The 54,882-nt window shown below is 66.6% G+C and carries 55 protein-coding genes and 1 riboswitch (2 of these 56 only partly in view); of the genes, 27 read left to right on the top strand and 28 right to left on the bottom strand.

Translation table 11 applies throughout. From position 1 onward, the window contains the following. Both ABZ720_RS09675 and pepN read left to right on the top strand, forming a co-directional pair. Positions 1-441: the 3' portion of an NAD(P)/FAD-dependent oxidoreductase gene (locus tag ABZ720_RS09675; RefSeq protein ID WP_366555317.1), read on the top strand. It extends 843 nt beyond the left edge of the window; 441 of the gene's 1,284 nt are visible here — the last part of the coding sequence; its start codon lies beyond the left edge, outside the window; the stop codon is at positions 439-441. Positions 442-483: 42 nt separating this feature from the next. Next, positions 484-3,129 carry an aminopeptidase N gene (gene pepN / locus ABZ720_RS09670; RefSeq protein ID WP_366555316.1) on the top strand — a complete coding sequence of 882 codons (2,646 nt, stop codon included), beginning with the start codon at positions 484-486 and terminating at the stop codon, positions 3,127-3,129. 121 nt (positions 3,130-3,250) lie between these two features. Here the strand turns inward: pepN and ABZ720_RS09665 are convergent, their stop codons facing one another. The 4 genes from ABZ720_RS09665 to ABZ720_RS09650 all read right to left on the bottom strand — a co-directional run bounded on the left by ABZ720_RS09665 (position 3,251) and on the right by ABZ720_RS09650 (position 6,015). Continuing rightward, positions 3,251-4,021 (bottom strand): thiazole synthase, encoded by a 771-nt coding sequence (locus ABZ720_RS09665; protein ID WP_366555315.1) that lies wholly within the window; start codon positions 4,019-4,021, stop codon positions 3,251-3,253. 3 nt (positions 4,022-4,024) lie between these two features. Continuing rightward, a complete protein-coding gene (gene thiS, locus ABZ720_RS09660) occupies positions 4,025-4,213 on the bottom strand; it encodes a sulfur carrier protein ThiS (protein WP_438264088.1) in 189 nt (62 codons plus the stop codon). After that, on the bottom strand, positions 4,191-5,201 hold the full coding sequence (gene thiO, locus ABZ720_RS09655; protein WP_438264090.1) for a glycine oxidase ThiO: 1,011 nt from the start codon (positions 5,199-5,201) through the stop codon (positions 4,191-4,193). The genes thiS and thiO overlap by 23 nt, the downstream gene beginning before the upstream one ends. 53 nt (positions 5,202-5,254) lie before the next feature. Continuing rightward, positions 5,255-5,375: riboswitch (TPP riboswitch) on the bottom strand. A gap of 67 nt (positions 5,376-5,442) precedes the next feature. Next, a complete protein-coding gene (locus ABZ720_RS09650) occupies positions 5,443-6,015 on the bottom strand; it encodes a nitroreductase family protein (RefSeq protein ID WP_366555312.1) in 573 nt (190 codons plus the stop codon). A 119-nt stretch (positions 6,016-6,134) separates the two neighbouring features. Between ABZ720_RS09650 and ABZ720_RS09645 the strand changes: the two genes are divergently transcribed. Both ABZ720_RS09645 and paaG read left to right on the top strand, forming a co-directional pair. Further along, positions 6,135-6,926, top strand: a complete 792-nt coding sequence (locus ABZ720_RS09645; RefSeq protein ID WP_366555311.1) for an alpha/beta fold hydrolase — start codon at positions 6,135-6,137, stop codon at positions 6,924-6,926. Position 6,927: 1 nt separating this feature from the next. Then, positions 6,928-7,719: a 2-(1,2-epoxy-1,2-dihydrophenyl)acetyl-CoA isomerase PaaG gene (gene paaG / locus ABZ720_RS09640; protein ID WP_366555310.1), complete on the top strand. Its 792-nt coding sequence runs from the start codon at positions 6,928-6,930 to the stop codon at positions 7,717-7,719. Positions 7,720-7,738: 19 nt separating this feature from the next. Here the strand turns inward: paaG and gluQRS are convergent, their stop codons facing one another. Further along, entirely contained in the window at positions 7,739-8,572 is an 834-nt protein-coding gene (gene gluQRS / locus ABZ720_RS09635) for a tRNA glutamyl-Q(34) synthetase GluQRS (protein ID WP_366555309.1), read from the bottom strand. Between the two features lie 90 nt (positions 8,573-8,662). On the opposite strand from gluQRS, the gene ABZ720_RS09630 reads away from it, so the two are divergent. The 3 genes from ABZ720_RS09630 (at position 8,663) to ABZ720_RS09620 (ending at position 10,753) form a co-directional block, all read left to right on the top strand. Beyond that, on the top strand, positions 8,663-9,322 hold the full coding sequence (locus ABZ720_RS09630) for a DNA-3-methyladenine glycosylase family protein (protein ID WP_366555308.1): 660 nt from the start codon (positions 8,663-8,665) through the stop codon (positions 9,320-9,322). A gap of 78 nt (positions 9,323-9,400) precedes the next feature. After that, complete coding sequence (locus ABZ720_RS09625) at positions 9,401-10,066, top strand: alpha/beta hydrolase (protein WP_366555307.1); 666 nt, start codon at positions 9,401-9,403, stop codon at positions 10,064-10,066. Positions 10,067-10,195: 129 nt separating this feature from the next. Next, complete coding sequence (locus ABZ720_RS09620; RefSeq protein ID WP_366555306.1) at positions 10,196-10,753, top strand: HNH endonuclease; 558 nt, start codon at positions 10,196-10,198, stop codon at positions 10,751-10,753. A gap of 9 nt (positions 10,754-10,762) precedes the next feature. On the opposite strand, the gene ABZ720_RS09615 is transcribed toward ABZ720_RS09620, so the two are convergent. Genes ABZ720_RS09615 through ABZ720_RS09605 form a run of 3 tightly spaced genes read right to left on the bottom strand, consistent with a single transcriptional unit; the run spans position 10,763 to position 12,462 of the window. Further along, positions 10,763-11,353 (bottom strand): demethoxyubiquinone hydroxylase family protein, encoded by a 591-nt coding sequence (locus ABZ720_RS09615; protein WP_366555305.1) that lies wholly within the window; start codon positions 11,351-11,353, stop codon positions 10,763-10,765. Continuing rightward, positions 11,350-11,844 (bottom strand): disulfide bond formation protein B, encoded by a 495-nt coding sequence (locus ABZ720_RS09610; protein WP_366555304.1) that lies wholly within the window; start codon positions 11,842-11,844, stop codon positions 11,350-11,352. Before ABZ720_RS09610 ends, ABZ720_RS09615 begins: the two co-directional genes overlap by 4 nt. A 30-nt stretch (positions 11,845-11,874) precedes the next feature. Next, positions 11,875-12,462, bottom strand: a complete 588-nt coding sequence (locus tag ABZ720_RS09605) for a YqaA family protein (protein WP_366555303.1) — start codon at positions 12,460-12,462, stop codon at positions 11,875-11,877. Between the two features lie 174 nt (positions 12,463-12,636). Between ABZ720_RS09605 and ABZ720_RS09600 the strand changes: the two genes are divergently transcribed. The 6 genes from ABZ720_RS09600 to ABZ720_RS09575 all read left to right on the top strand — a co-directional run bounded on the left by ABZ720_RS09600 (position 12,637) and on the right by ABZ720_RS09575 (position 17,616). Next, a complete protein-coding gene (locus tag ABZ720_RS09600; protein ID WP_366555302.1) occupies positions 12,637-13,098 on the top strand; it encodes a PaaI family thioesterase in 462 nt (153 codons plus the stop codon). A gap of 31 nt (positions 13,099-13,129) precedes the next feature. Beyond that, positions 13,130-14,302 (top strand): isovaleryl-CoA dehydrogenase, encoded by a 1,173-nt coding sequence (locus tag ABZ720_RS09595; RefSeq protein ID WP_366555301.1) that lies wholly within the window; start codon positions 13,130-13,132, stop codon positions 14,300-14,302. 69 nt (positions 14,303-14,371) lie between these two features. Next, positions 14,372-15,274, top strand: a complete 903-nt coding sequence (ltnD, locus tag ABZ720_RS09590) for an L-threonate dehydrogenase (protein ID WP_366555300.1) — start codon at positions 14,372-14,374, stop codon at positions 15,272-15,274. 76 nt (positions 15,275-15,350) lie between these two features. Continuing rightward, entirely contained in the window at positions 15,351-16,031 is a 681-nt protein-coding gene (locus ABZ720_RS09585) for an SDR family oxidoreductase (protein WP_366555299.1), read from the top strand. A gap of 25 nt (positions 16,032-16,056) precedes the next feature. Further along, on the top strand, positions 16,057-17,193 hold the full coding sequence (locus tag ABZ720_RS09580) for an acyl-CoA dehydrogenase family protein (RefSeq protein WP_366555298.1): 1,137 nt from the start codon (positions 16,057-16,059) through the stop codon (positions 17,191-17,193). Between the two features lie 213 nt (positions 17,194-17,406). Next, positions 17,407-17,616 carry a cold-shock protein gene (locus tag ABZ720_RS09575; protein WP_366555297.1) on the top strand — a complete coding sequence of 70 codons (210 nt, stop codon included), beginning with the start codon at positions 17,407-17,409 and terminating at the stop codon, positions 17,614-17,616. 75 nt (positions 17,617-17,691) lie between these two features. Here the strand turns inward: ABZ720_RS09575 and ABZ720_RS09570 are convergent, their stop codons facing one another. The 5 genes from ABZ720_RS09570 to ABZ720_RS09550 form a co-directional block, all read right to left on the bottom strand. Next, positions 17,692-18,606 (bottom strand): SMP-30/gluconolactonase/LRE family protein, encoded by a 915-nt coding sequence (locus ABZ720_RS09570; protein ID WP_366555296.1) that lies wholly within the window; start codon positions 18,604-18,606, stop codon positions 17,692-17,694. 27 nt (positions 18,607-18,633) lie between these two features. Then, on the bottom strand, positions 18,634-19,584 hold the full coding sequence (locus ABZ720_RS09565) for an ABC transporter permease (protein ID WP_366555295.1): 951 nt from the start codon (positions 19,582-19,584) through the stop codon (positions 18,634-18,636). Then, positions 19,581-20,528 carry an ABC transporter permease gene (locus ABZ720_RS09560; protein WP_366555294.1) on the bottom strand — a complete coding sequence of 316 codons (948 nt, stop codon included), beginning with the start codon at positions 20,526-20,528 and terminating at the stop codon, positions 19,581-19,583. Before ABZ720_RS09560 ends, ABZ720_RS09565 begins: the two co-directional genes overlap by 4 nt. After that, on the bottom strand, positions 20,525-21,988 hold the full coding sequence (locus ABZ720_RS09555; protein ID WP_366555293.1) for a sugar ABC transporter ATP-binding protein: 1,464 nt from the start codon (positions 21,986-21,988) through the stop codon (positions 20,525-20,527). Before ABZ720_RS09555 ends, ABZ720_RS09560 begins: the two co-directional genes overlap by 4 nt. A 73-nt stretch (positions 21,989-22,061) precedes the next feature. After that, complete coding sequence (locus ABZ720_RS09550; protein ID WP_366555292.1) at positions 22,062-23,078, bottom strand: ABC transporter substrate-binding protein; 1,017 nt, start codon at positions 23,076-23,078, stop codon at positions 22,062-22,064. Positions 23,079-23,350: 272 nt separating this feature from the next. Between ABZ720_RS09550 and ABZ720_RS09545 the strand changes: the two genes are divergently transcribed. From ABZ720_RS09545 to ABZ720_RS09530, 4 genes are all read left to right on the top strand, one after another. Beyond that, positions 23,351-24,652, top strand: coding sequence for a GAF domain-containing sensor histidine kinase (locus ABZ720_RS09545; protein ID WP_366555291.1), 1,302 nt, complete (start codon positions 23,351-23,353; stop codon positions 24,650-24,652). Further along, the gene (locus tag ABZ720_RS09540) at positions 24,649-25,365 is read left to right on the top strand and encodes a response regulator (RefSeq protein ID WP_366555290.1); all 717 of its coding nucleotides are present in this window, start codon (positions 24,649-24,651) and stop codon (positions 25,363-25,365) included. Before ABZ720_RS09545 ends, ABZ720_RS09540 begins: the two co-directional genes overlap by 4 nt. 162 nt (positions 25,366-25,527) lie before the next feature. Continuing rightward, complete coding sequence (locus ABZ720_RS09535; protein WP_366555289.1) at positions 25,528-28,260, top strand: S8 family peptidase; 2,733 nt, start codon at positions 25,528-25,530, stop codon at positions 28,258-28,260. A 141-nt stretch (positions 28,261-28,401) separates the two neighbouring features. After that, entirely contained in the window at positions 28,402-29,046 is a 645-nt protein-coding gene (locus tag ABZ720_RS09530; RefSeq protein ID WP_366555288.1) for a class II aldolase/adducin family protein, read from the top strand. A gap of 39 nt (positions 29,047-29,085) precedes the next feature. On the opposite strand, the gene hutH is transcribed toward ABZ720_RS09530, so the two are convergent. Beyond that, positions 29,086-30,630 carry a histidine ammonia-lyase gene (gene hutH / locus ABZ720_RS09525; RefSeq protein WP_438264089.1) on the bottom strand — a complete coding sequence of 515 codons (1,545 nt, stop codon included), beginning with the start codon at positions 30,628-30,630 and terminating at the stop codon, positions 29,086-29,088. 166 nt (positions 30,631-30,796) lie between these two features. Between hutH and ABZ720_RS09520 the strand changes: the two genes are divergently transcribed. Both ABZ720_RS09520 and ABZ720_RS09515 read left to right on the top strand, forming a co-directional pair. Then, entirely contained in the window at positions 30,797-31,510 is a 714-nt protein-coding gene (locus ABZ720_RS09520; protein WP_366555287.1) for a glutamine amidotransferase-related protein, read from the top strand. Between the two features lie 3 nt (positions 31,511-31,513). Continuing rightward, positions 31,514-32,377, top strand: coding sequence for a DUF2272 domain-containing protein (locus tag ABZ720_RS09515; RefSeq protein WP_366555286.1), 864 nt, complete (start codon positions 31,514-31,516; stop codon positions 32,375-32,377). Here the strand turns inward: ABZ720_RS09515 and ABZ720_RS09510 are convergent. Next, positions 32,329-33,168 carry an AraC family transcriptional regulator gene (locus ABZ720_RS09510; RefSeq protein WP_366555285.1) on the bottom strand — a complete coding sequence of 280 codons (840 nt, stop codon included), beginning with the start codon at positions 33,166-33,168 and terminating at the stop codon, positions 32,329-32,331. The two genes, ABZ720_RS09515 and ABZ720_RS09510, sit on opposite strands and share 49 nt — an antisense overlap. A gap of 107 nt (positions 33,169-33,275) precedes the next feature. Between ABZ720_RS09510 and ABZ720_RS09505 the strand changes: the two genes are divergently transcribed. From ABZ720_RS09505 to ABZ720_RS09495, 3 genes are all read left to right on the top strand, one after another. Continuing rightward, positions 33,276-34,478, top strand: coding sequence for an MFS transporter (locus ABZ720_RS09505; RefSeq protein ID WP_366555284.1), 1,203 nt, complete (start codon positions 33,276-33,278; stop codon positions 34,476-34,478). 136 nt (positions 34,479-34,614) lie between these two features. Continuing rightward, the gene (locus tag ABZ720_RS09500; protein ID WP_366555283.1) at positions 34,615-36,288 is read left to right on the top strand and encodes a formate--tetrahydrofolate ligase; all 1,674 of its coding nucleotides are present in this window, start codon (positions 34,615-34,617) and stop codon (positions 36,286-36,288) included. 204 nt (positions 36,289-36,492) lie between these two features. Next, entirely contained in the window at positions 36,493-37,113 is a 621-nt protein-coding gene (locus ABZ720_RS09495; RefSeq protein WP_366555282.1) for a hypothetical protein, read from the top strand. Between the two features lie 113 nt (positions 37,114-37,226). On the opposite strand, the gene ABZ720_RS09490 is transcribed toward ABZ720_RS09495, so the two are convergent. The 5 genes from ABZ720_RS09490 to ABZ720_RS09470 form a co-directional block, all read right to left on the bottom strand. Further along, positions 37,227-37,856 (bottom strand): glutathione S-transferase family protein, encoded by a 630-nt coding sequence (locus tag ABZ720_RS09490; protein WP_366555281.1) that lies wholly within the window; start codon positions 37,854-37,856, stop codon positions 37,227-37,229. Positions 37,857-37,901: 45 nt separating this feature from the next. Then, a complete protein-coding gene (gbd, locus tag ABZ720_RS09485; RefSeq protein WP_366555280.1) occupies positions 37,902-39,035 on the bottom strand; it encodes a 4-hydroxybutyrate dehydrogenase in 1,134 nt (377 codons plus the stop codon). Between the two features lie 163 nt (positions 39,036-39,198). Further along, a complete protein-coding gene (locus ABZ720_RS09480; RefSeq protein WP_366555279.1) occupies positions 39,199-40,086 on the bottom strand; it encodes a dienelactone hydrolase family protein in 888 nt (295 codons plus the stop codon). 264 nt (positions 40,087-40,350) lie between these two features. Then, a complete protein-coding gene (gene recQ / locus ABZ720_RS09475; RefSeq protein WP_366555278.1) occupies positions 40,351-42,201 on the bottom strand; it encodes a DNA helicase RecQ in 1,851 nt (616 codons plus the stop codon). Positions 42,202-42,275: 74 nt separating this feature from the next. Then, positions 42,276-43,442: a GNAT family N-acetyltransferase gene (locus ABZ720_RS09470; RefSeq protein ID WP_366555277.1), complete on the bottom strand. Its 1,167-nt coding sequence runs from the start codon at positions 43,440-43,442 to the stop codon at positions 42,276-42,278. A 91-nt stretch (positions 43,443-43,533) separates the two neighbouring features. Here ABZ720_RS09470 and ABZ720_RS09465 point away from each other — a divergent pair, with 91 nt between their 5' ends. Continuing rightward, positions 43,534-44,466: a rhomboid family intramembrane serine protease gene (locus tag ABZ720_RS09465; RefSeq protein WP_366555276.1), complete on the top strand. Its 933-nt coding sequence runs from the start codon at positions 43,534-43,536 to the stop codon at positions 44,464-44,466. 6 nt (positions 44,467-44,472) lie between these two features. Here ABZ720_RS09465 and ABZ720_RS09460 read toward each other — a convergent pair whose 3' ends face one another. The 3 genes from ABZ720_RS09460 to ABZ720_RS09450 form a co-directional block, all read right to left on the bottom strand. Beyond that, positions 44,473-45,021: a superoxide dismutase family protein gene (locus ABZ720_RS09460; protein WP_366555275.1), complete on the bottom strand. Its 549-nt coding sequence runs from the start codon at positions 45,019-45,021 to the stop codon at positions 44,473-44,475. A gap of 170 nt (positions 45,022-45,191) precedes the next feature. Further along, complete coding sequence (locus tag ABZ720_RS09455) at positions 45,192-45,542, bottom strand: RidA family protein (RefSeq protein ID WP_366555274.1); 351 nt, start codon at positions 45,540-45,542, stop codon at positions 45,192-45,194. 35 nt (positions 45,543-45,577) lie between these two features. Beyond that, positions 45,578-46,270: an SDR family NAD(P)-dependent oxidoreductase gene (locus ABZ720_RS09450; RefSeq protein WP_366555273.1), complete on the bottom strand. Its 693-nt coding sequence runs from the start codon at positions 46,268-46,270 to the stop codon at positions 45,578-45,580. 333 nt (positions 46,271-46,603) lie between these two features. Between ABZ720_RS09450 and ABZ720_RS09445 the strand changes: the two genes are divergently transcribed. Beyond that, complete coding sequence (locus tag ABZ720_RS09445; RefSeq protein ID WP_366555272.1) at positions 46,604-48,697, top strand: sodium-translocating pyrophosphatase; 2,094 nt, start codon at positions 46,604-46,606, stop codon at positions 48,695-48,697. An 82-nt stretch (positions 48,698-48,779) separates the two neighbouring features. Here ABZ720_RS09445 and ABZ720_RS09440 read toward each other — a convergent pair whose 3' ends face one another. Genes ABZ720_RS09440 through ABZ720_RS09430 form a run of 3 tightly spaced genes read right to left on the bottom strand, consistent with a single transcriptional unit; the run spans position 48,780 to position 51,487 of the window. Further along, entirely contained in the window at positions 48,780-49,472 is a 693-nt protein-coding gene (locus tag ABZ720_RS09440; protein WP_366555271.1) for a 3-oxoacid CoA-transferase subunit B, read from the bottom strand. Next, positions 49,469-50,179: a 3-oxoacid CoA-transferase subunit A gene (locus tag ABZ720_RS09435; protein ID WP_366555270.1), complete on the bottom strand. Its 711-nt coding sequence runs from the start codon at positions 50,177-50,179 to the stop codon at positions 49,469-49,471. Before ABZ720_RS09435 ends, ABZ720_RS09440 begins: the two co-directional genes overlap by 4 nt. Positions 50,180-50,191: 12 nt before the next feature. Further along, entirely contained in the window at positions 50,192-51,487 is a 1,296-nt protein-coding gene (locus ABZ720_RS09430) for an NAD(P)/FAD-dependent oxidoreductase (RefSeq protein WP_366555269.1), read from the bottom strand. A gap of 178 nt (positions 51,488-51,665) precedes the next feature. Between ABZ720_RS09430 and ABZ720_RS09425 the strand changes: the two genes are divergently transcribed. Beyond that, positions 51,666-51,986 carry a helix-turn-helix domain-containing protein gene (locus tag ABZ720_RS09425; RefSeq protein ID WP_366555268.1) on the top strand — a complete coding sequence of 107 codons (321 nt, stop codon included), beginning with the start codon at positions 51,666-51,668 and terminating at the stop codon, positions 51,984-51,986. 206 nt (positions 51,987-52,192) lie between these two features. Here ABZ720_RS09425 and ABZ720_RS09420 read toward each other — a convergent pair whose 3' ends face one another. Continuing rightward, entirely contained in the window at positions 52,193-53,026 is an 834-nt protein-coding gene (locus ABZ720_RS09420; RefSeq protein WP_366555267.1) for a serine hydrolase, read from the bottom strand. Between the two features lie 90 nt (positions 53,027-53,116). After that, positions 53,117-54,115 (bottom strand): mechanosensitive ion channel family protein, encoded by a 999-nt coding sequence (locus ABZ720_RS09415; protein WP_366555266.1) that lies wholly within the window; start codon positions 54,113-54,115, stop codon positions 53,117-53,119. 515 nt (positions 54,116-54,630) lie between these two features. Here ABZ720_RS09415 and ABZ720_RS09410 point away from each other — a divergent pair. Together ABZ720_RS09410 and ABZ720_RS09405 are read left to right on the top strand one after the other, a co-directional pair. Continuing rightward, a complete protein-coding gene (locus ABZ720_RS09410) occupies positions 54,631-54,843 on the top strand; it encodes a DUF4160 domain-containing protein (protein ID WP_366555265.1) in 213 nt (70 codons plus the stop codon). After that, a protein-coding gene (locus ABZ720_RS09405; protein WP_366555264.1) for a DUF2442 domain-containing protein crosses the window boundary here: on the top strand, positions 54,827-54,882 show its start. It continues 358 nt past the right edge of the window; 56 of the gene's 414 nt are visible here — the first part of the coding sequence; its start codon is at positions 54,827-54,829; its stop codon lies beyond the right edge, outside the window. Before ABZ720_RS09410 ends, ABZ720_RS09405 begins: the two co-directional genes overlap by 17 nt.

Here is a 54,882-nt window from a genome sequence, read left to right as displayed (position 1 = left end):
GGCTACCATCTCAATCTCGAGCCCGAGAGCCAGGTTGAACTGCGCCGGCCGACCTACTTCGTCGACGAGGGCTTTGTGCTGGCGCCCATGGCGGACGGCATCCGCCTGACCAGTGGTGTCGAATTTGCAGGCATCGAGGCGGAGCCGGATTTCCGGCGCATCCGCCGTCTGCTTCCGCGGGCGCAGGCGCTGCTGCCGGGGTTGGGGGAGCGGGTGACCCGCGAGTGGATGGGCTGGCGGCCCTCGACGCCCGATTCCTTGCCGGTGATCGGCCGCTCGGCCCGTGATCCCCGCATCATTCACGCCTTCGGGCATGGCCATCTGGGATTGACGCTTTCCGCCATTACCGGTGATCTGGTGGCGCGGATTGCCGCCAGCCAGCCGAGCGACATTGACATCACACCCTATGCCGCGCGGCGCTTTTCCGGCGCGCGCGGCTGAAACAGCCTTTCCGGGTTTCGGATTTTTTTGGAGCAAGCCCCCATGACGAGCCAGCAGCCGCAGGTCATCCGTCGCGAAGACTATCGCCCGCCCGACTATCGCATCGAGCACGTCGACCTGGCGTTCGAACTCGGCGCGGAGCAAACGATTGTGCGCTCGCGCCTCACGCTGCGCAGCGACCATGAGCGCAGCCAGGGCATCCGGCCGCTTGTGCTCCGTGGTGAGGAGTTGGACCTGCGCGCGATCAGCCTGAACGGCGAGCCCTTGCCCGACAGCGCCTACAGCCTCGACGCCGATAGCCTGACGCTGCACAAGCCGCCCGAGGCCTTCACCCTGGAGATCGAGACCGCGATCAATCCCAGGGCGAACACCCAGCTCTCCGGGCTCTATGTCTCGAACGACGTCTTCTGCACCCAGTGCGAGGCGGAGGGCTTTCGGCGCATCACCTACTTCCTCGACCGCCCCGACGTGATGGCGACCTATCGCACCACGCTGCGGGCCGATCGCGCGAGCTGCCCGCTGCTGCTGTCCAACGGCAACCTGGTGGAGGAGGGGGATCTGGGCGATGACCGCCACTATGCCGTCTGGGAGGATCCCTTCCCCAAGCCCAGTTACCTCTTTGCCCTGGTGGCCGGCGATCTCGCCTGCAACGAGCGTGTGGTGGAAACCCGATCCGGGCGTCCGGTGCGTCTGCGCATCTTCGTGGAGCACGGCAAGGAGGGGCGCACCGGCTATGCCATGGACGTGCTGGAGCGTTCCCTGCGCTGGGACGAGGAACGCTTCGGGTTGGAGTACGACCTGGACCTCTTCAATGTTGTGGCGGTCAGCGACTTCAACATGGGGGCGATGGAGAACAAGTCGCTCAACGTCTTCAACGACAAGTACATCCTGGCCGACCCCGAAACGGCGACCGACGCCGACTATGCGGGGATCGAGACCGTTGTGGCGCACGAGTATTTCCACAACTGGACCGGCAACCGCATCACCTGCCGCGACTGGTTCCAGCTCTCGCTGAAGGAGGGGCTGACGGTCTTCCGGGATCAGGAGTTCTCCTCCGACATGCGCTCACGGCCGGTGAAGCGCATCCAGGATGTGCGCCGCCTGCGCGCGGCCCAGTTCCCCGAGGATGCAGGTCCGCTTGCGCATCCGGTGCGGCCGGATTCCTACATCGAGATCAACAACTTCTACACGGCCACGATCTACGAGAAGGGCGCGGAAGTGATCCGCATGCTGCACGGTCTTCTGGGCGAAGCGGGCTTCCAGAAGGGCATGAAGCTCTATGTGGAGCGGCATGATGGCCAGGCTGTCACCTGCGACGACTTCGTGGCCGCCATGGCCGACGCCAACGGTGCCGATCTTGAGCGCTTCAAGCGCTGGTACGGGCAGGCGGGCACGCCCGAGGTCCAGGTCAGCGGGCGCTATGACCGGGAACGCGGCTCCTACGACCTGGCCGTCACCCAGACCACGCGGCCGACGCCGGGGCAGGAGACCAAGGAGCCGCTGCACATTCCGCTGGCGATCGGCCTGCTGGACGGGCAGGGCCGCGGCATTCCGCTTGCGCTCGGCGAGGGACCGGCGGCAGAGACGCTGGTGCTGCCGCTGCGCGAGGAACGCCAGAGCTTTCGCTTCGAGGGGCTGCCCGAGCCTGCAGCGCTGTCGCTCAACCGCGCCTTCTCGGCGCCGATCACCGTCCGGGCCGAGCAGGGTGGCGCGGAGCAGGCCTTCTTGATGGCCCACGACAGTGACCCCTTCGTGCGCTGGGAGGCGGGCCAGGACTTCGCCACCGCGCTGATGATTGAGGGCAGCAAGGCCTGGCGCGCGGGCGAGCAGCCGGTTATGGATCCCGCCTTCATCGAGGCCATGCGCGCCATCCTGACGGATTCACGCCTGGAGCAGGCCTTCGTGGCCGAGGCACTGGCGCTACCCAGCGAGGACTATGTGGCCGAGCGCATGGAGGTGGTGGACGTGGAGGCGATCCACGCTGCGCGCGGGGCGCTCAAGCGGGCGCTGGCCGAAGCCCTGCGCTCGGATTTCGCGCAACTCTATGAACGCCTCAACGACAGCGCGCCCTACAGCCCCGATGCCGAGGCGGCGGGTCGGCGCGCCCTGCGCAATGCGGCGCTGTCCTATCTGGCGGTCTTTGCCGAGACCGAGCCGCAGGAGCGCGCGCGCCTGATCGAGCACTACCGCCAGGCCGACAACATGACCGACCGCATGGCGGCCCTGCGGCTGCTGGTGGATCTAGACCTGCCGGAGCGCCAGGAGGCATTGGACGACTTCGAACGGCGTTTTGCGGAAGACGCCCTGGTGATGGACAAGTGGTTTGCGCTCCAGGCGGTCTCGGATTTGCCCGACACCCTGGAGCGGGTGAAGGCGCTGATGCAGCACCCGACCTTCTCACTGGAACGGCCGAACAAGGTTCGGGCCCTGATCGGGAGCTTCATCGCTGCCAATCCGCTGCGCTACCACGCGGCCGACGGCAGCGGCTACGCCTTCCACGCGGCACTGACGCTAAAGCTCGATGCGCTCAATCCCCAGGTGGCCGCCCGCCTCTTGGCGCCGCTGGGCCGCTGGCGGCGCTTCGATGCAGGGCGCCAGGAGAAGATGCAGGCCGAGCTGCAGCGAATCCTGGCCGCGCCAAAGCTCTCTCGTGACGTCTACGAGATCGCGACCAAGGCACTGGGGTGACGGGCAAACCGTCATCCTGAGCGCCAGCGAAGGATCTGGAGCCGTTGGAGCTCCACCCTGCGAGATCCTTCGCTGTGTTCAGGATGACGAGGCCCCCGGGGCCTGGAGTCGGCGCCTCGCGTCAGTCCCGGAAGGCCATTCCCATGACGGGGGTCGAGGGCGAGGCCAGGTCGCGGGCCTCGATCGGCTCGGCCTCCCAGCCGAGGCGGCCGGCCTCCAGGGCGAGCCGGAACGCGCGGGCCATGGCGATGGGGTCGCCGGCCCTGGCCACGGCCGTGTTCAGCAGCACGGCGTCGTAGCCCAGTTCCATGGCCTCGACGGCGTGGGAGGGGCGGCCGATGCCGGCGTCCACCACCAGCGGCACGTCGGGAAAGCGCGCGCGCAGGCTGCGCAGGGCGCGCGGGTTGTAGAGCCCGCCGCCGGAGCCGATCGGCGCGCCCCAGGGCATCAGTACCCGGCAGCCGGCCTCCAGCAGGCGCTCGGCGACGCAGATGTCGTCGGTCGTGTAGGGAAAGACCTCGAATCCCTCGCTGCAGAGGATGCGCGCCGCCTCCACCAGGCCGAAGACGTCCGGCTGCAGCAGATCGTCGTCGCCGATCACCTCCAGCTTGATCCAGGGCGTGTTGAAAAGCTCGCGCGCCATCTGCGCCGTGGTGACGGCCTCCTTGACGCTGTGGCAGCCGGCGGTGTTGGGAAGCACCCGCACGCCGAGCTCGCGGATGATCGACCAGAAGCCCTGGCCCGCCTTCTCCGCCCCGGATTCGCGGCGCAGCGAGACCGTCACCACCTCCGCGCCCGATGCCTTCACCGCCTCGGCCATGATCGCCGGCGAGGGGTAGAGCGCGGTCCCCAGCAGCAGGCGCGAATGCAGGTGGACGCCGTAGGCTTCCATGGCTCAGCCTCCCTTCATCGGCGCCAGCACTTCCAGCCTGTCGCCCTCGCTGAGTGTGACTTCTCCGCGGCGCGACGCGGGGGCGACGTCGCCGTTGACGGCCGTGGCCACCCTGGCTTCGCCATAGCCCAGCTCCTCCAGGGTCTGCGCGAGCGTCGGCCCTGCGACCTCACGCGCTTCGCCGTTCACCATGATCCTCATCCATCACCTCCGGGTAGTGGGCGCCGTTCAGCAGCGCGTCTGCCGCCATGCGGGCGAGCGCAGGCGCCAGCAGGAAGCCGTGGCGGTAGCAGCCGTTGACGCAAAGGCGGCCGTCCCGCCAGCGAATGCGCGGCAGGTTGTCGGGAAAAGCCGGGCGCACCTCGCAGCCGGTCTCCACCACCTCGGCCTCGGCGAAAGCGGGATGCAGCGCATAGGCGGCGTTCAGCAGCTCGACCAGGGAGCGCGCGGTGACCCGGCCGCGCCGGTCGCTCTCGATCATGGTGGCGCCGACCAAGAAGAGCCCCTCGCCGCGCGGCACGATATAGAGTGGAAAGCGCGGGTGCAGCAGGCGAACCGGACGGGACAGGCTAACCTCCCCGCTGCGCAGCAGCAGCATCTCGCCGCGCACCCCGCGCAGGTCGTGCAACCGGTCCCGCGCAGCCATTCCGCGGCAGTCTATCACTCTGCCGCTGGCGCGATGCTCGGCAGCGTCGCGGCCGAAGCGGATCGTGCCGCCGAGCACCTGCAGGCGCTCGGCAAGGGCGGAGAGCGCCGCGCGCGGGTCCAGGTGCGCTTCCTTCCGGAACAGCAGCCCGGCGCGGAAACGGCCGGCTAGGTCCGGCTCCATGGCGGCGATTCCGTCGGCGTCTACGCGCTCGAAGCCTTCGGTGCGCCGCGCGAAACGCTCCAGCTCAGGCAGGTCGCGGCCCGGCGCGAGGATGAGACTGCCCGCCCGCTTCGTCGGCGGGTAGTGCTTGGGCCACCAGTCAAGGGCTTCCCGGCCCAGCGCGACCACCGGCGGCTCGGCCGACTCCCGCTCGCACCAGGGGGCGAGCATGCCGCCCGCAAGCCAGGAAGCGGCCTGCCCGCCCAGGGCCTCGCTGCGCTCGATCACCGCGACGCGGCAGCCGCGTTCCGCCAGCGTCACGGCACAGGTGAGGCCCGCGACGCCGGCCCCCAGCACCGTAACCTCTTCCACTTTCGACAAACTGGACCTCCTTCCGCATGTGCAGGAGATCCGGCGACTTTCGGGATGGGTACTCTTCCCGTCCCTTCGCCGGCATGACCCGGATCAGGTTCTCAGGGTCACCGCGCTGGCCCCTTGGGCCCGTCGGTTTCTCAGCCCCCTGTCGGGGCTCCCCTCGGTTATGCGTCAGGCCGGCGAGCGGCCTGCGGGACAAAGGCTGAACGATGCCGGTGCGCAGGTCAATGGCCTCGGCTCAGGCAGGTTCGCGCGGCAGCTCCAGCAGGAAGTCGTCTACTTCCATCGCCCGCCGCGGCGGGGCTACGCCTGCCGGGGCGCCCACATAGAGGTAGCCGATGATCTCGTCGTTGGCTTCCAGGCCCAGGGCGTCGAGCACCCGGCGGTCGCGCGCCGCCACGCCGGTCTTCCACTGGCACCCCCAGCTCTCGGCATGGATGGCCAGCATGATGGAAAAGGCGGCGCTGGCCACCGCCTGGCGCTGCTCCTCGACCGGGATCTTGGGGTGATCGGGCTGCAGGCGTGCCACCGTGGTGATAATCAGGGGCGCACGCAGCGGCTTGTTGCGCTCCTTCTCGAGCAGACTTTCGGGCGCATCCGGTTCGCGTGCCGCCAGAGCCTGCGCCATGGCATCGCCCAGCCGCTGGCGCTCGTCTCCGCGCAGCAACAGAAAGCGCCAGGGCCGCAGCTTGCCGTGATCCGGCGCACAGATCGCCGCCTCGAGCGCCCGGCGCACCATCGGCTCGGGCGGCTGGTCGGGCATGAGGGCAGGGGGAGAACGGCGGGAGAGCAGAGCTTCGAGCGTGTCCATGACTTCCATCTGGTGGTTGTGCAGGCCGGAATCCAGCCGCGGGCCTGTCGTGTCGGGATCGTTGATCCCCTGGCGCGTCTGGTCAAGGATCGGGCGACGACGAATCCCGAGGTGAGCGTGTGACGGAACTGGATCGCATCACGATCCGGGGGCATGCCCTGGAGTATCGACTGCTGCCGGGCCGGCGCCCGGACGGGCCGGTTATCGTGCTGTTGCACGAGGGATTGGGCGCCGTAGAGCTCTGGCGCGACTTCCCGGAGGCGCTGGCTGCGGCCACCGGCTGTTCGCTGCTGGTCTGGTCGCGCTACGGCTTCGGCGGGTCCGATCCGCTGCGCGAACCGCGCACCGCGCGCTACCTGCACGAGGAGGCGCTCGAGGCGCTGCCGGAGCTGCTGGACAAGCTGGAAATCGTGCGGCCGCTGTTGGTCGGGCACTCCGATGGCGCGACCATCGCCCTGCTCCATGCGGCGCTCGCCGAACGACCGATAGCGGGACTTGTGGCCATGGCGCCGCATGTCTTCGTGGAGGAGATCTCGCTTGCCGGCATCCGCGCGGCCGGTAAGGCCTTCTTCGAGGGCGATCTGGCCGGGCGCATGGCGCGCTATCACCGCGATGCGGAAGCCACCTTCCGCGGCTGGCACGACATCTGGCTGAGCCCGGAGTTTCGCGACTGGAACATCGAGGACTGCCTGCCGCGCATCACGGCGCCGGTGCTTTTGATCCAGGGCGAGGACGACGAGTATGGCACCATGGCGCAGATCGATGCGATCGAAGCGGGCGTTTCCGGTCCCTGTCGCCGCCTCGACCTGCCCGGCTGCGGCCACAACCCGCATCGCGAGTGCGAAGCGGAGGTGCTGGCGGCGATCACGGCTTTCATCGACGACTTTGCGCGCAAAGGGGAGGACGACTAACGTGGACACTCAGCCCGTCATCTACGAGGTGGCCGACGGCTATGCCAGCATCACCTTGAACCGACCGGACAAGCTCAATGCCTTCAACGAGGAACTGCACGGCGCCCTGATCGAGGCGCTGGAGCGGGCCGAGCAGGATGATGCGGTCCGCGCCGTGCTCCTCACCGGTGCGGGGCGAGGCTTCTGCGCCGGGCAGGATCTATCGGACCGCGGTTTTCCGACCGAGGGTGAGGCGCCCGACCTGGGGGCGACGCTGGAGCGGCTCTATAATCCGCTCGTGCGGCGCCTGCGTGCCCTGCCCAAGCCGGTGGTCTGCGCCGTCAATGGTGTGGCGGCCGGCGCCGGTGCCAATGTGGCACTGGCTTCGGACATCGTCCTGGCGGCGCGCTCGGCGCGCTTCATCCAGGCCTTCTGCAAGATCGGGCTGGTGCCCGACAGCGGCGGCACCTTCAGCCTGCCGCGGCTTGTGGGTGAAGCCCGGGCCAAGGCCCTGGCGCTGTTGGGCACGCCGGTGAGCGCCCAGCAGGCCGAGGCCTGGGGCATGATCTGGCAGGTGCATGACGATGCGGACTTGATGCCGGAAGCCCGAAAGCTCTGCGCCCACCTCGCGACGCAGCCGACCCGGGCACTGGGACTGATCAAGCGGGCAATCCAGGAATCAGCCACAAACGACATGGATGCGCAGTTGGACCTGGAGCGCGATCTGCAGCGTGAAGCGGCCCGCAGCCCTGATTATCGCGAAGGCGTTGCGGCCTTCCTGGAAAAGCGCGCGCCACGTTTCACCGGCGCATAGGCCGAGGGCGGCACGACGTTCAGTCCATGCCGACCATGGCCCGAACCTCCGTCGGGCTGCGGCCGGCTGCGCGCAGGGCCTTCAGAGAGAGGGAGTCGTGCCGCTTGGCCAGGCGCTTGCCGTCTGCGTCGGTGATGAGGCGGTGGTGATGCCAGCGCGGCACGGGCAGATCGAGCAGCGCCTGCAGCAGGCGGTGCATATGCGTGGCGTGGAACAGGTCCACACCCCGCGTCACCAGCGTGATCTCCTGCGCCGCATCGTCCACCACCACGGCCAGATGGTAGCTGGTCGGGATGTCCCTGCGGGCCAGCACCACATCGCCCAGGAGTTCGGGCCGTGCCACCTGTTCGCCCTCGTCAAGGTCCAGCCAGGTGAGGGGTCCGCTGCGCTGCCGGGCCTGCTCCACGTTCAGTCGCCAGGCGTGGCTTTCGCCGGCGGCAAGTCGCTCCTGCCTTTCGCTGTCGGAGAGGCCGCGACAGAGACCGGGGTAGAGCGGCCCGTCGGGGCCGTGCGGCGCGCTGTCGGCCCGGGCGATTTCTTCCGCGATGGCGCGCCGGGTGCAGAAGCAGGGATAGACCAGGCCCAGCGCGCGCAGGCGCTCCAGGGCATCGCGATAGGCCGGAAAGCGCTCGGACTGCCGCAGCGGCGGTTCCTCCCAGCGCAGTCCCAGCCAGGCCAGGTCATCCAGGAGCGCGGTCTCGAATTCTGCGCGGCAGCGGCCCCGGTCGATGTCTTCCAGGCGCAGCAGAAAGCGCCCACTCTGCGCGGTCCGGGCGGCAAAGAGCGCGGAAAAGGCATGACCCAGGTGCAACTGGCCGCTGGGCGAGGGCGCGAAGCGGGTGGTCTCGGGCATGGCCCCGACATAGCGAGCGGCGGCTGCAGCGTCCAGCGCCGCGGCAGGTCCGCCGCGACAGGGCCGGGTGGTTTCGTCTAAACTGCCTGCATGAGACAGATCGAACGCATTACCGAGGAAACGCTGTCCGCGGCCGTGGAGCAGTTGGCTGCCATGGACGGCGACTTTGCCCGCGCGCTGGAGCAGGCGGGTTCGCCGCCCCTGCGCTACCGGCCGCCGGGTTTCGAGACGCTGTTGCGCATCATCGTGGCGCAGCAGGTCTCGCTCGCCTCCGCGGCGGCAATCTGGAGCCGTCTCGAGGCGCTGGCAGCGCCTTTGGAGCCGGAACGCCTGCTCACCTTCGATGAGGACAGCCTGCGCGGTGCCGGGCTGTCGCGCCAGAAGGCGCGCTATGCCCGCTCGCTTGCGGAGTTGCTGCAGAGTGGTGAACTCGATCTCGCGGAGCTCGATGCCCTGGATGACGAAACCGCCGTTGATCGTTTGGTGCAGGTCAAGGGCCTCGGGCGTTGGTCGGCGGAGTGCTATCTGCTCTTCTCCCACGGTCGGCCCGATGTCTTCCCCGGGGAGGATGTGGGCCTGATGCTGGGGCTGCAGAATCTGCGCGGCCTGGACGAGCGTCCTAATGGCAAGGCGCTGCGTGCGAGCGCGGAGGCTTGGAAACCGCTCCGGTCTGTGGCGGCCAGGATGCTGTGGCACTATCGGCGCTACGCCATGCTGCCGGCCGGGGCGGAAGGCTCCGGGGTGGCTTGACGCCGGCTGCGGGCTTCGCCACACGAAGGCGCAGCGTGCGACCCGCCTCCGATCCGATCCACTTCAGCGAGATGTTTCATGACCCCTTCGATAGAGCTCACCGGCCCCCGTCACGAGCCGGCCAGCGGCGGCAAGGCCGACAGCCTGGTGGTTTTCCTGCACGGCCTGGGGGCCGACGGGAACGATCTCATCGGCTTGGCGCCGGTGCTGGCCCAGCTCTTCCCGGACACGGCCTTCGTCTCTCCCGACGCGCCGCAGCCCTGTGACATGGCGCCCATGGGTCGGCAGTGGTTCAGCCTGCAGGATCGCTCTCCCGCGGCCATGCTGGCCGGTGCGGAAAGTGCGCGTGCGGCGCTCGACGTTTTCCTGGATGCGGAGCTCAAGCGCCACGGGCTGGACGCAAGCCGGGTCGCCCTCTTCGGCTTCAGCCAGGGCTGCATGATGGCGCTGCACACCGCCCTGCGTCGCGACAAGCCGCTTGCCGGCATTGTGGGCTGTTCCGGGCATCTGTTAGCGCCCGAGCGCCTGGCAGACGAGATCGCCGCGCGTCCGCCGGTGCTGCTGGTTCACGGCGAGGCGGACGAGGTGGTGCCCTTCACCGCCATGGGCGCGGCGGAGCAAGCCTTGCGCGCGGCCGAAGTGCCGGTGGAAGCCCATGCCCGGCCGGGGCTGGGGCACGGCATCGATCAGCCGGGGCTGGAGTTGGCGGCGCGCTTCCTGCTCAAGGTGCTGCGGGAGGGCTGACGCGGCGGCTTGGGCGGCTCTATGAAGACTTTGTGACCGGCGTCACAACATCTTGTGGATAATCGAGTAGCGGGGTAAGAAAACAAGGTCCGGCGATTTTTTGGCCGGGCAGAAGCAGGAGGAATCTGCGTGGCCACGGCCGAAAGTTTTCCTGCCCTTGTACTCAATGCGGATTTTCGTCCCTTGAGCTACTTCCCCCTGTCGCTCTGGGGCTGGCAGGATGCGATCAAGGCCGTCTTCCTCGAGCGGGTGAACATCGTCTCCGAGTACGATCGGGAGGTGCACTCGCCCAGCTTCGCCATGCGCCTGCCCAGTGTCATTTCCCTCAAGGAATATGTGCACCTCGATCGACGCCCGGCCTTTACCCGCTTCAACGTCTTTCTGCGTGATCGTTTTCGCTGCCAGTACTGCGGCGATAACTATCCCTCCGAAGATCTGACCTTCGACCACGTGCTGCCGCGCTCGCGCGGTGGGCGCACCACTTGGCAGAACGTGGTCACCGCCTGCCAGGACTGCAATCTGGAAAAGGGCAGCAAACTGCTGCGCGAATGCGGCATGACCTTGATGACCGAACCGGTGCCGCCCAGCACATTTCGGTTGCAGGAGAACGGCCGCGGCTTTCCGCCGGGCTTTTTGCACGAAAGCTGGTCCGACTTCCTCTACTGGGACTCCGAACTGGAGGCCTGAGTCCGGGGCTTATACCCGCTTGCTCAGCCAGATCGCCGCGCGCGAGCCTGCCTTGATCAGGCCGGAGAGCACCTCGTAGCCCGGGGTCCGCTCGGCTTCGTGCTCCAGGCCGATGTCGCGGTGCTCCAGTTCCTCGGCGCGGAAGCGCTCGATGGTCTCGCGCAGCTCCGACTCTTCCGGGGCATTCTCCAGCTCTTGCGCCTGCTCGGCATAGTGCTCGTCGATCACCTCCTCGATGGCGACGGTGCAGGCCATGGCAGCCCGCTCGCCCATCATGGCGGTGGCGGCACCGAGCGCGAAGCCGGCCACGTGCCAGACCGGCTGCAGCAGGGTGGGGCGCACGCGGCGTTCGGGCAGCAGGGTTTCGAAGGTGCGCAGATGCTCCACTTCCTGCTCGTGCATGTGGCGCAGCACCGGCCCGCTCTTGCCGCTGCCCAGGACCGCAAGCTGACCCTCATAGATGCGCTTGGCCCCGTACTCGCCGGCATGGTCCACGCGCAGCAGGCGTTCCAGCCGCTCTTGCGGTTCCAGATCGCCGGGACGATAGGCGCGTCGCGGCGCCTTGCTCTTTGCGGTGTCTGGGGCGTCGGGCTCGCTCATGCCGTTCTCCAGCGTCGGGCTGCTCCGCCCAGGACCAGCAGGCCGAGGGCGAGGGAGAGCAGGAAGTTGTAGCCTGCCATGGAAATTCCCAGGAAGGACCAGGGCACCTCGTCGCAGCGGACCACGGGAGCGGACTCCAGGGCGCTGCGCAGTTCATCGATGCTGAGGCCGTCGAAGGCCGGGGCCGAACAGCCTGCGGGGCCGGGCCACCAACCCTGCTCGATGCCCACATGATAGCCGGCGATGCCAGCCCCTGTCAGCAGCGCCAGCCCGGCCAGACCTGTCAGCAGCAGCCTGAGCTGTCCGGCGCTGAGCAATGCCAGCAGCGCAGCCAGCAGGGCGCCGACGTGGGCATAGCGCTGGTCATGGCACAGCGCGCAGGGTGCCAGGTCCATGCCGTACTGGAAGAAGAGTGCGCCCAGCAGGGCACCGCCGCTGCCCAGCAAGACGAGCAGCGGCAGCAAACGGGTTAGGGTGGCCGTAGGCTTCATGCGGGAGAACATAGGCCCTGGCGCGGCCGCTCAAAAGACATAACGCAGGGCCAGAAAGCCGCCGAACAGGAGAACGAAGAAGAGCGCCGTCAACTGCGGCAGCCAGGCTTCGATGAAGCGGCGGATCGCCGGACCGAACCAGTAGAGCAGCGCTGCGACCAGGAAAAAGCGCCCGGCGCGGGACACGAGGGATGCCAGCGCGAAGACCCAGGGGTCGAGGTTGGTGGCGCCGCTGGCGATGGTGATGACCTTGTAGGGGAAGGGCGTGAAGCCGGCGCCGGCCACGATCCAGGCGCCCCATTCATTGTAGGCCGCGGCGAAATCCGCGAACTTGCCGGCATAGCCATAGAACTCGAGCACCGGCCTGCCCAGCGTCTCGAAGAGGCCCCAGCCGATGCCGTAGCCGAGGAAGCCGCCGAGCACCGAGCCGGCGGTTGCCACCAGGGCGATCAGCCAGGCCTTGTCGCGTGCCGCCAGGATCATCGGAATGATCAGCACGTCCGGAGGAATTGGGAAAACCGAGGCCTCGATCGCAGCGATGAGGAAAAGCACGGCCAGCGCATGACGATGCGCCGACATGCGGAGCGTCCAGTCGTAGAGGCGGCGAAGCGGGCTCAAATTACGGTGTTCCCGAAGGCATCGAAGGGCGTGCGTTCAAGTAACAGTCGCGACGAAGGGCGTCCAGCAACCCGATGGGCTGCCCTCCGAAGGCAAGGCATGTCGGCAGTCTGTTGATGACCCTGGGCGCCCGCCGCGCTACGAAAGCAGGGTAACGAAAAAGGGAGGCCGTTCGTGAGCCAGTGGACGTCGTATGACGAGGACTTCGAGCAGCGGGTACGCGACTCCTTTTCCCGTCAGCAGATCATGGCCACCTTGGGCGCGCGCCTGACGGAGGTCGCCCCGGGCGAGGTGGCCATCGCGCTGCCCTTTTCGGAGCATCTGGCGCAGCAGCACGGCTTCTTCCACGGTGGTGTCCTCTCCACCATCGCCGATTCTGCCGGTGGCTATGCGGCCTACAGCCTCTACCCGCCGGAGGCCTCTGTGATGACGGTGGAGTTCAAGATCAACTTCCTCGCCCCGGCTGACGGCGAGGCCTTGCGTGCGCTGGGCCGTGTGATCAAGCCCGGCCGGCGCCTGACCATCTGTGACGTGGAGGTCTATGCCTCCAAGCAGGGGCGCGAGAGCCTCTGTGCCAAGATGCAGCAGACCATGATGCGCATCGAAGGCCATCCCGGCATCCAGCGCGCCGGTTGAGAGCAAGGGCGCCAGCCCGAAAGGAGCGAGCATGATCCCCAATCGTCTGCCAAGCCTCAACTTCGATCTCGGTGAAACGGCCGACATGCTGCGCGAAAGCGTAACCGGCTTTGCCGCCGAGGAGATCGCGCCGCTCGCCGCCGAGATCGACCGCGAGGACCGCTTTCCGCGTCACCTCTGGCCGAAGATGGGAGACCTGGGCCTGCACGGCATCACCGTGGAGGAAGACTACGGCGGCTCCGGGCTCGGCTATCTCGAGCACGTGGTGGCCATGGAGGAGGTCAGCCGGGCCAGTGCTTCGGTGGGTCTGTCCTACGGCGCGCATTCCAACCTCTGCATCAACCAGATCCGCCGCAACGGCACCGAGGAGCAGAAGCGCCGCTATCTGCCGAAGCTGATCTCCGGCGAGCACGTCGGCTCCCTGGCCATGAGCGAGCCGGGAGCCGGCTCCGACGTGGTCTCCATGAAGACCCGGGCCGAAAAGAAGGGCGACCGCTGGATCCTGAACGGCAGCAAGATGTGGATCACCAACGCCAGCGAAGCAGAGACCCTGGTGGTCTATGCCAAGACCGATCCCGAGGCCGGCCCGCGCGGCATCACTGCCTTCCTGGTGGAGAAGGGCTTCAAGGGCTTCTCCATCGCCCAGAAGCTGGACAAGCTCGGCATGCGCGGCTCGCCCACCTGTGAACTGCTGTTCCAGGACTGCGAGGTGCCCGAGGAGAACGTGCTGGGCGCCGTGGGCAAGGGCGTGAACGTGCTGATGAGCGGTCTGGACTATGAACGCGCCGTGCTGGCCGCCGGGCCGGTCGGCATCATGCAGGCCTGCATGGATGTGGTCGTGCCCTACGTGCACGAGCGCAAGCAGTTCGGCCAGGCCATCGGCGAGTTCCAGCTGGTCCAGGGCAAGCTGGCCGACATGTACACGACGATGAATGCCTGCCGGGCCTATGTCTACGCGGTGGCCAAGGCCTGCGACCGCGGCGAGACCACGCGCAAGGACGCGGCCGGCACCATCCTCTATTCGGCGGAGAAGGCGACGCAGATGGCGCTTGATGCCATTCAGATCCTCGGCGGCAACGGATACATAAACGACTATCCCACCGGCCGTTTGCTGCGCGACGCCAAGCTCTACGAGATCGGTGCCGGCACCAGTGAAATCCGACGCTGGCTTATCGGGCGTGAGCTCTTTGCCGAAAGTGCTTAAAGCGCGATAGGATGCGCCAAGTATCATTCATCGGACAAAAACAAGCACCGGACAGAGGAGGAAGAAGGCATGGCGGAGAAGATCGAGAAGGCAGTGCTGGTTGGACTGGGCGCAATGGGGCTGGGCATGGCCCGCTGTCTGCGCAAGGCCGGCATTCCCACGACCGGCGTCGATATCGTGGCTGAACGGCTTGAGGCCCTGGGTGATCCCGTATCCAACTCGGCTGGTGCCGCCTGCGATGGGGCCGACCTGCTGATCCTTGTGGTGGTCAATGCCGGCCAGGTGGAAGACCTGCTCTTCGGCGCCGAGAACTGCGCGGCCCGCCTGGCGCCCGGCGCGACGGTCATGGTCTGCAGCACCGTGCCTCCCTCCTACTCGCGCGAGTTGGGCCGGCGTCTCTCGGAGATGGGCCTGCAGCACCTCGATTCCCCGATCAGCGGCGGCAATGTTCGCGCGGACGAAGGCACCATCACCGTCATGGCCTCGGGCTCGCCGGCGGCCTTCGACAAGTGCGAGGCGGCCATGGAGGCGATGGCGGGCAATGTCTTCCGCTTCGGGGAGGAATCGGGTCAGGGCTCCTCGATGAAGTTGGTCAACCAGGTGCTGACCGGCGTCAATCTCTGCGCCGCCGCCGAAGCCATGTCCCTGGCGGCGAAGCTGGGTCTGGACCTGCAGCAGGTCTATGACGTGATTACCACCTCGGCGGCGAACTCCTTCATGTTCGAAAACCGCATGCCCAACGTGATCGCTGGCGACACCCATCCGCGCAGTGCGGTGGAGATCTTCGTCAAAGATCTGGGCATCGTCACCGACACGGCGCGCGAGCAGCGCTTCCCGGCACCGCTCTCGGCTGCGGCGCTGCAGCAGTACCTCGCGGCCGCGGGCATCGGGCTCGGACAGTGCGACGATTCCACCGTGGCCCGCGTTTATGCCAGCCTCTCGGGCGTCAAGCTGCCCGGCATGGACAAATAGCCCGGAGCTCCATGACAGGCGGCAGCTAAGGGGATAGGCTCGCCGCCTGTTCCACCCGCAGGCACGAGGAGGTCTCTTGCCAAGCGTTGTCGTTACCGGAGCGAACCGAGGAATTGGCCTTGCTCTGACGCGCGGTTTCCTGGCCGACGGCTGGCAGGTGCACGCCTGCTGCCGGCATCCCGAGAAGGCGACGAAGCTGCGCGCTCTGGAGGGCGATCTGTCCCTGCATCGGCTGGAGGTGACCGATGCGCTGCAGGTTTCCGCCCTGGCCCGCAGCCTGGCCGATCAACCTGTCGACCTGCTGATCAACAACGCCGGTTCGCGTGGGGCTCGTGCGCGCCTGGGCGCGGTGGACTACGACAGCTGGGCTCGGGTCATGGCTGTGAACGTCATGGGCCCCTTGCGCATGACCGAGCAGTTCGCCCCCTTGGTTGCTTTGAGTGAGCGGCGCCTGATCGTCAACGTCAGCTCGGTGATGGGTTCCATTGCGCGCAACAGCGGCGGCGATGATTACCTCTATCGCAGCAGCAAGGCGGCCCTGAACATGGTGACCCGCAGCCTTGCGGTCGATCTTGCCGCGCAGGGGATCACGGTGGTCTCGGTGCATCCCGGCTGGGTCAGCACGGACATGGGCGGGGCGTCGGCACCCCTGACAGCCGACAGCTCGGCTGCGGACCTGCGGAGCCTGTTCGAGCGCCTGCAGCCCGCAGACAGCGGCGGGTTTTTCGACCATGATGGGAGCGTCATCCCCTGGTGAGGGGGCGCAGGCAGGGAGGGCCGCCATGCTGTTGAGCGAAGAACAGGCAATGATCCGGGAAACGGCTCGGACCTTCGCCCGCGATCGCCTGGCACCCTTCGCCGCCGAGTGGGATCGCGAAAGCCGCTTTCCGGCCGAGGCGCTGCAGGAGATGGCGGCGCTGGGCTTCATGGGCATGACAGTGCCCGAAGCCTGGGACGGCGCCGGCGCGGACACCTTGTCCTATGCAGCGGCCTTGATGGAGATCGCGGGCGGCGACGGCTCCTGCTCCACCATCATGAGCGTGCACAACTCCGTCGGCTGCCTGCCGGTGCTGCGCTTCGGCAGTGAGGAGCAGAAGGAACGCTTCCTCAAGCCCATGGCCCGCGGCGAGGCGCTCACAGCCTTCTGCCTGACCGAGCCCCAGGCAGGATCGGATGCCGCGGCGATCAAGACCCGGGCGCGCCGGGAGGGCAACAAGTGGATCCTGAACGGGACCAAGCAGTTCATCACCTCCGGCCGCAACGCCAAGCTGGCCATCGTCTTCGCGGTGACCGATCCCGAAAAGGGCCGTAAGGGCATCTCCGCCTTCATCGTACCCACCGACAGCCCCGGGTGGACAGTGGCCGGGGTCGAGAAGAAGTTGGGCCAGCGCGCCTCCGACACCTGCCAGATCGTCTTCGAGGACCTGGAGCTCACGCCCGACTTGATGCTGGGCGAGGAGGGCGAGGGCTACCGCATCGCGCTCGCCAACCTTGAGGGCGGGCGAATCGGCATCGCCGCCCAGTCCGTGGGCATGGCGCGCGCTGCCTACGAGCATGCCTGTGCTTATGCGCGGGAGCGTGAAAGCTTCGGCAAGCGGATCGTCGAGCATCAGGCGGTGGGATTCCGACTCGCCGACATGGCCACCAAACTCCACGCTGCCGAGCTGATGACGCTGCACGCTGCCGCACTGAGAGACGCGGGAAAGCCCTGTCTGCGCGAAGCCGCCATGGCCAAGCTCCATGCCTCCGAGATTGCCGAGGAGGTCTGCTCGGCGGCCATTCAGGTTTTCGGTGGCTATGGCTATCTGGAGGACTTCCCCGTCGAGCGCATCTATCGCGATGTGCGGGTCTGCCAGATCTACGAAGGCACCAGTGACATCCAGCGCTTGATCATCGCTCGGCAGATCGCCGCGGAATAGCCAGTATTAATAGGCTTTTGCGGGAGCTGGCCGGCCGGCCGAAAGATTTCCCTTGCGGTGGGGGCTGAAGCGCCTATCTTAGCCTAGTCATTCTGCTTCTGATCTGCCGACCCGTTCTACCCTCTGGGTTCTCGATCGCGCTTTTCCCAGAGACAGTCTGATGCGCCGCTAACGGTGTTACGGCGCAGTTTAACTCGATGAACGGAGGACGGCATGCCTGTTGGTACCGTCAAGTGGTTTAATAGCACCAAGGGTTATGGTTTCATTCAGCCGGACGCCGGCGGACCGGACGTTTTCGTCCACATTTCCGCCGTTGAGCGCGCTGGCATGAACAGCCTGGCCGAAGGTCAGAAGGTTTCCTACGAAGAGCAGGTTGATCCGCGTCGTGGTAAGTCTTCGGCGGAGAACCTCAAGGCAGCCTGAACCGGCTGACTTGGCGTAACAAGGAAAGGGCGTCCGTTTCGGACGCCCTTTCTGATTCCGGGCCAGAGGACGCGCTCAGGGAGCCTGGGCGCCCGTCGCGGCCACGAAGACGGAATAGAGCGACTCCGTGGCGGTGATGAAGAGGCGGTTGCGCCGCGGACCGCCGAAGGTGAGGTTCGCCACCAACTGGGGCACCAGGATCTTGCCCAGCAATGTGCCGTCCGGAGCGAAGCAGTGGATGCCGTCCCGGGCGCTGGACCAGAGATTGCCCTGGGTATCCAGGCGAAAGCCGTCGGGTATGCCGGCATCGATTTCCGCAAAAGCCCGCCCATTGCTCAGCGTGCCAGCCTCGTTGACGTCGAAGGCCCGGATGTGCCGCGGCGCCTGTTCGTCGTGACTGGCGGCTGAATCGGCCACGTAGAGAATGCGCTCGTCGGGCGAGAAGGCGAGGCCGTTGGGCTGGCCGAAGTCGTCGCACACAACGCGGCAGGCACCGCTGTCAGGATCGATGCGGTAGACGTTGTTGCTCGTCTGCTCCGGATCCGCCTTGTAGCCCTCGTAGTCGGAGAGGATGCCGTAGGTCGGATCGGTGAACCAGATCGAGCCGTCGGAACGCACCACCACGTCATTGGGCGAATTGAGCCGCTTACCGTCATGGCAATCGGCAAGCACGGTCACGCTGCCATCGATCTCGGTGCGGGTGACCCGCCGGGTGCCGTGCTCGCATGACACCAGCCGCCCTTGCCGGTCGCGGGTGTTGCCGTTGGTGAAGTTGGAGGGCTGGCGAAAGACGGAAACACCCCCCTCTGGTTCCCAGCGCAACAGCCGCTGATTGGGAATGTCGCTGAACAGCAGCTGGTTGGCATCGCTGAACCAGACCGGCCCCTCCGCCCAGCGGCAGCCACGATAGAGCTCCTCCAGGCGCGCATTGGGCAGGACGAGGTAGCGAAAGCGCGGGTCGTGGACCTCGTATTCAGGAAAGTCGGCCATGGCTGAAAGCGTCCGTTGCGAGAAGGATCAGGGAGAGGAAACCTGGCGCCGGCTGGCGAGCAGGATGACGGCGATGATGATCACGCCGGTCATGATCATCCGGAAGCCCGCGCCCAGGCCGTAGGTGTTGAGCATGGACACCACCAGGAACATGAAGAGCGAGGCGCCCCAGATGCCCGGCACGTTCGAGTAGCCACCGGCCACCGAGGTGCCGCCGATCACCACCACGGCAATCGACATCAAGAGGTACTCGGCTCCCATGTTGAGGGCAGCGCCGCCGGAGAAACTGGCGAGGAGATAGCCGGCGACCGACGCCAGCACGGCGCAGATCACGTAGGTGAGCGCGCGCGCGCCGTCGACCGGGATGCCGGCCATGCGCGCCGCCGCCATGCTCTGGCCGATGGCGGTGATCCAGCGGCCGTAGAGGCTGCGTTCGAGCAGCACCCAGGCGCCCAGGGTGATGAGCAGCGCCACCAGCGCGACGTTCGGAATGCCGAGCGGGCTGGAGGTGGCGAACTCAGCCAATGCCGGCGGCGGCTTCACGCGCAGGCCGCGATTGGTCCAGATCGCCGTCGACTGCACCAGAAAGCTCATGCAAAGCGTCGCAATGATCGGCGGGATGCGCAGCAGCTTAATCAGCGCGTAGTTCGCGCTGCCCACCCCGATGCCGATGCCAATGGCGATCAGCAGGCCGGGCAGGATCATGGTGTTGTCGACCGCCATGACCTTCAGGGCCACGGTTCCGGCAAGCGTCATGGTGGCGGGAACGGAGAGATCGATGTTGCCGGGCCCGAGCGTGATCACCAGCATCTGACCGGTGCCGACGATTACCGCAAAGGAGGCGAAGGTGAAGGCGGCATGGGTGAGGCCACGCGCGCTGGTGCCGCCGGTGACGGAAACGGTGAGGATCCAGACCAGCAGCGCGGCCACGAAGGCCCAGATCCAAGGCTTCTGCAGCAGTTTCGCGGCGCGCGTCATGCCCGACCCTCCCGGCGTTCCAGGCGGTTGAGGAACAGCCTGAGCGCCAGCACGATGATGAGGATGGCGCCTTGGGCGCCGATCTGCCAATCGGGCGAGATCCGCATGAAAGAGAGAAAGGATGCGGCAAGCGTGAGCGTCAGGGCGCCGATAACCGCCCCGACCGGGGAGACACGCCCGCCCACGAACTCGCCGCCGCCGAGAATGACCCCGGCGATGGACAGCAGCGTGTAGCGCAGCGCTATGTTGGCGTCGGCGGAGGTCGTCAGGCCCACCAGGGCGATGCCCGCCGCGACGGCGAAGGTCCCGGCCAGGGCATAGGCCGCCGTCTTGGCCCAGAGTACCGACCAGCCGGCGCGCTCCACCGAGCGCTCATTGCCACCGACACCGCGGATCAGCACGCCCAGCGACGAGCGGGTGACGATCAGGTGCGCGATCAGCGCGATGATCACGCTGGCAACGATGGCCATGGGCACCAGGGGCGGCTTGGTGGTCATCAGCGAGCGTGCCCAGTCCGGCGGCGATCCACCCGGGGCCGGCAGCAGCAGCACGGCCAGGCCGGTCCACACGAAGCTCATGCCGAGCGTCACCACGATGGAGGGCAGGTTACGCAAGTGGATCACCGCACCGATGGCCGCATAGGCCGCAATGGCTGCGAGCAGGATGAGCACCCCGAGCAGGGGCGTGCTTTGCAGGAAGGTGGCGCTGACGCAGGCAGCGAAGCTGACGAAGGCGCCGATGGACAGGTCAAGATTGTTCACAGCCAGGATGAACATCTGGGCCAGGGTCGCCAGCGCGATGGGCACGGCCAGATTGAACAGCAGGTTCAGGCCCATGTAGCTCATGGCCCGCGGCTGCAGCCAGAACACAGCAGCCAGCAGGGCGGTCAGCGCCAACGTGGGCACCACAAGGCGCATTGCGTCGACGGAGGGTCTCAGGCTCATGCCGCCTCTCCCTGGAATGAGGCGGCAAGAATGTTGGCCTCGTTGATCTCCTCGCCCACCAGCTCGGCGACGATCTCCCCCTCCCGGAAGACGTAGACTCGATCGCAGAGGCAGACCTCTTCGGTTTCCGTGGAGTACCAGACGAAGGTCCGCTCGCCGGCGGCCTCCTCGCGCAGGATCTGATAGACCTCGCGCTTGGTGCCGACGTCCACGCCGCGCATGGGATCGTCCATCAGGACGACCGGCGCCCGGGTGGCAAGGGCGCGGGCGAAGAGCACCTTCTGCTGATTGCCGCCGGAGAGCGAGAGGATGGGGTTGTTCATGTCCTGGGTGCGGATCTCGATGCGCCGCTTCCAGCCGTCGCCCTTGTCAGCCACCGCAGAGTCGTTCACCAGGCCGCGGCGGGTCAGATCGCCCAGCGAGGCGACGGCGAAATTCTCCAGGATGCTCCAGAGGTGGAAGATGCCGTTCACCCGCCGGTCGCCGGCAACGAAGGCAACGGCCGGGTCGCGCAACGGCAGCCAGTCACCACTGCGCTGCCGGTAGAGTTCCAGCAGCATCTCGGTCTGGCCATGGCCGCTGAGCCCGGTCAGCCCGACCAGTTCACCGCGATGGGCGCGGAACGGCAGGCCGCGCCCGCGCTGCTCAAGCATCACCGGGGCCGAGGAGAGGTCGCGCCTGGCCTGGGCGGCATTTTCGGGCTTCGCGACACTGCCCATGGCCTCGAACAGGCTGTCGGCGGTGAAACCCCCGGCCGGTCGCTCGGCGACGACGTGGCCGTCCTTCATCACCACCACGCGGTCGGAGGTGGAGAGAATCTCGTGCAGGATATGGGATATGAAAATGACCGAGCCGCCGGCGTCCACGAAGCGGCGCACCTGCGCCAGCAACTGCCCGGCCAGGGTGGCATCGAGGGAAGAGGTGGGCTCGTCCAGGATGACCAGCCGCGGCGGCGCGCCGGCGTCGGAGAAGGCCATGGCGATTTCCGCCATCTGGCGCTGGGCGATCGAGAGGCTGCCGACCGCGGCGCGGCTGTCGATGCCATGGCCCGGAAAGATCCCATCGAGGCTTCGCTCGATGATGCGCCGCGCCGTGCCGCGCCAACCAAGCCCGCGACCGCTCCCGAGCTCGCGGTGGACGATCCGCGTGTTCTCGATGACCGTGAGATTGGGGCAGAGCGAGAGCTCCTGAAAGACGCAGCGCACGCCGAGTGCGTGGGCGGCCTTGATGCCGTAGCGCTCCACCGGCGCGCCATCCGCCCGCAGCGTGCCCTCATCGGGTGTGAGCGCACCGTTGATCACGTTGACGATGGTGGACTTGCCGGCGCCGTTGTGTCCGACAAGCCCCACGCATTCGCCGGGACGGATGTGCAGGGTGGCGCCATCCAGCGCTTTCACGGCGCCGAAGCGCAGGCGAGCCTGCTCCACTTCGATCAGGGGCGGGGCTGTGTCCGGGGTCATGCGCTGCCTTGTCGTGCGAAAGGCCCGCACGGCCCGTGGCAGGCCGTGCGGGCGCAAGCAATGCGCCGATGCGTTACTGGGCTTCGGCGATCACGTCCTGAGCGTCTTCGAGGGTATACTCGACGTTTGCTACGCCGCCTTCCTGGGTGTTGGCCAGGTTTTCCTCGAGGTTGTCCTGATCGATGCGCAGGAAGGGCACGGTCAGGTCCTTCGGCACCTCGGCGCCGTCGAGCACCTGCTGGGCCACCCAGAAGGCCAGGGTGGACACGCCCGGAGCAATGGAAACCGACATGGTCTCGTAGCCGTTGGCGTCCTTCTGCTCCTTCCACCAGGTCAACTCGTCGTGCCGGTTGCCCATGACAATAATCGGCATCTCACGGTCGGTGGCGGCGAAGGCCTGTGCGGCGCCGTAGCCGTCACCGCCCTGGGTCACCACGCCGACGATCTCGGGCAGGCTGGGCAGAATGCCGGCAACCGCGCGCTGCGCCACGTCTTGGGCCCAGTCGCCATGCACCGAGCCGGCGATCTCGAACTGCGGGTGCTCCTCCACGCCGGCGTGAATGCCGGCGGAGATCTCGTCGTCCACGAAAACGCCAGCCAGGCCGCGGATTTCCAAAAGGTTGCCACCATCGGGCAGCCGTTCCGCCAGATAGGCGACCTGATCGGATCCCATCTGGTGGAAATCGACCGCGATCCGCCAGGCGCAGGGCTCGGTGACGACACCATCGAAGGACACGACGACGATCCCGGCATCGCAGGCTTCCCGTACCGCGCCGTTGAGGCCGGTGGGCGAGGCGGCATTGATCACAATGGCGTCGTAGCCCTGCAGGATCAGGTTCTGAATCTGTGCCGCCTGCTCGGTCACCTGGTTCTCAGCCGTGGTGAAGGCATCGGCAGCGGCGACAACGCCATCCTCGACAGCCGGCCCGGTCACCGTTTCCCAGCTGGTCAGCATGGCCTGGCGCCAGGAGTTGCCGGCGTAGTTGTTTGACAGCGCGATGCTCTTGTCGGACGTGTCAGCCTGGGCAGACAGGGGCATGGCCAGGCACAAACCGGCTGCGCCGGCCAGCAGCAAACTGTGTCTCTTCATCTCTCGCTTTTCCTCCCTGGGTGGCCCACCTGACGTGTGCGCGAGCCTTGTTGTCGCGGCGCCAAGGGGCAGGCGAGGGCGCCGGCGTCTGCGATTGCAGCCCGTCCCCTCATTGGCAGGCAGGATGGAATAGGCTATCGGGCCTGTACAGGCGCATAACGGCAAAGACGCTGCGCCTTTTGGCGCAATCCTTGCGGGATCACGCAAGACGGACCGGCGGGCGGCAGCGCTTACTGTCGGTCTCTGGCATTCGCGGGAGAGGAAGCTTTGCGATGAACGCGCTTGCCCGGCGCTCGGCCGGTGTCGGACGGAACCAGGAGAGTGCGGCGCACCGCAGGTCGCGGGTGGCGCCGTCGGCCTTGATCGACCACTACCTCGAAATCTCCCGCCTGCTGGCCGGGCAGCTGGATCTGGGCTCTGCCATCCACACCGTCTCTGCCGAGGTCGCGCATATCCTGCCGCACGACCACCTGGATGTCTGCCTCATGACCCCGGAGGGCGCGTGCCACACCGCCTATGAAACGGGGATCCGCACCCTCTGGAGCGAGATGCAGGCCGAGCCTGTGGCGCACAGTCCGATCCGCTCCTTGCTGTGGGGCGAAGTCGAGCACCTGCTGACCGACGATGCCTGCCAGGACCCGCGCTTTCATTTTCCCGGCGCGCTGACCCGCCCGATTCTTGAGCAATCGCTGCGCAGCCGGGTCCATGTGCCGATGAAGGTGCAGGGCGAGATCATCGGCGCCCTATCCTGCTCGTCGCGCGAAGGCAATCTCTACGGCATGGAGGAGGTGGCCTACGCCCGTGCCGTGGCCGATCTGCTTTCACCCTATTTCTTCGCATTGCAGGCGGCCGAGCGTGCGCAACGCTCCGCCATCGTCGAAGCCGAGGTGCGCGCGCGTGAAGAAGGCTTGCGCCTGGGCGCGCTCAAGTTGACCGAAGCCCTGGAGCAGGAGCGCCAGCGTATCGGCATGGACCTGCACGACCAGACCCTGGCCGATCTGACGCGCCTCACCCGGCGGGTCGAAAGCCTGTCGCGCACGGGTGATATCACCGCCGAAGCGCTGGAGCCGCTCAGCCGCAGCCTGCAGGACTGCATGCAGGATCTGCGCAACATCATCGAGCAGGCGCGGCCTTCGGTGCTCCAGCTTTTCGGTCTGGCGCAGGCGGTGGAGAACCATCTGGAGCGCTCGGTGCGGGACAGCGGGCTCTCTGTCACCTGGGAGGTGACGGACGAAACGGACGGCGCCTGCGACAGCCTGGATCCCTCGGTCGGAATCGCGCTCTTTCGCATCGCGCAGGAGGCGATCAACAATGCCGTGCGCCACGCCGGACCAGCCCATATCCGCGTGCATCTCTCGCTGCGCTCGGAAGGACTGACGCTGGACATTCTGGACAACGGCGAGGGGGCCGGGGCTCAGCAGCGCCGCCAAGGTGGCGGCATCGACAACATGATGACGCGGGCCCGGCTGATCTCGGCGCGCTTTTCCCTGTCCTCCGGCCCCCAGGGACAGGGCACTCAGGTGCGTGTGGTGCTGCCACCGCCGGCGGCAGCGGGAGGAGGCGCAGCATCGTGAAGATTCTCATCGTCGAGGACGACCCCCTGCACCGGGCCTATCTGAACGAAGCGGTGAGGGCGGCACTCCCTGAATGCGAAAGCGTAACGGAAGCGGAGCACGGAACCCAGGGCGAAGAACTGGCGCGCCAGTACGGCTTCGAGAACATCGTCCTCGACCTGCAGATGGTGGTGCGCAACGGCATCGAGGCGGCGCGCACGATCTGGAAGGAGCGGCCCGAGACCCGCATCCTCTTCTGGTCCAACTACTCGGACGAGGCCTATGTCCGCGGCGTCTCGCGCATCGTGCCGGACGGTGCCGCCTACGGCTACGTGCTGAAGTCTGCCTCGGACGAGCGGCTCAAGCTGGCACTGCGCTCCATCTTTATCGAGAGCCAGTGCGTGATCGACCGTGAAGTGCGGGGCATGCAGCAGAAAAGCCTGGGGCAGGCGCGTGGTTTCACCGATGCGGAGTACGAGATCCTGGTGGACATCGCGCTCGGCCTTACCGACCGGGCGATCGCGCGCCGGCGGCACCTCTCCCTGCGCAGCGTACAGAACCGCCTGCAGCAGCTCTATGACAAGCTGGAGGTCTATCACCTCCCCGGCCAGGAAGAGGGCCGCTTCAACCTCCGCAGCCGCGCCGTTACGGTGGCCATGCTGCGCAAGCTGCTGAACTACAGCGCCCTGGAGAAGGCGGAGAGCGAACTGCAGGAGTGGCTCGGGCGGGGGTAGAAAGCAGGGACCGGTGAACCGAGAAAGCCCGCTTCACAGTTGGTGGCAGTCAAAAAATTCTCTATGGGTGCAGATTGCCATATTACAGCAACTTTGTGTAATGTGCGGGACACTTAGAGGGTACATCGCACTAAGGTAGTTTATCCAGTGGGGGGATGAAGGATGGGGTCCGGAAAGCGCGCGCTGTTATACACGGCGGCCGTGGCATTGTGTCTCTGTGGCACGGGAGAAGGTCTGTTTGGTCAGCAGGCACAAGCGCAAGATGCAGTCTATGGGCCGGGACTGCAGTATGCCGCAAATGGCTATCTGATCGACGAAGCCTATACGCTGGTTGACGATGACTTCCTGGCCTTGATGGAACAGGAAATGCGCCAGTCGCCGGAGGCGGTAGCGGACATTGCAGCGCGCGCGAAGGAACTGCGCCCCTATCTCGAAGCAACCATCGATCAGATCGCCGTGGACGTGGCGGGGCCAGGCGCTCTGGCAGGCGGCGCTGGCGCGGTGTCCAGCACAGCGCTCGTCGCCGGAGGGCTGGCCGTAGCTGCCGGCGTCGGTGCGCTTGCCATCGCCGGTGGTGGCGGTGGTTCGAGCGGCGGATCGGACGACAACGATGACGATCAGGACGAGCCAGAGGAACCGGAGGAACCTGAAGAGCCAGAGGAACCTGAAGAACCGGGAGAGCCCGAAGAACCCGTCGAGCCGCCGGAACCGACTCCCGATCCGCCAGCCTATTATGAAACGCCCGAATATGATGCGGCCGATGGCGGCTATGGGGGGCATGCGCTCGTGCACGCATCTTCCGCCTACGCCCGTGGTTTCACGGGAGAGGGTGTGGTCGTTGCGGTGGTGGATACAGGGCTGGATCTGAACCATCCGGAATTTGCAGGGAAGATCGTCGCCCCCTACAACGCTTTCCCGGATGTCGACGAGGTGGAAGATCTGAACGGGCACGGAACCCATGTTTCGGGCATCATAGGTGCGCACCGGGATGAGCGGGGTATGCACGGTCTCGCATACGATGCTCGGATAATGCCTATCGTCGCCTTCGACGCAGATGGCAACGGCGCAGACCTTGGTCCAACCGCTTGGCGTTATGCGTTGGAGCAGGGAGCACATATTGTTAATAACAGTTGGGGGTATTCGCAAGATTCTATAAATGTATTGAATACGCAATCAGAATGGGAATCGATGATCCCGGATGAAATTGAGGTTGCGCATCAGTTAGTTGAAGCAGGTATTATTTCCGTATCTGCAACAGGTAATGAAAGTCTGACCGAGCCGAGTATCCCTGCGGCTCTGCCTCACTATTTCCCAGAGTTAAAAGGCTATTGGGTGGCGGTTGGCTCGGCCGAGCAAGTGGGCGAAGACATCGTGCTTGCAAGCTACTCGAACGCCTGCGGCCAGGCTGCGGAATGGTGTCTCGTGGCGCCGGGCAGCAATATTTACTCCACAATCCCGAGCGATGTGCCGGGCGAAGCGACCTACGGCAACATGAGTGGCACTTCCATGGCCTCGCCCTACGTGTCCGGGGCAGTGGCCATCCTCAAGCAGGCTTTTCCCTACCTCGAGGCGCCGGAGATACTCGAGATACTCTTTGAGTCTGCCACGGATCTTGGCGATCCGGCGCTCTACGGCCATGGCCTGCTGAACCTGGAGCGGGCGACCCAGCCTCTGGGCGAGGTCGCGGTGCCGACTTCGAACAGCATCAATGGCGGCAGCATCAGCCTCGATGCCACGGCGCTGCATGCCTCGCCGGCGTTTGGCGATGGCATTGCGCTGGCGCTGCAGGACGAGGCCGTGCTGGGGCTCGATGCTTACAATCGTGGCTTCGAGTTCGACATGGATCAGCTGACCACCGGCAAGCCGAAGGAGACGGCCCGTGATGCCCTGCATCGCCTGAAGCTCTTCGGTGGCGTGGAGGAGCGCTCGGTTCGCACGATCGAGCAGGGTCCCTTCTCCATTACCTCGGCCACGCGCTTGAATGCATCGGACCCGGGCTTAGGTTCGAGCCCCTATTCGCGCATGTCCTTTGGCTTCTCCAGTGGCAGCAGCGAGATCGAATTCTCGCTCAATCCCCACGTCGGGCGCAGCTTCGGCCTGCGCGAAGAGGGCTTCGCCGGCGTGCCCATGGTGGAGGGCGAAGCTTTCGATCAGCCCCACCTGGGCTTGATGCAGTCGGGCTATGGTTCCACCGTGGGCTTTGCGGTCGGCCGGGAATCGGCCTTCCGCCTGGGCGTCTTCACCGGCGAGATCGATAATGATCGGGTTTCCGTCTATGAATCACCGCCAAGCGTTACCGGCGCAATCGGTGAGTTCAAAACCAGCTTCACCGACAGCGGGTCCGTGTCGATTGCCTTGGGCGCGCTATCGGAGAAGGGCTCCCTGCTGGGCACGGTCTCGAAGGGCGCCTTCGGTGAGAAGACCCGCTCGGACACCCTCTTCGCCAATCTTGGCGCCAGCTTCGATATCACACGCACGGCCAAGCTGACCTTCAGCGGGTCCCTGGGCCAGACCTCCTTCACCCAGGACGGCATGGTCGAAGGCGGTAGCGGGATCATCACCAGTTCCTTCGGCGTCGGACTGTCGCAGCGGGAACTCTTCGCCGATGACGATGCCTTCAGCATTGCCGTGTCCCAGCCGCTGCGCGTGGAAAGCGGACGTGTGGATCTCAACGTCCCGAGCAGTCGCAATATGGACGGGAGTATCGGCTATCGGCGACTGCGCCTGAATCCGCAGCCGAGCGGGCGAGAGATCAACCTGCAGGCGGCCTACGGATTCACGCCATTCGAGGGCGCTCGGGCATCGGTTGGTGCGATGCACCGTCTACAGCCGGGCCACGTGGCCGGCCGCTCTGCGGACACCATCGGCTTGGCGACCCTGTCCTTTTCCTTCTGAGGTCGGGTCGTGGGTGACTTCAGGCGACGGCTGTTTTCGAGTAGCCTGTAGCCCAAGCACGGTAAAAGGGCGGTAGGTGCAAGCCGGTCTTGTACCTGCCGCCCTGCTTGCCGTGGCCTGCCACTGCCTGGAAGAGCAACAATGGAAGAGCGCGACCAGCGTCAGGCCCTGATCGACGCTTGCCTCGACATGAACGTCAGCGGTCTCAACCAGGGAACCTCCGGCAATGTCTCGCTGCGCTGGGGCGAGGGCCTTTTGATCACACCCAGCGGTCTGCCCTATGAGCGCCTGCAGCCGGAGGACATGGTGTTCCTGCGCTTCGACGGCAGCCACGAGGGCCGTCACCCCCCGTCCAGCGAGTGGCGCTTTCATCGCGACATTCTGCGCGCGCGTCCCGAGGTCAACGCGGTGGTTCACACCCATTCGCCCTATGCCACCATGCTGGCAATCCAGGGGCGCGATATCCCCGCCATCCACTACATGATCGCCGCCGCCGGCGCGCCCACCATCCGCTGCGCGCCCTACGCCACCTTCGGCACCGAAACCCTGTCGCAGCACGCCCTCGCGGCCCTCGACGGACGCCTGGCCTGTCTGCTCGCCAACCACGGCATGATCGCGCTCGGCCCGAGCCTGGAGCGGGCGCTCTGGCTCGCCGGCGAGGTGGAACTGCTGGCGCGGCAGTATGTCGGCACCCTGCAAATCGGCGGCCCAACGATCCTTCCCGACGCGGAGATCGAGAGGGTGATGGAGCGCTTCAAGTCCTACGGCCCGCGAGAGTCGTCCTGACTCAGATGAATTGCGCTCTTCGCTGAGTGTGCAGTTCGGTCAGTGCGCGACAAAAGGATCAGCCGTTTCGCTCTGCCACAACAGTTCGAAGAAGCGGCCCCCTTCGACCAGGGCCCACACCGCTTCGATGTCCGGCGTGAGGGGGCGGTCTTCGCGGAGCATGGGGACCTGCTCGCGGATCAGTGCGTGGGCCTCATCCAGGCGTGGGGATGTGGTCAGGGGCGCGCGCAGGTCGAGGCCCTGGGCGGCGGAGAGAAGTTCCACGGCAAGCACGCGCCCGGCGTCCTGAGACAGTGGGCCGAGGCGGCGTGCGCCGTGGGTGGCCATGGAGACGTGGTCCTCCTGATTGGCCGAGGTGGGCAGGCTGTCGATGCTTGCCGGGTGCGCACGCAGCTTCACCTCGCTGGCCAGCGCAGCGGCCGTCACCTGCGCGATCATGAAGCCGGAGTTGAGGCCGGGTTCCGCCACCAGGAAGGGCGGTAGGTTGCTGAAATTGGCGTCGGTCAGCAGGGCAATGCGCCGTTCCGCGAGCGACACTGTTTCCGCCAGCGCGATGGCGATGATGTCGGCGGCCATGGCCACTGGCTCCGCGTGGAAGTTGCCGCCGGAGAGAATCTCGCCGCTATCGGGAAAGACCAGCGGGTTGTCCGATACGGCATTGGCCTCGCGTGACAGCATGGCGGCCGCCTGGCCCAGGAGGTCCCAGGCCGCGCCCATGACCTGGGGCTGGCAGCGCAGGGAGTAGGGATCCTGCACCCGGTCGCACTCAAGGTGCGAGCCGCGGATCGCGCTGCCGGTGAGCAGTTCGCGCAGCCAGCCCGCCACGGCGATCTGACCCGGATGGCCGCGGATGGCATGGATGCGCGCATCGAAGGGGGCGTCGCTGCCAAGGGCGGCATCGGTGGTCATGGCACCGCCGACGATCGCTGCGGCGAAGACGTCGAGCCCGCGGAAAAGGCCGTCCAGTGCGAGCGCGCAGGAGACCTGGCTGCCATTGAGCAGGGCAAGCCCTTCCTTGGCGGCAAGCTCAAGCGGCTCGAGACTGAGTTCCGCCAAGGCCTCTGCCGCTGGCAGACGCCGGCCGTACAGCAGCAGTTCGCCTTCACCCATCAAGGGGGCCGCCAGGGCCGCCAGGGGAGCGAGGTCGCCGGAGGCGCCTACGGAACCCTGAGCCGGGATCACCGGCAGGGCGTCAGCGTTCAGCAGCGCGAGCAGCCGGTCCACGGTCTCCAGGCGTACGCCGGAGTGGCCGCGGCCCAGGGAACCCAGCTTCAGGAGCAGAATGAGGCGCACCACACGCTCCGGCAGCGGGTCGCCGACACCGGCCTGATGCGAGCGCACGAGGCGGCGCTGCAACTCCGCCACCTGTTCGCGGGGAATGGATTCGCGGGCCAGGCTGCCGAACCCGGTCGAGATGCCGTAGACGCGGCGCCCCTCGGCGACGATCTGTGCCACCGTTTCCGCCGCAGCTGCGATGCCGGGGCGTGCCGCCGTGTCCAGCTCAACCGGACGCGAACGGCGCCAGAAGGCATGGAGGTCTGCCATGGAGAGCGTGCCGGGACGCAGCAGGAATGTCTCATCGATCACGGTGCGGGCCTCCATCGCAACTTGTCTATACAAGCTGTAACACCGCTGCTCGCAGGGTGGAAGAGCCATGCGAATTCCGCGGTTCCGGTTGCGTGTCCATCTATTGTGCCGAGCCGCCGCATGCGGCAGCTTCTCGGCAGTCAGCGGATTGTGAGAGGCGGCAATGAGCGAAAAGGTTCTGTTGATCCGGCACATGCCAAACGAGCGCGAGGATCGCGTGACCCAGGGGCTGCGCAGCCGAGGCTTTGCCCTGGACACATGCTACGTCGCCGAGGGTCAGCCGCTTCCTGATCCGTCGCGCTACGCGGCAACGGTGATCTACGGTGGTGTGCAGATGGTAGAGCAGGCAGAGCACCTGTCCTACCTGCGCGACGAACTGGCCTGGATCGAGGGCTGGCTGCAGCAAGACAAGCCGCTGCTCGGCATCTGCCTGGGCAGCCAGCTCCTGGCGCACACGCTGGGCGCCTCGGTGGGCCCGCACCCTGAAGGCATGAGTGAGATCGGTTTCTATCCCATTGCCCCGACAGCGGCCGGCCGTGACCTGATCCCGCCGGATCTCATGGTCTATCATTGGCACCTGCAGGGTTTTGCCGCACCGGACACGGCCGAGTTGCTTGCCACCGGCCAGCACTTCGAGAACCAGGCCTTCCGCTATGGCCGGGCTTTCGGATTGCAGTTCCACCCTGAGATCACCGAGGAGATCCAGGCCGGGTGGCTGCGCGAGGCGGCGCATATGCTGGACAATCCCGGGGCCCATGCCCGGGACCGGCAGCTTGCGGATCGCGACGTGCATCTGGAGCCGCTGGGTGACTGGCTTTCCACCTTTCTCGACCGCTGGCTGGCCGATGCACCGGCGCTGACCCAACCCGTGGCGTGATCGGTGATCTTTCCCGGAGGCCTACGCTGGCTCACTTTCGGATTCTGCGCGCTGCTGCTCGCGGCCTGCGAAACGGCGAGACCGCCGCTGGACGCGCCGCCGGTGCCCTATCCGGAAAGCCTGCGTGAGCGGCTGGTCGAGCAGGCCGAGCGGGAATGGCGGGCCTTCGGTGGGGGCATCACCGACCTGCGCGGGCCCGAGCGGGAGGAACTGCGCCCGGCACTTTCAGAGGACGACCCCCGTGTCTTCCATCTGGTCCAGGGCTACTGGAATGCCGTGCGCGAGGAGCGGGACACCTGGCCCGCGTACATTAAAAGCCAGCGCGCGCGCTATCGCGAAGCGGATGCGGAGGTCTGGCGGCCGCTGCCCTGGTCTGCAGCTTTCATCTCCTATCTCATGCGCAGCACCGGTGTCGATCGCTCTGACTTCTACTGGAGCGCCGCTCACAGTTACTATCTCGACCACGCCATTCGCATGCAGCAGCGCTGGGGAGGGAGGGCGCTCTACACGCCGATGGATCTGGAAACCCACCGTCCCGAGCCGGGTGATTTGCTCTGTGCCGACCGTTCCCGGCCTGCCGATGCGCGGCTGCAGCGGGTGGCGCAAAGGGTGGACGAGTTGGGCGAATTCCGGGGTATGCATTGTGACCTGGTGGTGGCCCGCCACAGTCGGCGCCTGGCGCTGATTGGCGGCAACCTGGGCAACGCCGTGCGGATGATCTACCTGCCGCTTGATGCGGAGGGGCGGGTGCCCCGGGGACTGGGGGGCTCTTCAGGTCAGCCGGCGCCCTTCGTGGTTCTGCGGCTCAACCTCGTCGATCAGGATGCGCCGCCCTCGCCAGTACTCACGTTGTCCTCGGCGAAGTAGCGTCCCGGCGTCACCCCGAAACTCCGGCGGAAGGCGGCGATGAAGGCGCTCGGTCCGTCGTAACCCACATCGAGCGCGACGGAGGTCACCGCCTGGCCCTGCGCCAGCAGTGGCAGCGCAGCCAGCAGGCGCGCCTGCTGGCGCCAGGCGGCGAAGCCCATGCCGGTTTCCTCCTGGAAGCGTCGGGCAAGCGTGCGAGGCGAGGCGCCCACCAGCCGACCCCAATCGGCGAGCTCACGGCGATCCGCCGGCTGTTCCCGCAAGGCGGAGCAGATGCGCCGCAGGCCCGGATGCTGTGGCTCGGGCAGGTGCATCGGGGCCTCCGCACCGCAGTGCAATTCATCCAAAAGCACCGCGACCAGCCGTGCGGCGGGTCCCTCCCGGGTGGCCTCTGCCGGCAGGGTCATCAGGCGCAGAACCAGCGCGCGCAACAGGGGGGTGACGCTCAGCACCTGGGGGCGCCGGGGCCGATCGGCTGCAATGCTTTCATCCAGATAGAGTGTGCGCAGCTGCACGGGCCCGTGCATCTTCAGCGCATGGCTTTCGCCGGCGGGCACCCAGACGGCCCGCTGCGGCGGGACGACCCAAAGGCCGGAGCGCGTGGTGACCGTCATCACACCGCTGGTGGCGAAGACCAGTTGGGCGCGGCGATGGCTGTGCAGACCCGTGTCCCAGCCGGCTGGATAGTCCCGCGCATAGGGCTGCACCGGCCCGGGGCTGCCGGCGATCAGCCGCTGCAGCGCGGCGCGGTTCTGCGGGTAGTCTGGCGCAGTCTGTCCGTTTCTCGACATAGTATGGCAGAGTAGCGCGAGACTGCCGGTGATGCGATGCCTATCCTGCACGGATTACGAGTCTATCGTCTGCCGGCCCGGTTAGCCGGCCGTGTGTGGAGTGCTCGATGTCTGCCTCGCGCCTTCGTTTTCTGTTCCTCAATGTCGGTCACGCCTACGACCACTTCTTCATGCTGATCTATCCCACGGTGGCGGTGGCGCTGGAGTTGAGCGGCGAGGGCTTCTACGGCGACCTGCTGATGCCCGCCACGGCGGGGTTCATCGCCTTCGCGGCTTTCACCTTGCCGGCCGGCTGGCTTGGTGACGTCTGGAGCCGGCGCAACATGATGGCGCTGATGTTCCTGGGCCTGGGTGCCTCGTCCGTCTTCACGGCGACGGCCAGCAGCACCTGGCATCTGGCCGCAGGCCTTTTCTGCATGGGCGCCTTTGCCGCCATCTATCATCCCGTGGGCATCGCCATGGTGGCTGAAAGCCAGGAGAGGGTAGGGCGCCTGCTCGGCATCAATGGGGTCTGGGGCAATATGGGAGTGGCCGCGGCACCAATCCTGACCGGCGCGCTCACCGTCTGGCTGGGGTGGCAGGCCGCCTTCGTTGTGCCGGGTGCCCTGGCTATCATCACTGGACTGGCTTTCCTCCTGCTGGTTCCCGATGAAGTGGCCGTGGTCAAGCGCCGTCGGCCGGCGGCGACAGCGGGCGCTGCACCGCGGCGCGACCTGTTGATCCGTGTTTTCAGCTATCTGGCCATTTCCTCGCTGTTGGGCGGGGTGATCTTTGCCGTCCTGACCATCGTCATGCCGAAGATCGTGGAGGCCAACTTCGCGGCGCCGGACTTGGGCGGGCTCATCGGTGCGGCCGGCCTTGCCTCGCTGATCTTCGCCGGCGCTTCCATGACGCAGCTTGTGACCGGACCCGCGGCCGATCGCTATTCGCCGCGCGTGTTGATGCTCCTGCTGGGCGGTGTGCAGGTGCCCCTGCTGCTGTTGCTGCTGGTCAGCGATGCCTGGGCGGCCATGGCGGTGGCGCTGGTCCTCATGATCGCGACCTTCGGCATCATCCCGATCCAGGACGCCATCGTCGCCCGCTACGCAGCCGCCCACTGGCGTGCCCGGGTCTACAGCGTCAAGTACGTGCTCTCCCTGGGCGTCAGCGCCACGGCCGTGCCCTTGGCGGCCTGGGGCTACAGCCCTGACGCCGGCTTCAATCGGCTCTATGTCGTTTTGACGTTCTGTGCGCTGGGCGTCGTGGCCGCCGCCCTGCTGCTGCCGCGCCCGCAGAGACTGGGCGAAGAGGCCGTGCAGGCCGCCGAGTAGTCGATTTCCGCTATGGCGCTTTTCGCGTCCTGCCCGTCGGTCCTTGGACTGTGCGGGTTGCAGGGGGCGGTTAGCGTCCGGGTTCACCGTCGGGATTCTGCCGCGGTGGCCGGGAAAACAAGGGATTTAAGGTCAGATGCCCAAGAGCGATATCGAGATAGCCCGCGAAGCGACACTGCAGCCCATCGCCGAAATCGGCGCCACGCTCGACATTCCGCAGGACGCCCTCCTGCAGTACGGCCCCTACAAGGGGAAAGTCTCCTTCGACTTCATCAAGGGCCTGGCCGACCGGCCGGACGGCAAGCTGGTGCTGGTGACGGCAATCACGCCGACGCCCGCGGGCGAAGGCAAGACCACCACGAGCGTGGGCCTGGGCGACGGCCTCAATCGCATCGGCAAGCGCGCGGCCATCTGCCTGCGCGAACCCTCCCTTGGCCCCTGCTTCGGCATGAAGGGTGGCGCGGCCGGTGGCGGTTACGCCCAGGTCGTGCCCATGGAGGACATCAACCTCCACTTCACCGGTGACTTCCACGCCATCGGCATCGCGCACAACCTGCTCGCCGCGCTGATCGACAATCACATCTACTGGGGCAACGAGCTCGGCTTCGACAGCCGTCGTGTCGCCTGGCGCAGGGTCATGGACATGAACGACCGGGCCCTGCGCTCCATCGTGACCTCGCTCGGCGGCACCCCCAACGGTTTCCCGCGCGAAGACGGCTTCGACATCGTCGTGGCTTCGGAAATCATGGCGATCTTCTGCCTGGCCACCGATCTGCAGGATCTGACCGAGCGCCTGGGCAAGATCGTGGTCGGCTATACCCGGGATCGCAAGCCGATCCTCGCCCGCGATCTGAAGGCGCCGGGGCCGATGGCCGTGCTGCTCAAGGATGCCATTTCCCCGAACCTGGTGCAGACCCTGGAAGGCAACCCGGCCTTCATTCACGGCGGCCCCTTCGCCAACATCGCCCACGGCTGTAACTCCGTGATCGCCACGCAGACGGCCCTGAAGCTTGCCGACTATGTGGTGACCGAAGCCGGCTTCGGCGCCGACCTGGGCGCGGAGAAGTTCTTCGACATCAAGTGCCGCAAGGCGGGGCTGAAGCCGAACGCGGCGGTTGTCGTTGCCACCATCCGGGCGCTCAAGATGCACGGTGGCGTGGCCAAGGAAGACCTGGGCAAGGAGAATGTCGAGGCCGTCAAGAAGGGCTGCAGCAACCTGGCGCGGCACCTGCGCAACGTGAAGTCCTTCGGCGTTCCGGCGGTGGTGGCGATCAACCGCTTCATCACCGACACCGACGCGGAGATGGAAGTGGTGCGCCAGGCCGTCAAGGAACTGGGCTCCGAGGCGGTGGTCTGCTCGCATTGGGCCGAGGGCTCCAAGGGCACCGAGGAATTGGCGCAGAAGGTCGTGGCCCTGGTGGAAAGCGGCACCGACCAGTTCGCCCCGCTCTACGACGACGAGATGCCGTTGTGGGAGAAGATCGAGACCATCGCCACCCACCTTTATGGCGCCTCGGAAGTGCAGGCGGACAAGAGCGTGCGCAACCGCATCCGCGAACTGCAGGAGACGGGCTACGGCCATCTACCGATCTGCATGGCCAAGACCCAGTACTCCTTCTCCACCGACCCCAACCTCAAGGGCGCCCCGTTGCATCACTCGCTGACGGTGCGTGAGGTGCGGCTCTCGGCCGGAGCGGAGTTCGTGGTCGCCATCTGCGGTGACATCATGACCATGCCCGGTCTGCCGCGGGTTCCGGCAGCCAATTCCATTCATCTGGATGCAGAAGGCCGGATCGAAGGGCTGTTCTGAGCCTGATGACTCCTGGACCAGCTAGGTCCGGGGCATAGCTTTCAAGCGGATGCAGGCGCCCGAGGGAACCGTCCAAGCGGTTCTCTCGGGCGCAATTCGTTCGATCTGGTGCTTGCGGCTGCTTGCCGCGAGATGTCGATAAGCCATTGCGCCGGATTCGCAGGCATTGTACCTAGGATGCACTGCCAAAAAGGGGGCTCGGGTATGCTTCGATTGAGGTCGCTCGCCGGCGTTGCTGTCGGCGCGGTCATTGCGCTGACGACAATGACGGCGGAAGCAAGCGGTGACACACAGACCGCGGCTCGCACGGACGATGCGTTTCTTGTGCGCGCCATCATCAACGAAGGGGCAGCGGAAATTCCGGAGAATGTCTCCTTCACCCTTCACACCTTGGGCGGCGGCGGTCAGGCTGACCTTGCTGCGGAAAGCTCCGGCGGAATTGCCGAGTTCAGCGTGCCCAGCGGGGACTATCTGCTGACCACGGCTTACGGCGCGATGCTGAAGCAGGAGGTCGTGCAGGTGCGCGGGCGCGGCGAGGTAGCGCACACGGTCAACCTGAATGCCGGTGAGATCACCTTGAGTGTGATTCCGGGCATCGGGCGCCCCGCGCTCAAGGATGCCATCGATTGGAAGATCCATACCTATGGCCGCGATACCGAGGGCAAGCGTCACGTGCTGCATCGGGTGAGCGGCGCCAATCCCTATCTGGTGCTGCCGGCCGGCTGGTACTTCGTGACCGCCGACTACGGTGGTCGCCAGTTGACCCACACCATCGAAGTCGGCGCCGGCAACCGTTTCGATTACACGCTGGTGCAGCAGAACTGATCGCTACGGGGGGAGCGTAGATCGGCTCTCCGCGCTCTTATTCGCTGCCATAAGAAAGCCCACAGCGTCGGTTCGACGCTGTGGGCTTTTTTCATGGATCAACTTCTTGGACGTCACGCCTTGCGGTACTTGTCCAAGGAGGTTGCCTGCATCGGCGGCAGTTCGGATATCCGAGCGGTCAAGGCCGCCAGCTTGGGGAAAGCGTTCCCTTCGACCAGGGCCGGCACCATGAAGCCGATGAAGTCATAGACGATGGCTGTGGTCACATCTGCCTGGGTCATGCGGCCGCCGACCAGATGGTCGCCGCCCTCCAGCATCGCTTCCAGCGCTGCCAAGCCGCCGCGGACCTGACCGGACAGACGCTCGATCCACTTTTCGCTGATATGGGCCTCGTCGCGCATCGCCGGATTGCGCTCATAGGCGATCAAGATGGTTTTCTCCGCGGCTCCCATGGCATGGAAGACGGCACGGAGCACGGCACGACGCTCGGCGCCGCTGGCCGGCGTCAGGCGCTTGTCGCCCGCCTGCTCATCCAGATGGTCCAGGATCGCCGTGCTGTCGATCAGGGTTTCGCCGTCGTCCAGCACCAGGGCCGGGACGCGCGCCAGGCGATTGTGCTGGCGGATCGCTTCGAGATCCGTGGCCGTGGACAGTTCCGCCCGCTCATAGGGCATGCCGTACAGGTCGATGGTCACGGCGCAGCGGCGCACGAAGGGGGAAAGATCGCGTCCGATCAACAGCATTAAGCGCGTCTCCTGTCTGGGTTTCGAGTTTGAATGGATGCGGGCTCAGCCATAGACCTCGGCAAAGAGCGCCTCATAGTCCTCGCGTGTGGCCTGGCGCGGGTTGCTGGCGTTGCTGTGGTCGGCAAGCGCGCCCTCGACCATCTTCGGCAGCACGTGCTTGGGCACGCCCATGTCCTTCAGATTGGCCGGCAGTCCCAGTTCGCGATTGAGGTCTTCGATCGCCGCAGCAAGGTCGCTGCCGGGGGGCAGGCCCATGGTCTCGGCGAGGACGTCGTACTTGTTGCCGACGTGCCCGGCATTGAAGCGCAGCACGGCCGGCAGGATCACGGCATTCAGCGTGCCGTGATGCAGGCGCGGGTCCTGGATGCCGCCCAGCGGATGGGACATGGCGTGGACCGCGCCCAGGCCCTTCTGGAAGGTCAGGCCGCCCATCACTGCCGACCAGAGCATTTCGCGGCGGGCCTCGCGATCCTGGCCGTCGGCCACGGCCCGGCGGATGTTCCGGATGCCGCGGCGCAGGCCGTCGAGGGCGATTGCCTCGGCCACGGGGTTGTCCTTGGGGCTCAGGTAGGTCTCGATGCAGTGGGTGATGGCATCCATGCCCGTGGCGGCCGTGAGGCCTGGCGGCAGGCCGAGCGTGAGTTCCGGATCGCAGATCGCCACACGCGGGATGATGTAGGGCGAAAGGAAGCCCAGCTTGCGGCCATCGTTCAGGGTGAGGATTGCACCCCGGCCCACCTCGCTGCCGGTGCCGGCCGTGGTCGGAATGGCAATCAGCGGCGCTACAGCCTTGGTGATATGTTCGGCGCCGCCCAGGATGGCGGCATAGCGCTCCATGGGCGGCAGATGGTTGGCCATCAGGGCAACGCCCTTGCCCAGGTCGATGGAGGAGCCGCCGCCGAAGGCCACCACGGAATCGCAGCCCGCTTCGGCGTAAACTTCGAGGGCGGCGTTCACTGCCTTTTCGGTGGGGTTCTCCGGGGTCTGGTCGAAGACGGTGGCCGTCATCTCCGCGGGCAGGGCGTCCAGAGCCTTCTGGGCCAGTCCAAGCTTTACCAGCCCGGGGTCCGTGACCAGGAGCGGTCGGTTGACCCCGAGGGCCTTCAACTCGTCGCCCAGGAGCTGCAGGGCTCCGAAATCAAATTGGATCTTCGTCAGGTACTGGACCAGAGCCACCGGCGCTCTCCCTCATCCATATCATTGCGCTGCCGGCATGGCCCTTCGGACCATGCCGGCGATTGGTGGCCAGTCTAATGCCTGAGCGCCGGCTGTCGAGACGCTACGGATCGAAGCGCTTGGAGTGAAGCCGTTCCCAGCACCTGTGGTGAGTGAGCGGCTATCACGCGGTGGCGATATGCTCGTCGAACCACGCCAGCAGGCGCTCCCACCCAGCCTGGGCCGGCTCTTCCCGATAGCTCGGGCGGTAGTCGGCATGGAAGGCGTGCGGAGCGTCGGGGTAGATCACGATCTCGAAGCTCTGCTCCGCCGCTTCCAGCTCGGTGCGCATCTCCTCCACCGTCTCCACGGGGATGCCGCTGTCCGCACCGCCATAGAGGCCGAGTACAGGCGCATTCAGGTCGGCGGCGACATCGATGGGATGCTGCGGGTTGGTTTCGCTGGTCTCTCCCACCAGGCGGCCGTACCAGGCCACGGCCGCTGAGAGATCGGGATTGTGCGCGGCATAGAGCCAGGTCACGCGTCCGCCCCAGCAGAAGCCAGTGATGCCAAGGCGGTCGGTATCGCCGCCTTCCGCGGCCGCCCAGGCCACGCAGTCGTCAAGATCAGACATCACCTGTTCGTCAGGCACCTGCGAGACCACCTCGCGCAGCAGGACCTGGATGTCGTCATAGCCGCTGGGGTCGCCTTGCCGGATGTAAAGCTCCGGCGCCACGGCGAAGTAGCCGGCCTTGCCCAGGCGACGACAGACATCCTTGATGTGCTCGTGCACGCCGAAGATCTCCTGGATCACAAGGATGACCGGTGCCGACTCCTCGTCGGCCGGGCGCGCGAAGTAGACCGGCACTTCGGTGCCGTCCGTGGCGGTGAAGGCGCTGTCACCGGCCTCCAGCCCTTCCGAATCGGTCTCGATCACCGTCTCAGCAGACACCGGGCTTGCGGCGGCGGCGAAGCCGACTGCGGCGCTCGCGGTCACAACGAAGCCGCGGCGGGAAAGGGGTGGGAGCGCGGCGGTGAGACTGTCGAAATCTGCGCGAAGGTCATTTGCCATGGCTCAGTCTCCTTCAGCTTGCTGGTCCAGTATAATCGTCAACTGCATTTTATGGGAATCGCTCCGAAGCGAGTCGTTTTGCTATCTTCCGGGCCAGCGTTGGGTTAGAATAATCCCAATTGTTACCTCTCGGCCCGCGGCCAGAACCAGCTATCGCAGCCCGATGGCTCGGGGCGGCGGCTCCGTTCCAGGGCCGGGATCGGGGGCGGGGCAACGAGGTCCCCTGTCCCGCCCCCTCCTTACTCCCGCTTCCCGCCTGCTGGCTCAGCCCTGTTCATCGCCCTGCGCTGTCGCAGCGATGACGTCGAGGAAGGCTGCGCCGTAGCGCTCGAGCTTGCTTTCCCCAACGCCCGGCAACTGTCCCAGCGCGGCTCGGCTGCCTGGACGGGTCTGGGCCATGGCCACCAGGGTTGAATCGTGAAAGATCATGTAGGGCGGCAGGTTCACCTCACGCGCCAGTTCCAGCCGCCTGGCACGTAATGCAGTGAAGAGCGTGCGCTCGGCTTCGCTCTCCAGCGTCGCCGCCGCCGCACCGCTGCTGCCGCCGGAGGCGGTCGCCTTGCGGCGGGCACCCACTTCGCGACGCAGCGACACCTGCTCTTCGCCGCGTAGCACCGGTCGGCTCTTTTCCGTCAGGCGCAGCGCGCCGTAGCCCTCCAGATCGATGTGCAGCAGCCCAAGGCTGGCCAGTTGGCGCAGGATCGAGCGCCAGGCCTTGGCATCGAAGTCTGTGCCGATGCCGAAGGTGGAGAGCTGATCATGGCCGGCGGCGCGGATCTTGTCGCTGGTCTTGCCCAGCAGGACGTCGATCACGTGGGCGCTGCCGTAGCGCTGCCCGGTGCGATAGATGGTCGAAAGCGCCTTCTGGGCCGCGACGGTGCCATCGAAGGTTTGTGGCGGCGAGAGACAGGTGTCGCAGTTGCCGCAGGCCTCACAGCTGTCGCCGAAGTAGTCCAGCAGGACCTGGCGCCTGCAGCGGGTGGATTCGGCGTAGCCCAGAAGCGCATCCAGCTTACGGTGCTCCAGGCGCTTGCGCTCGTCAGGGGCGTTGCTCTCCTCGATCATGCGGCGTTGCTGGGCAATGTCCTGCATCCCGAAGAGCAGCAGGGTCTCCGCCGGCAGGCCGTCACGCCCGGCGCGACCGGTTTCCTGATAGTAGGCCTCCAGGCTGCGCGGCGGGTCGAGGTGGGCGACGAAGCGCACGTCCGGCTTGTCGATGCCCATGCCGAAGGCGATGGTGGCCGCGATGGTCAGGCCGGGTTCCTTCAGGAAGCGTTCCTGGTGGCGCGCCCGCACCTCCGGGGCCAGGCCGGCGTGGTAGGGCAGGGCAGAGACGCCCTGATCCGTCAGCCAGCTCGCCACCTCCTCCGTGCGGGCACGGGAGAGACAGTAGACGATGCCGGCTTCCCCGCCCTGGGCCTTGACGAAGTCCAGCAGTTGGCGCCGGGCGGTGGTCTTGGGCTGCACCCCGTAGCGGATGTTCGGGCGATCGAAGCCGCCCAGGAAACTGCGGCCGTCTTGGAGCGCCAGTCGGTCGATGATGTCTCTGCGCGTCGGCGCATCGGCCGTGGCGGTCAAGGCAACCCGGGGAATGGCGGGAAAGCGCTCGGCCAGCAGGCCCAGACGATGGTATTCGGGGCGGAAATCGTGCCCCCACTCGCTGATGCAGTGGGCCTCGTCGATGGCAAAAAGGCTGAGGCGGCAGTTGTCCAGGAGCTCGAGGAAGCCGTCCATCAGCAGCCGCTCCGGGGCGACATAGAGCAGGTCCAGGTCCTCCTGCTGCATGGCCCTTATCGCCTGTCGGCTGAGTTCGGCATCCTGGGCGGAGTTCAGGGTCGCTGCGCGCACACCCAGCTCCCGCAGCGCCGCCACCTGGTCCTGCATCAGGGCGATGAGCGGCGAGACCACGATGGCGGTTCCGGGCCGGGCCATGGCCGGAATCTGGTAGCAGAGCGACTTGCCGCTGCCCGTCGGCATGACGACCAGGGCATGCCCGCCGGCGCAGACCTGCCCCACCACGGCCTCCTGCAATCCCCGAAAGGAGGAAAAGCCGAACACCCGGCGCAGGATCGTCTGCGGATCGCCCGCCGCCTCGTGAATCTCCAGACTGGCCATGGCCCCCCGCATACCTGCCCAGGGGTGGCTTGGCCAGTGCCCGCTGGCAATCCTCCTGGCTTGCGTCCCCCGGTCTATTCCGCGAGGCCGCGATAGGGGCTGTGGTGGCGGTTGATCAGCTCGATTTCCTGGCGCACTTGGCGGCTCTCTCGGCGCAGGTAATCGGCCACGGCGCGCTCCAAGGCGGGATCGCGGATCAGGTGTGCGCTGCGGGTTTCCGTGGCCAGATAGCCGCGCTGCACCTTGTGCTCACCCTGGGCTCCGGCCTCGACCCGGCGCAGGCCGTGGGCGATGGCGTAGTCGATGGCTTGGTAGTAGCAGGTTTCGAAGTGCAGGAAGCGGTAGGTCTCGCTGCAGCCCCAGTTGCGTCCATAGAGCACGCCGTCGCCCACCAGGTTGAGTGCGCCGGCCAGAAGCTCGTCGCCGCGCTCCGCCACGATCAGCACCACGCGCTCCGCCAGGCGTTCTCCCAGGGTCTGGAAGAAGGGAAGGGTGAGATAGGGCTGACCCCATTTCCGGTCGGCGGTGTCCAGGTAGAAGCGGTGAAAGGCCGCCCAGTGCCGCTCCTGGATTTCGGGGCCGGTCAGGGCGCGGAAGGTCAGGTCCAGTTCGGCCACCTTGGCCCGTTCCTTGCGGATCGCCTTGCGCTTGCGGGAGACCAGCGCGGCCAGGAAGTCGTCGAAACCGGCGTAGTTGTCATTGTGCCAGTGGAACTGCCGGCCGATGCGCTGCAGGAAACCCGCCTCGCCCAGGGCATGCCACTCCTCTTCCTCCGGAAAGGTGACGTGCAGACTGGTCACGCCGTGGCGCCGCGCCACCTCCTCCAGCCCGGCGATCAGCAGGCCGCGCACCTGCGACTGGTCCGCCTCAGGGTGAACCAGCAGGCGTGGTCCGGTGACCGGCGTGAAAGGCACGCAGGCCTGGAGCTTAGGGTAGTAGCGGCCGCCGGCGCGTTCGTAGGCATCGGCCCAACCCCAGTCGAAGACATACTCCCCGAAGGAATGGCTCTTGAGGTAAAGCGGGACGGCTCCGACGAGGCGGCCCGTGGAGTCGCGCGCCAGCAGGTGCTGTGGCAGCCATCCGGTCTCGGCCGTCGCGCAGTCCGTCTCCTCCAGTGCGGAGAGAAAGGCGTGGGAGACGAAGGGGCAGCGCACACCGGCGCAGGCATCCCACTCGGAAGCCGATACCTGGGAAAGGCGCTCGATGACCTGGAGGGGGTGCTGGTCGGCACCGTCGGGCATGACGGCTTCTCCTTTCCTGGCCGACGCCGGCCGAGTCATGAGAGGATGACACCAGTGTGGAGCAGCGGGCCGGCAAAGCGAAAGGGGTCATGTGAGCGATTTCGGCGGCAATCCTGGTGGCGGGGCCTGGGGTGGAGGACTGTGGGGCGATCCCTGGGTTGTGGTGCGCCGTTCCCGTCTGCGCAGCGAGGCCGAACGCTATGCCCTGGTGCTGGCCGCCATGGGCATCACCAGCCGGCTGCATCGCGATGGTGAGTGGATCACGCTCTCGGTCGCGCCCCACCACGCCGCATCCGCTGAGCGCGAGATTGCCGCCTATGTGAAGGAGAACAGCCACCAGACTCCGGCTGCGCCCACCATCCGCCCCGGTCGCGAGGCCCTGCTGGGGGTGTTGGCCTATGCCTGCGTGCTCTTCTTCCTGCACGGCGCGGCGTTGCGCGGCGCCTTCGGCCTGGATTGGCTGTCTGCTGGCGCGGCCCAGGCGGGCTTGATCCTCGATGGGCAGATTTGGCGCACGGCAACGGCCCTGGGGCTCCACGGGGATGGCACGCACCTCCTGGGCAATCTGGCGCTGGGCGGCTTCTTCGGCTTTCTGCTCGCGCAGCTGCTGGGCGGCGGCCTGGCCTGGCTGGCGATCCTGCTGAGCGGTGCAGTGGGCAATCTGCTGGCGGCGGTCTTGCGGGCCAATGAGCAGACTTCCATCGGTGCCTCCACCGCGGTCTTTGCCGCGCTGGGCCTGCTCTGTGCCCTGTCATGGCGCCACCAGGCCCCGGCGCGCTTCCGGGGCTTGCGTCGCTGGCTGCCTTTCGCCGCGGGCGCGATGCTGCTCGCCTATCTTGGGATCGGTGGTGAGCGTACCGACGTGCTGGCACACGTCACTGGCTTCGCCGCCGGTGCCGGCGGCGGGTTCCTCCTCGCCCAGATCGGACCGCGCGTGCCGTTGGGCAGCGCAGCACAACTCGCCTATGCCCTGGCGACCGTGCTGCTCTTTGCCCTGGCTTGGCTGATCGCCCTGGCCGTCTGACCGGAATCAGGAGGCTGCTTCGACCACGGCGCAAGCGATGCGGTCGCCGGCCCCGCCGATCGGCTGGGAGCGGTGGTCGTCGCGATCTTCGTGAATGACGAAGGCGGCGCCGTTTTCCCCCAGCAGCGGCACGCGGCCATCTTCCCCACCGTTCTCGCTTAAGGTGACAAAACCGGTGAAAAGCTCGGCCTGAACGCTGCCATCCTCGTGGGCGAAGATGTTGGGCAGGTCGCCGGGATCGGGGCCATCAGGGTTGAGCAGCCCGTGCGGGCGTTCCTCGGGATTGATATGGCTGCCCGACGCCTGAAAGCCTTCGTCGTGATCCTCACAGGTGCCATTGGCATGGAGGTGCAGGCCGTGCGGGCCGGGCGGCAGGCCTTCGATTTGCAGCTGGATCAGCACACCCCTGGGCCCTTCCGTCAGCCGGGCCTCGCCGATCTCTTCTCCCTCGCGGTCGATGAAACGGGCACTGGCCTCCTCGGCGGCCACGGCGGCAGCAGAGGGCAGCGTCAGAGCGAGAACCGCCCCGCAGGCGGCAAGAAAGGTCGTTCGCATAGTCGATTCTCCCTGTCTTCTCATGCGGCATACAGGCCGCGTCGGTCAGGAGTTACCGGGCAAACGACACGGAAGGGAAGTGGGTTCCGAACTTGGAACCGGTGGTGCGGTGGAAGTGGCCTCCAGCAGCTTGATCGACTGCCGGAGGCCGTTTCCGACTCCGGTCGAGATTACTTCGCCGCGATCACCATGATCTCGACGGTGAACTTGGGCGCCGCCAGACGCGATTCGACGCAGGCGCGGGCCGGGGCGTTGCCTTCGGCGACCCAGGCGTCCCAGACCTCGTTCATCTCGTTGAAGCTGCTGATCTCGGAGAGCCAGATCTGCGCCGACAGCAAGCGGGTCTTGTCGGTCCCCGCCTCTGCCAGCAGGCGGTCGATGTTCTCCAGGATTTCCTGGGTCTGCTCGGCAACGGACTTGCCGGCGTTTTGATGCGCGACCTGACCGGCGAGGTAGATCGTATCATTGTGGACCACGGCCTGGCTCATGCGCTTGCCAACTTCGATGCGTTCGATGCTCATATTCAGTTCCTCCGGGTTTGCTTAAACAATGGTGATTATGTCGCGGAAACGGGGATGATCTCGCCGCTTTTCTGGGCGCCGGGGAGCAGATGCGGCAGGCAGGCCCGGGCCATCGCCTCGGGCGTCGGCAGGCTGTCGGCCGGCTCGCCGGGAAAAGCCTGCGTGCGCAGGCCGCTGCGGAACGGCGCGGGCATCAGGAGATTGGCGCGCACGCCGAATTTGCGGTTCTCGGCGGCATAGCTGCGCACCAGTTCCTCCAGGGCGGCCTTGCCGGCGTTGTAGAGACCCCAGAAGGCCTCGCCCTCGGCGGGGCGCGGGCAGGTGATGAAGGTTGCCTGACCGCCGTCGCCCTGACGCAGCAGCGGGTCGAGACTGCGCAGCAGGCGCCAGTTGGCGGTGAGATTGACCTTCAGGGTGTCGTCCCAGATCGAGGGCTTGAAGTGCCCGACCGGTGAGAGTGTGCCCAGGCTCGCGGCCGCGCCGATGAGCAGGTCGACCGTGCCGTAGCGCTCATTGAGGGCGCCGCCCAGGGCGTCGATGGCCTCCCCCTGGCGCAGGTCGAACGGCACCAGGAGGGGCTTGCGCCCGCCGGCGGCGCAGATCTCGTCGTCCAGTTCCTCGAGCGCGCCCACCGTGCGGCCGATCAGCACGCACTGGGCGCCTTCGGCGGCGAGGCAGGCGGCGAGCGCACGTCCCAGTCCGCGTGAGGCGCCGGTCACTACCGTCACCCGTCCTTCAAGGCGCCGATTCGCGTTTTCTGCTGTGCCCCTGCTTGCGGGCAGAGCCGTCTCTTCCGCCATCGTCAATCCCTAGCAATGGCCGTCTTCGTGACGGCCCGCGGAGCCTAGTCCGGCTGGGCTTGGCGTCAAGTCTGGTGCCGGTCTCGGCGGCAAGTGCCCGAAAAGATACCATAATCGATGTTGCGGCCGTTGCAGGCTTCTGCCATCGTTTCCCTGTCCCGGGGCTCCGGCGACATACAGCTCACGCAGTTATTCCTGCCGGTTGGACCCAGATCCAGAGTTCGCAACCCGGCTGATAAAGCATGAAACTAGGGAGGGGGCATGGTTCTCACGTTTGTCATCCTGTGTGGCCTCATTGGTGTGGCCTACGGGATTTGGGCGTCTCGTTCCGTTCTGTCGGCCAGCGCCGGCACGCAGCGCATGCAGGAGATCGCCGCAGCCATCCAGGAAGGCGCCCGCGCCTACCTGAACCGCCAGTATCGCACCATCGCCATCGTCGGTGCAGTGCTCTTTGTGGTGATCGCACTTCTGCTGACCATCGAAGTTGCGCTGGGCTTCGTGATCGGCGCGGTGCTCTCCGCGGCAGCCGGGTACATCGGCATGTACGTCTCGGTGCGTGCCAATGTGCGCACCACGGAAGCGGCCCGTCAGGGGCTGGCGCAGGGGCTGGCCATTTCCTTCCGCTCAGGCGCAGTGACGGGCCTGCTCGTGGCCGGTCTCGCGCTCTTGTCCGTGGCCGGCTACTACGTCCTGCTGCTGGCCCTGGGGGCCGAGGGGCGCTCGATCATCGACGGCCTCGTGGCGCTCGGCTTCGGTGCCTCGCTGATTTCCATCTTTGCCCGTCTCGGCGGTGGCATCTTCACCAAGGGTGCAGATGTGGGTGCCGATCTCGTGGGCAAGGTCGAAGCCGGCATTCCCGAGGACGATCCCCGCAATCCCGCCGTCATCGCCGACAATGTGGGCGACAACGTGGGCGACTGCGCCGGCATGGCGGCCGACCTTTTCGAAACCTACGCGGTCACCGTGGTGGCGACCATGGTCCTGGCCTCGATCTACTTCGGGGCTGCCTCCGGAGTCTTTCTCTATCCGCTGGTGATTGGGGCGGTCTGCATTCTCGCGTCCATCGCCGGCACTTTCTTTGTCAAGCTGGGCTCGAGCAACAACATCATGGGGGCGCTCTACAAGGGCTTCGTCGCCACTGCCCTGATCTCACTCGTGCTCCTGCTCCCGGCCACGGCTTTCATGGTCGGGCTGGGCACCAGCTACGAGGCTGCCGGAAGCACTTTCACCGGCTGGAGTCTCTACTTCTGTGGCATCACCGGCCTGGTGGTGACCGGGCTCATCATTGTGGTGACGGAGTACTACACCAGCACGGAGTATCGCCCCGTGCGCTCCGTGGCCAAGGCCTCGGAAACGGGGCACGCCACCAACGTGATTCAAGGCCTGGCGGTGTCGCTGGAGGCGACAGCGCTGCCGGCGCTGATCATCGTTGCCGGCATCGTCGTCACCTACCTGCTGGCCGGCCTGTTCGGCATCGCCATCGCGGTGACGACCATGCTGGCGCTCGCGGGCATGGTGGTGGCGCTGGATGCCTATGGTCCGGTCACCGACAATGCCGGCGGCATTGCCGAGATGGCCGACCTCGAGGCCTCGGTGCGTGAGACCACGGATGCGCTCGACGCCGTGGGCAACACCACCAAGGCGGTCACCAAGGGTTACGCCATCGGATCCGCCGGTCTCGGTGCTCTGGTCCTCTTCACGGCCTATACCGAGGATCTTGCCTACTTCACCCGGAATGCGGCCGACTATCCCTTCTTCCAGGGCGTGGTGGTCGACTTCAGCCTCTCCAATCCCTGGGTCGTGGTCGGCCTGTTCGTCGGTGGCCTGCTGCCCTTCCTCTTCGGATCCATGGGCATGCAGGCGGTCGGCCGGGCCGGCGGTGCGGTGGTCGAGGAGGTGCGTCGTCAGTTCCGGGAAATCCCGGGCATCATGGAAGGCACGGCCAAGCCGGAATACGGCCGCTGTGTCGACATGCTGACCAAGGCGGCGATCAAGGAGATGGTGATTCCCTCCATGCTCCCGGTGCTCTCGCCCATCGTGCTCTTCCTGATCATGTGGGCGATAGCCGGCACGTCAGCCGCACTGTCGTCGGTGGGCGCCATGCTGCTGGGCGTGATCGTCACCGGACTCTTCGTGGCGATTTCCATGACCGCCGGTGGCGGGGCCTGGGATAACGCCAAGAAGTACATCGAGGACGGTCATCACGGCGGCAAGGGCTCAGAAGCCCACAAGGCCGCGGTGACCGGTGATACCGTGGGTGATCCCTACAAGGACACCGCAGGCCCTGCGGTCAATCCGATGATCAAGATCACCAACGTGGTCGCCCTGCTGTTGCTGGCCGTGCTCGCGCAGTGAGTCTGGCGACAAGTACGAATAAGCCTCCGGGAGCTGCGGTTCCCGGAGGCTTTTTCTTTGGGGGGGGCGCTTGCTGGGCCGGTCAGAGGTCCGGCGCGTCGATCTGCGGCAGGCTGTCGGGCACCTCGAGCGGCGCACCGGTCTGTGCGCGGAGTTCGTCCACGGTTATGCCGGGTGCGATTTCCAGCAGGCGGAAACCGCTTGGCGTCAGCTCGATCAGGCCGAGATTGCTGTAGATGCGGCGCACCACGCCCTGGCCCGTCAACGGATAGCTGCACTGTTCCACCAGCTTCGGCGCGCCGTCGCGGGTGGTGTGTTCGCTCAGCACCCAGATGGCGCGTGCACCGGCCACCAGGTCCATCGCCCCGCCCACCGCCGGCACGGCATCGGCGGCACCGGTGGACCAGTTGGCGATGTCGCCGTTGGCGGCCACCTGCATGGCGCCCAGGATGCAGACGTCGATGTGCCCGCCGCGGATCATGGCGAAGCTGTCGGCGTGGTGGAAGAAGGAAGCGCCGGGCAGCAGGGTCACCGGCTTCTTGCCCGCATTGATCAGCTCGGGGTCTTCCTGTCCGGCCGGGGGCGGCGGGCCGAAGCCCAGCAGGCCGTTTTCGCTGTGGTAGAGCAGTTCACGCCCGTCGGGCACGTAGCTCGCGACCAGTTCCGGCATGCCGATGCCCAGGTTCACCACGGCGCCATCCTGCAGGTCCTGCGCCGCGCGCCAGGCCATCTGCTTGCGGCTCAGCCCCAGGCGCTTTGCTTGCGTTTCGCTCATGGATAGCTTGCTCCCTGCGCCACCAGTTCGGACTCCACCAGGGGCTTCGACACCTCGACCAGGCGCTTCACGAAGACGCCCGGCGTGACGACCTGCTCCGGATCGAGCTCGCCCGGCTCCACCAGGCGGCGCACCTGCACGATGGCGGTTTCGGCGGCCATGCACATGATCGGCCCGAAGTTACGCGCCACCTTGTTGTAGGCGAGGTTGCCGAAGCGGTCGGCCCGCTCCGCCTTGACCAGCGCGAAGTCGGCGCGCAGGCCGCGTTCCAGCACATAGCGCCGGCCGTCGAATTCGCGCTCCTCCTTGCCCTCGGCCAGCGGCGTGCCGACCGAGGTGGGGGTGTAGAAGGCCGGGATGCCGGCGCCGCCGGCGCGGATGCGCTCGGCCAGCGTGCCTTGCGGCACCAGCTCCAGCTCGATCTTGCCGGCGCGGTAGAGCTCGGTGAAGACCCGGGAGTGGGAGGAGCGCGGGTAGCTGCAGATCACCTTGCGCACGCGCCCGGCGGCGATCAGCGCCGCCAGCCCCACCTGTCCGTTGCCGGCATTGTTATTGACCACGGTGAGCTCGCGCGCGCCCTGGTCGATCACGGCGTGGATGAGCTCGATCGGGCTGCCGGCCTCGCCGAAGCCGCCGATGAGCAGCGTCGCGCCGTCCTTGATGTCGTTGACCGCCTCCGGGATCGAGCGGCGGATCTTGTTGATCATGCGGAACTTCCGTCAGAAACCGAGGGAATCGCGGGTGCGATGGTACCAGACCGCGACGGGGAGGAACCATGGGCGGCCGTGATAGAGGGGCCGCGTGGGGAAGTCCAGTCCGTCCAGGGCCGTGGCGCCGTCGCCCGCCCCCAGAACCTGCCGCCCCAGCTTCATGCCCAGATAGCCCGAAAGCCCGACGCCGGAGCCGCAATAGCCCATGGCATAGTGCAGGCCCTCGTGCCGACCGATGTGCGGCAGCTCGTCGAAGCTATAGGCGACGAAGCCGGACCAGGAGTGGGTGATGCGCGTCTCACGCAGCTCCGGGAAGAGCGCCGTCATGGACTGGTGCAGCCGGCGCCCGCTGGTATGCGCATGGGTCTCCCCGTGAGAGACGCGCCCGCCGAAGAGGATGCGCCGGCCGTCCGGGCTGCTGCGGTAGTAGTAGACCACCTTGCGGCTGTCCGTGACCGTGCGCTGCCGGGGCATCAGGCGCTGCATGACCGCGGGAGCCAGCGGCTCGGTGGCGATGATGTAGCTGCCGATCGGAATGACCCGGCGGCGCAGCCAGGGCTGGGCCGGGCCGCTGTAGCCGTTGGTCGCCATCACGACTTCCTCGGCCTGCAGGCTGCCGGCACTGGTCTGCAGCCGCCAGCCGCCGGCCTCGCGCTGCAGCTCCAGCAGGCGGCAGGGCGCGACCACCGAGGCGCCGGCTTCCTGCGCCCGGACCAGCAGTCCGCGCAGATAGCGCGCCGGGTCCAGGCTGGCGTGGCGGGTGAAGACCAGGCCGCCGTGGTAGGCATCGGTGCCGATCTCCTCGCGCTGCTGTTCGCGCGGCACGATGCGGATGTCGCCGCGCTCCAGCTCCGGGCCCTCGCCGTAGCGGCGCAGCAAGCGCCGGAAGGCGGCCGGCGAGTGGGCGCCGTGGAACTTGCCGCAGACCCGGTAGGCGCAGTCGATCTCCTCCTCGGCGATGAAGCGCCCGGTCCAGGCTAGGGACTCGCGGCCCAGCTCAATGATGGCCGCCGCCCGCTCCGGGCCGTAGCGTTGGGTCAGGCTGGCAAGATCGGGCTTGAGGCCGGAGGAGACTTGCCCGCCATTGCGGCTGCTGCAGCCCCAGCCCGGCGCCTCGGCATCGATCACCAGCACCTGCCGCTCGCCGCGCGCGATCTGCAGCGCCGCATTCAACCCGGTATAGCCGGCCCCGACCACCACCACCTCGGCCCGCTCGGGCAGAGGTCGCCCCTCGTCCGGCAGAGGCTCCAGCCCCTCCCACCAATAGGGCGTAAGGCGCAAGGCAGCGTCTGCGGACTCGGACATGGGCGCTCCTGGAACGAGTGTTGAGGGGCGGCGGATCATGGCCCAGGCGGTCGGGAGCGGCCAGGGGGTTCTCACGCTGCTTTGGCTTTTCGCACCGCAGCATGTGAATTGAAGTTGACCATAATTGCGGCGGGAGGCTTCCTGCGCGCCGAGGAGCAAACGATCAAGGGCAGCGGTGATGATGACGAAAGACTACGGCACGGAGGCGCTTGCCGCCGTTCACGAAACGGCGCAGGGACTTCATGAAGCCGGGGTGATGGCAAAGCGCACCCTCAAGGAGTTTGACGCGCTTTGCCTTACACCGGTCGAAGATTTGGCGCCGGAGCAGATCCGGGAGATTCGCTTGCGCGAAGGGGCCAGCCAGGCGGTCTTCGCGCGCTATCTCAACGTAACCACCGGTCTCGTCAGCCAGTGGGAACGCGGCGAGAAACGGCCGCGCGGCGCTTCGCTCAAACTCCTGACCTTGGTAGCGCGCAAGGGGCTGCAGGCGGTGGCTTGAGATGTGGGCGGGGCAAGGTGTCGCGCCCCGTCATCGCGAGGAGGCGTAGCCGCCGTGGCGATCCAGGGCGGTTTGCTTGTGGCCCTGGATTGTCGCGCTCCCTGCGGTCGCTCGCAATGACGGTGGGGATAGATAGAATTGCACGACAAGGTGGTGGTTTGCGGCTGCGCGTTCTCCGGTAACCGGCGGCCTCATCAGCCGTGAAGTCAGGGCCCAGCCCCCGCGCAATCCCGCACGATCTCCCCAATCCTCCGCATCGTCTCCATCACCCGGTCCAGGCAATCCATCTCCGGGTGCCAGTTCGCAATGGCGCAGTAGGCCAAGGTGCGGCGGTCGGTGATCAGGCCGGCGTCGGCGCGTACGCCGGCGTCGCTGCCGGTCTTGTTGCAGAGGCGGGGGGCCTCGTTGCCCGCGGTATGCGCCAGGGGGTCGAGATGGAAGGCGGCGGCGAGCATCGAGAGGTCGACGCCGCTTGCGAGCCACTGGGCGACCCGGCTGTCGACGGTGGGGGAGAAGAGCTGGCGGCGGTGCAGTCGCGCGAAGAGGTCGGCCCAGTCTGCTGCGCGGCCCAGGCTGATCGTCGGCGGGTCGTCCGGCCCGCGGTCGTCGCGCACGCAGTCCTCAAGACGGCTTTCCGGATACCCCAGGGCGCGCCCGCGCGCCTGGACGGCCGCGAGCGTCACCCGCTGCAGCAGGGCGTTGGTGGCCCAGTTGTCGCTGACCGCGGCCACCAGCAGCGCGGCATCGGCGAGCGGCAGTGTGTTGCTTTGCAGGTGCTGCCAGAGGCCGGAATCCGCGACCCGGGACACACTGCGGCGATCGAGCGGCTCGTCCGCTTGAAGCGATCCCGCTTCGAGGCGGGCGGCGATCTCCAGCAGCAGGAAGACCTTGGCCAGGCTGGCGGTCTTCAAGGTTTGCCCCGGCGCGGCGGAGGCGATCACCGCGCCGTCGGCGACATCAACAACCTTGATGGACCAGGCGACCGCGGGCGTGCGGCCCAGCAGTTCCGCCAGGGCTGCGCTGTGTTCCTGCTCGCTCATCGTCTTCCCCCCGTCATGGTGCGTGGCAGGACGCCGGCACGCGGCGTGCTTGTCAATGCGACACGGGGTCAAGGAGCGGTCAGGTCAATGCTATGCTGGGGCGACGCAATCCGGACTTTTCCGCCCCTGGCCCTGGGCAGCCGCGATTGCGCCGGGTGCTCGCCATGCCGGGGTAAGGGCATAGTCGCACGCAGTCTCGGCGTAGCGTGCGGCCGGCGGCACCTGGGCCTCGCGCAGTGCTGCGTCGACGTGACCCAGCACCGAGTCCCGGCAGTCGATTTCTTCGGCAAAGCTGGGCACCCAGTAGCGCACGGTGTAGCGGATGCCGGAGCGCTCATAGGCGACCGCACGGGCATCGGGCTTCGGGTCGTTCAGCGCCAGTTCCGAACGCGCCGCCGCGCCCGCGAGCAGGTTGCGCGCGTCGGGAATTGGCAGTTCGTGCGGCAGCAGAATTTGGAGCTGTGCCCGATAGTTGCGGCGCGGTGCGCTGTAGTTGGTCAGGCGCTGGCGCGCGATCTGGCTGTTCGGCAGGATCATGTAGGTGGAATCGCGCGTCTGCAGCCGCGTGGTCCGCCAGCCGATCTCGATGATGCGCCCCTTCGACGCCCCGTCGATGTCGACCCAGTCACCAATCCGATAGGGTGCGTCGAGCCCGAGCGCGATACCGGAAAAGGCGTCGGCCACCACGTTGCGGATGGCGAAGCCGATCACCGCCAGCACCAGGCCGGAACTTGCAAGCGCGCCGCTCATGGACTGGCCGAGAAAGAGCATGATAGTGGCCACGAGCGCCGCGATGAAGAAGGCTGCGGCGACGAGTTCCTTCAGCAGCCGGGGGACGCGCCGGCCGGTCGTGGCCGAGCGCTCCAGCGCCAGCCCTACGAGGCGCCCGGCCAGCCAGGCCCAGGCGAAATAGGAGAAGCTGCCGGCGGCCCGGCGCAAGGTCTCCTGCGCCAGCCCGATCTCGTGCGCGACGGCTTCGTAGGTGAAGAACATGACGATGCTGGCCAGGGTCGCCACCGCTGGCCACGCAAGGTGCCGGAGCACGCGCCACCCGCGTCCCGAAGACTGCGATTTCTTGCTGCTGGTCATGCGGACTCCTTTCCCCGGGGTGGCGAAACGGCCGCATCGGAAGGGGAAGGTTGTCGCGGCGCGTGGCACCAGGGGCAGCGATGCGCTGCGGCGGGCAGCCTCGCTTCGCAGTTCCGACAAATGAGACCCATCGCGCCGCGCCGTGCCACGCCTCCACCTCCCACAATAATAGGGCCGGCTGCTTCGAAAAGCAGCCGGCCCGGCGCTCCGCCCTGGGCAGGGTGCGCAACCATAAAGGCTGCGCTCACTGCCAGCCGGCGAGCGCCTGTTCAGACGATGTACGAAGAAACCCCGGGCAACTGCCCCGTACTCGGGATCACAATCATAGATATAGGCGGTATTTTATAAGTTTCAAGCGTTTAAAGGCAGTTCTTCACGGCGGGCTCTTTTCTCCGGCGAATGCGAAGCCCGGTTCAGATCGGATGCGTGATCTTCCTGGGATGTCTTGAAAAACCCATCAGATGGATTATGGTACGTCAATGGTCGTCGTTCACCGCGCGCACGGATTCAGGTGCGTGATTTACACCGCTGACCACACCCCGGCGCATGTACATATCACCGGAGCGGGACAGGCAAAGGTGAATCTGTTCGGGCCGGACGGCCGACCAGAGTTGGTCTCTGTCGTGGGCATCAAGCCGGCGGAAATTCGGCGATTGATGTCAGAGGTTGTCGAACGCCGCGACGAGTTTATGAACGAATGGGAGCGTATCCATGGCACAGGTGACTGACGCGGAGTTCGCGGCTGCGGAAGCCCGTGGCCAAGCGAT

It is taken from the genome of Aquibaculum sediminis, from assembly GCF_040712085.1.
GTDB lineage: Bacteria > Pseudomonadota > Alphaproteobacteria > Kiloniellales > DSM-21159 > Aquibaculum > Aquibaculum sediminis.
This window is presented reverse-complemented; position numbering and strand designations above follow the sequence as displayed.

Bases quoted from the DNA above. Each gene is read 5' to 3' on its own strand.
- pepN (WP_366555316.1), top strand. From the start codon at position 484: ATGACGAGCCAGCAGCCGCAGGTCATCCGTCGCGAAGACTATCGCCCG.
- ABZ720_RS09665 (WP_366555315.1), bottom strand. From the start codon at position 4,021: ATGGAAGCCTACGGCGTCCACCTGCATTCGCGCCTGCTGCTGGGGACC.
- thiS (WP_438264088.1), bottom strand. From the start codon at position 4,213: ATGGTGAACGGCGAAGCGCGTGAGGTCGCAGGGCCGACGCTCGCGCAG.
- ABZ720_RS09650 (WP_366555312.1), bottom strand. From the start codon at position 6,015: ATGGACACGCTCGAAGCTCTGCTCTCCCGCCGTTCTCCCCCTGCCCTC.
- gluQRS (WP_366555309.1), bottom strand. From the start codon at position 8,572: ATGCCCGAGACCACCCGCTTCGCGCCCTCGCCCAGCGGCCAGTTGCAC.
- ABZ720_RS09630 (WP_366555308.1), top strand. From the start codon at position 8,663: ATGAGACAGATCGAACGCATTACCGAGGAAACGCTGTCCGCGGCCGTG.
- ABZ720_RS09625 (WP_366555307.1), top strand. From the start codon at position 9,401: ATGACCCCTTCGATAGAGCTCACCGGCCCCCGTCACGAGCCGGCCAGC.
- ABZ720_RS09615 (WP_366555305.1), bottom strand. From the start codon at position 11,353: ATGAGCGAGCCCGACGCCCCAGACACCGCAAAGAGCAAGGCGCCGCGA.
- ABZ720_RS09610 (WP_366555304.1), bottom strand. From the start codon at position 11,844: ATGAAGCCTACGGCCACCCTAACCCGTTTGCTGCCGCTGCTCGTCTTG.
- ABZ720_RS09595 (WP_366555301.1), top strand. From the start codon at position 13,130: ATGATCCCCAATCGTCTGCCAAGCCTCAACTTCGATCTCGGTGAAACG.
- ltnD (WP_366555300.1), top strand. From the start codon at position 14,372: ATGGCGGAGAAGATCGAGAAGGCAGTGCTGGTTGGACTGGGCGCAATG.
- ABZ720_RS09580 (WP_366555298.1), top strand. From the start codon at position 16,057: ATGCTGTTGAGCGAAGAACAGGCAATGATCCGGGAAACGGCTCGGACC.
- ABZ720_RS09575 (WP_366555297.1), top strand. From the start codon at position 17,407: ATGCCTGTTGGTACCGTCAAGTGGTTTAATAGCACCAAGGGTTATGGT.
- ABZ720_RS09570 (WP_366555296.1), bottom strand. From the start codon at position 18,606: ATGGCCGACTTTCCTGAATACGAGGTCCACGACCCGCGCTTTCGCTAC.
- ABZ720_RS09565 (WP_366555295.1), bottom strand. From the start codon at position 19,584: ATGACGCGCGCCGCGAAACTGCTGCAGAAGCCTTGGATCTGGGCCTTC.
- ABZ720_RS09560 (WP_366555294.1), bottom strand. From the start codon at position 20,528: ATGAGCCTGAGACCCTCCGTCGACGCAATGCGCCTTGTGGTGCCCACG.
- ABZ720_RS09555 (WP_366555293.1), bottom strand. From the start codon at position 21,988: ATGACCCCGGACACAGCCCCGCCCCTGATCGAAGTGGAGCAGGCTCGC.
- ABZ720_RS09550 (WP_366555292.1), bottom strand. From the start codon at position 23,078: ATGAAGAGACACAGTTTGCTGCTGGCCGGCGCAGCCGGTTTGTGCCTG.
- ABZ720_RS09545 (WP_366555291.1), top strand. From the start codon at position 23,351: ATGAACGCGCTTGCCCGGCGCTCGGCCGGTGTCGGACGGAACCAGGAG.
- ABZ720_RS09535 (WP_366555289.1), top strand. From the start codon at position 25,528: ATGGGGTCCGGAAAGCGCGCGCTGTTATACACGGCGGCCGTGGCATTG.
- ABZ720_RS09530 (WP_366555288.1), top strand. From the start codon at position 28,402: ATGGAAGAGCGCGACCAGCGTCAGGCCCTGATCGACGCTTGCCTCGAC.
- ABZ720_RS09520 (WP_366555287.1), top strand. From the start codon at position 30,797: ATGAGCGAAAAGGTTCTGTTGATCCGGCACATGCCAAACGAGCGCGAG.
- ABZ720_RS09510 (WP_366555285.1), bottom strand. From the start codon at position 33,168: ATGTCGAGAAACGGACAGACTGCGCCAGACTACCCGCAGAACCGCGCC.
- ABZ720_RS09505 (WP_366555284.1), top strand. From the start codon at position 33,276: ATGTCTGCCTCGCGCCTTCGTTTTCTGTTCCTCAATGTCGGTCACGCC.
- ABZ720_RS09500 (WP_366555283.1), top strand. From the start codon at position 34,615: ATGCCCAAGAGCGATATCGAGATAGCCCGCGAAGCGACACTGCAGCCC.
- ABZ720_RS09495 (WP_366555282.1), top strand. From the start codon at position 36,493: ATGCTTCGATTGAGGTCGCTCGCCGGCGTTGCTGTCGGCGCGGTCATT.
- ABZ720_RS09490 (WP_366555281.1), bottom strand. From the start codon at position 37,856: ATGCTGTTGATCGGACGCGATCTTTCCCCCTTCGTGCGCCGCTGCGCC.
- ABZ720_RS09480 (WP_366555279.1), bottom strand. From the start codon at position 40,086: ATGGCAAATGACCTTCGCGCAGATTTCGACAGTCTCACCGCCGCGCTC.
- recQ (WP_366555278.1), bottom strand. From the start codon at position 42,201: ATGGCCAGTCTGGAGATTCACGAGGCGGCGGGCGATCCGCAGACGATC.
- ABZ720_RS09470 (WP_366555277.1), bottom strand. From the start codon at position 43,442: ATGCCCGACGGTGCCGACCAGCACCCCCTCCAGGTCATCGAGCGCCTT.
- ABZ720_RS09460 (WP_366555275.1), bottom strand. From the start codon at position 45,021: ATGCGAACGACCTTTCTTGCCGCCTGCGGGGCGGTTCTCGCTCTGACG.
- ABZ720_RS09455 (WP_366555274.1), bottom strand. From the start codon at position 45,542: ATGAGCATCGAACGCATCGAAGTTGGCAAGCGCATGAGCCAGGCCGTG.
- ABZ720_RS09445 (WP_366555272.1), top strand. From the start codon at position 46,604: ATGGTTCTCACGTTTGTCATCCTGTGTGGCCTCATTGGTGTGGCCTAC.
- ABZ720_RS09440 (WP_366555271.1), bottom strand. From the start codon at position 49,472: ATGAGCGAAACGCAAGCAAAGCGCCTGGGGCTGAGCCGCAAGCAGATG.
- ABZ720_RS09435 (WP_366555270.1), bottom strand. From the start codon at position 50,179: ATGATCAACAAGATCCGCCGCTCGATCCCGGAGGCGGTCAACGACATC.
- ABZ720_RS09430 (WP_366555269.1), bottom strand. From the start codon at position 51,487: ATGTCCGAGTCCGCAGACGCTGCCTTGCGCCTTACGCCCTATTGGTGG.
- ABZ720_RS09425 (WP_366555268.1), top strand. From the start codon at position 51,666: ATGATGACGAAAGACTACGGCACGGAGGCGCTTGCCGCCGTTCACGAA.
- ABZ720_RS09420 (WP_366555267.1), bottom strand. From the start codon at position 53,026: ATGAGCGAGCAGGAACACAGCGCAGCCCTGGCGGAACTGCTGGGCCGC.
- ABZ720_RS09415 (WP_366555266.1), bottom strand. From the start codon at position 54,115: ATGACCAGCAGCAAGAAATCGCAGTCTTCGGGACGCGGGTGGCGCGTG.